Annotated in this window: 47 protein-coding genes (2 of these 47 cut by a window edge); 33 read left to right on the forward strand and 14 right to left on the reverse strand. The window is 55.6% G+C overall.

What is annotated here, in order from left to right; genetic code table 11:
- Positions 1 to 899, reverse strand: the 5' portion of a protein-coding gene (locus MWC30_RS01045) for a glycosyltransferase (protein WP_244082286.1). It extends 2,464 nt beyond the left edge of the window; the window shows 899 of its 3,363 coding nt (coding positions 1–899); its start codon is at positions 897 to 899; its stop codon lies beyond the left edge, outside the window.
- 467 nt (positions 900 to 1,366) lie between these two features.
- On the opposite strand from MWC30_RS01045, the gene MWC30_RS01050 reads away from it, so the two are divergent.
- Both MWC30_RS01050 and MWC30_RS01055 read left to right on the forward strand, forming a co-directional pair.
- Entirely contained in the window at positions 1,367 to 3,190 is a 1,824-nt protein-coding gene (locus MWC30_RS01050) for an AAA family ATPase (protein ID WP_244082287.1), read from the forward strand.
- Positions 3,190 to 4,287 (forward strand): general secretion pathway protein GspB, encoded by a 1,098-nt coding sequence (locus MWC30_RS01055; RefSeq protein ID WP_244082288.1) that lies wholly within the window; start codon positions 3,190 to 3,192, stop codon positions 4,285 to 4,287. Before MWC30_RS01050 ends, MWC30_RS01055 begins: the two co-directional genes overlap by 1 nt.
- Before the next feature lie 300 nt (positions 4,288 to 4,587).
- Here MWC30_RS01055 and MWC30_RS01060 read toward each other — a convergent pair whose 3' ends face one another.
- The gene (locus tag MWC30_RS01060; protein WP_244082289.1) at positions 4,588 to 5,406 is read right to left on the reverse strand and encodes a tyrosine-protein phosphatase; all 819 of its coding nucleotides are present in this window, start codon (positions 5,404 to 5,406) and stop codon (positions 4,588 to 4,590) included.
- 348 nt (positions 5,407 to 5,754) lie between these two features.
- Between MWC30_RS01060 and MWC30_RS22755 the strand changes: the two genes are divergently transcribed.
- The 4 genes from MWC30_RS22755 (at position 5,755) to MWC30_RS01085 (ending at position 12,735) form a co-directional block, all read left to right on the forward strand.
- Positions 5,755 to 10,185, forward strand: a complete 4,431-nt coding sequence (locus MWC30_RS22755; protein ID WP_254006154.1) for an NAD(P)-binding protein — start codon at positions 5,755 to 5,757, stop codon at positions 10,183 to 10,185.
- Positions 10,186 to 10,288: 103 nt separating this feature from the next.
- Entirely contained in the window at positions 10,289 to 10,720 is a 432-nt protein-coding gene (locus MWC30_RS01075) for a hydrogenase iron-sulfur subunit (RefSeq protein ID WP_244082290.1), read from the forward strand.
- Between the two features lie 2 nt (positions 10,721 to 10,722).
- Positions 10,723 to 11,670, forward strand: coding sequence for a 4Fe-4S dicluster domain-containing protein (locus tag MWC30_RS01080; RefSeq protein ID WP_244082291.1), 948 nt, complete (start codon positions 10,723 to 10,725; stop codon positions 11,668 to 11,670).
- A gap of 12 nt (positions 11,671 to 11,682) precedes the next feature.
- Positions 11,683 to 12,735: a 4Fe-4S dicluster domain-containing protein gene (locus tag MWC30_RS01085; protein ID WP_244082292.1), complete on the forward strand. Its 1,053-nt coding sequence runs from the start codon at positions 11,683 to 11,685 to the stop codon at positions 12,733 to 12,735.
- Between the two features lie 171 nt (positions 12,736 to 12,906).
- Here MWC30_RS01085 and MWC30_RS01090 read toward each other — a convergent pair whose 3' ends face one another.
- Positions 12,907 to 15,120 carry a 6-phosphofructokinase gene (locus MWC30_RS01090; protein ID WP_244082293.1) on the reverse strand — a complete coding sequence of 738 codons (2,214 nt, stop codon included), beginning with the start codon at positions 15,118 to 15,120 and terminating at the stop codon, positions 12,907 to 12,909.
- A 778-nt stretch (positions 15,121 to 15,898) separates the two neighbouring features.
- Between MWC30_RS01090 and MWC30_RS01095 the strand changes: the two genes are divergently transcribed.
- From MWC30_RS01095 to rpe, 13 genes are all read left to right on the forward strand, one after another.
- Entirely contained in the window at positions 15,899 to 18,970 is a 3,072-nt protein-coding gene (locus MWC30_RS01095) for a CoB--CoM heterodisulfide reductase iron-sulfur subunit A family protein (protein ID WP_244082294.1), read from the forward strand.
- Positions 18,971 to 19,083: 113 nt separating this feature from the next.
- The gene (locus tag MWC30_RS01100; RefSeq protein ID WP_244082295.1) at positions 19,084 to 19,515 is read left to right on the forward strand and encodes a hydrogenase iron-sulfur subunit; all 432 of its coding nucleotides are present in this window, start codon (positions 19,084 to 19,086) and stop codon (positions 19,513 to 19,515) included.
- Positions 19,516 to 19,518: 3 nt separating this feature from the next.
- The gene (locus MWC30_RS01105; protein ID WP_368860768.1) at positions 19,519 to 20,469 is read left to right on the forward strand and encodes a 4Fe-4S dicluster domain-containing protein; all 951 of its coding nucleotides are present in this window, start codon (positions 19,519 to 19,521) and stop codon (positions 20,467 to 20,469) included.
- Positions 20,470 to 20,490: 21 nt separating this feature from the next.
- Positions 20,491 to 21,540 carry a 4Fe-4S dicluster domain-containing protein gene (locus tag MWC30_RS01110; RefSeq protein ID WP_244082297.1) on the forward strand — a complete coding sequence of 350 codons (1,050 nt, stop codon included), beginning with the start codon at positions 20,491 to 20,493 and terminating at the stop codon, positions 21,538 to 21,540.
- A 33-nt stretch (positions 21,541 to 21,573) separates the two neighbouring features.
- A complete protein-coding gene (locus MWC30_RS01115) occupies positions 21,574 to 22,416 on the forward strand; it encodes an FAD/NAD(P)-binding protein (RefSeq protein ID WP_368860769.1) in 843 nt (280 codons plus the stop codon).
- 138 nt (positions 22,417 to 22,554) lie between these two features.
- Positions 22,555 to 23,775, forward strand: coding sequence for a (Fe-S)-binding protein (locus MWC30_RS22715; protein ID WP_272495882.1), 1,221 nt, complete (start codon positions 22,555 to 22,557; stop codon positions 23,773 to 23,775).
- Positions 23,776 to 24,041: 266 nt separating this feature from the next.
- Positions 24,042 to 25,262: a hypothetical protein gene (locus MWC30_RS01130; protein WP_244082301.1), complete on the forward strand. Its 1,221-nt coding sequence runs from the start codon at positions 24,042 to 24,044 to the stop codon at positions 25,260 to 25,262.
- 108 nt (positions 25,263 to 25,370) lie between these two features.
- A complete protein-coding gene (locus MWC30_RS01135) occupies positions 25,371 to 25,769 on the forward strand; it encodes a secondary thiamine-phosphate synthase enzyme YjbQ (protein WP_244082302.1) in 399 nt (132 codons plus the stop codon).
- A gap of 235 nt (positions 25,770 to 26,004) precedes the next feature.
- Positions 26,005 to 26,382, forward strand: a complete 378-nt coding sequence (locus MWC30_RS01140) for a desulfoferrodoxin (RefSeq protein WP_244082303.1) — start codon at positions 26,005 to 26,007, stop codon at positions 26,380 to 26,382.
- 182 nt (positions 26,383 to 26,564) lie between these two features.
- On the forward strand, positions 26,565 to 27,047 hold the full coding sequence (nuoE, locus tag MWC30_RS01145) for an NADH-quinone oxidoreductase subunit NuoE (RefSeq protein WP_244082304.1): 483 nt from the start codon (positions 26,565 to 26,567) through the stop codon (positions 27,045 to 27,047).
- A 14-nt stretch (positions 27,048 to 27,061) separates the two neighbouring features.
- Positions 27,062 to 28,333, forward strand: coding sequence for an NADH-quinone oxidoreductase subunit F (locus MWC30_RS01150; RefSeq protein WP_244082305.1), 1,272 nt, complete (start codon positions 27,062 to 27,064; stop codon positions 28,331 to 28,333).
- Positions 28,334 to 28,431: 98 nt separating this feature from the next.
- Positions 28,432 to 31,008, forward strand: coding sequence for an NADH-quinone oxidoreductase subunit NuoG (nuoG, locus tag MWC30_RS01155; RefSeq protein WP_244082306.1), 2,577 nt, complete (start codon positions 28,432 to 28,434; stop codon positions 31,006 to 31,008).
- Positions 31,009 to 31,141: 133 nt separating this feature from the next.
- Complete coding sequence (rpe, locus tag MWC30_RS01160) at positions 31,142 to 31,792, forward strand: ribulose-phosphate 3-epimerase (RefSeq protein WP_244082307.1); 651 nt, start codon at positions 31,142 to 31,144, stop codon at positions 31,790 to 31,792.
- 44 nt (positions 31,793 to 31,836) lie between these two features.
- Here the strand turns inward: rpe and MWC30_RS01165 are convergent, their stop codons facing one another.
- From MWC30_RS01165 to MWC30_RS01180, 4 genes are all read right to left on the reverse strand, one after another.
- Entirely contained in the window at positions 31,837 to 32,433 is a 597-nt protein-coding gene (locus MWC30_RS01165) for a class I SAM-dependent methyltransferase (RefSeq protein WP_244082308.1), read from the reverse strand.
- A 10-nt stretch (positions 32,434 to 32,443) separates the two neighbouring features.
- Positions 32,444 to 33,241, reverse strand: coding sequence for a bifunctional demethylmenaquinone methyltransferase/2-methoxy-6-polyprenyl-1,4-benzoquinol methylase UbiE (gene ubiE, locus MWC30_RS01170; RefSeq protein ID WP_244082309.1), 798 nt, complete (start codon positions 33,239 to 33,241; stop codon positions 32,444 to 32,446).
- Between the two features lie 304 nt (positions 33,242 to 33,545).
- The gene (rpmB, locus tag MWC30_RS01175; protein ID WP_244082310.1) at positions 33,546 to 33,740 is read right to left on the reverse strand and encodes a 50S ribosomal protein L28; all 195 of its coding nucleotides are present in this window, start codon (positions 33,738 to 33,740) and stop codon (positions 33,546 to 33,548) included.
- A gap of 205 nt (positions 33,741 to 33,945) precedes the next feature.
- Positions 33,946 to 35,532 carry a sigma-54-dependent Fis family transcriptional regulator gene (locus MWC30_RS01180; protein ID WP_244082311.1) on the reverse strand — a complete coding sequence of 529 codons (1,587 nt, stop codon included), beginning with the start codon at positions 35,530 to 35,532 and terminating at the stop codon, positions 33,946 to 33,948.
- 254 nt (positions 35,533 to 35,786) lie between these two features.
- On the opposite strand from MWC30_RS01180, the gene MWC30_RS01185 reads away from it, so the two are divergent.
- Entirely contained in the window at positions 35,787 to 37,673 is a 1,887-nt protein-coding gene (locus MWC30_RS01185; protein WP_244082312.1) for an aldehyde ferredoxin oxidoreductase family protein, read from the forward strand.
- Positions 37,663 to 38,046, forward strand: coding sequence for a hypothetical protein (locus MWC30_RS01190; protein WP_244082313.1), 384 nt, complete (start codon positions 37,663 to 37,665; stop codon positions 38,044 to 38,046). Before MWC30_RS01185 ends, MWC30_RS01190 begins: the two co-directional genes overlap by 11 nt.
- A 281-nt stretch (positions 38,047 to 38,327) precedes the next feature.
- On the opposite strand, the gene MWC30_RS01195 is transcribed toward MWC30_RS01190, so the two are convergent.
- Genes MWC30_RS01195 through purM form a run of 4 tightly spaced genes read right to left on the reverse strand, consistent with a single transcriptional unit; the run spans position 38,328 to position 43,137 of the window.
- Positions 38,328 to 40,256, reverse strand: a complete 1,929-nt coding sequence (locus tag MWC30_RS01195) for a DUF3488 and DUF4129 domain-containing transglutaminase family protein (protein ID WP_244082314.1) — start codon at positions 40,254 to 40,256, stop codon at positions 38,328 to 38,330.
- The gene (locus MWC30_RS01200) at positions 40,243 to 41,115 is read right to left on the reverse strand and encodes a DUF58 domain-containing protein (protein WP_244082315.1); all 873 of its coding nucleotides are present in this window, start codon (positions 41,113 to 41,115) and stop codon (positions 40,243 to 40,245) included. Before MWC30_RS01200 ends, MWC30_RS01195 begins: the two co-directional genes overlap by 14 nt.
- Positions 41,112 to 42,044, reverse strand: coding sequence for an AAA family ATPase (locus MWC30_RS01205; protein WP_368860773.1), 933 nt, complete (start codon positions 42,042 to 42,044; stop codon positions 41,112 to 41,114). Before MWC30_RS01205 ends, MWC30_RS01200 begins: the two co-directional genes overlap by 4 nt.
- A gap of 46 nt (positions 42,045 to 42,090) precedes the next feature.
- Positions 42,091 to 43,137, reverse strand: coding sequence for a phosphoribosylformylglycinamidine cyclo-ligase (gene purM, locus MWC30_RS01210; protein ID WP_244082317.1), 1,047 nt, complete (start codon positions 43,135 to 43,137; stop codon positions 42,091 to 42,093).
- 342 nt (positions 43,138 to 43,479) lie between these two features.
- Here purM and mltG point away from each other — a divergent pair, with 342 nt between their 5' ends.
- Both mltG and MWC30_RS01220 read left to right on the forward strand, forming a co-directional pair.
- Entirely contained in the window at positions 43,480 to 44,580 is a 1,101-nt protein-coding gene (gene mltG, locus MWC30_RS01215; RefSeq protein ID WP_244082318.1) for an endolytic transglycosylase MltG, read from the forward strand.
- A gap of 23 nt (positions 44,581 to 44,603) precedes the next feature.
- Entirely contained in the window at positions 44,604 to 45,419 is an 816-nt protein-coding gene (locus tag MWC30_RS01220) for an NTP transferase domain-containing protein (RefSeq protein ID WP_244082319.1), read from the forward strand.
- 261 nt (positions 45,420 to 45,680) lie between these two features.
- Here MWC30_RS01220 and MWC30_RS01225 read toward each other — a convergent pair whose 3' ends face one another.
- On the reverse strand, positions 45,681 to 46,301 hold the full coding sequence (locus MWC30_RS01225) for a redoxin domain-containing protein (protein ID WP_244082320.1): 621 nt from the start codon (positions 46,299 to 46,301) through the stop codon (positions 45,681 to 45,683).
- 37 nt (positions 46,302 to 46,338) lie between these two features.
- Positions 46,339 to 46,695: a rhodanese-related (seleno)protein gene (locus MWC30_RS22730; RefSeq protein ID WP_276575215.1), complete on the reverse strand. Its 357-nt coding sequence runs from the start codon at positions 46,693 to 46,695 to the stop codon at positions 46,339 to 46,341.
- A 498-nt stretch (positions 46,696 to 47,193) separates the two neighbouring features.
- On the opposite strand from MWC30_RS22730, the gene MWC30_RS01235 reads away from it, so the two are divergent.
- From MWC30_RS01235 to MWC30_RS01260, 6 genes are all read left to right on the forward strand, one after another.
- Positions 47,194 to 47,448 carry a transposase gene (locus tag MWC30_RS01235; RefSeq protein ID WP_244082322.1) on the forward strand — a complete coding sequence of 85 codons (255 nt, stop codon included), beginning with the start codon at positions 47,194 to 47,196 and terminating at the stop codon, positions 47,446 to 47,448.
- Between the two features lie 169 nt (positions 47,449 to 47,617).
- Positions 47,618 to 47,887, forward strand: a complete 270-nt coding sequence (locus tag MWC30_RS01240; RefSeq protein ID WP_244082323.1) for a hypothetical protein — start codon at positions 47,618 to 47,620, stop codon at positions 47,885 to 47,887.
- A gap of 644 nt (positions 47,888 to 48,531) precedes the next feature.
- On the forward strand, positions 48,532 to 51,072 hold the full coding sequence (locus tag MWC30_RS01245; protein WP_244082324.1) for a molybdopterin-dependent oxidoreductase: 2,541 nt from the start codon (positions 48,532 to 48,534) through the stop codon (positions 51,070 to 51,072).
- Positions 51,069 to 51,743, forward strand: a complete 675-nt coding sequence (locus MWC30_RS01250; RefSeq protein WP_244082325.1) for a 4Fe-4S dicluster domain-containing protein — start codon at positions 51,069 to 51,071, stop codon at positions 51,741 to 51,743. The genes MWC30_RS01245 and MWC30_RS01250 overlap by 4 nt, the downstream gene beginning before the upstream one ends.
- 3 nt (positions 51,744 to 51,746) lie before the next feature.
- Entirely contained in the window at positions 51,747 to 52,970 is a 1,224-nt protein-coding gene (gene nrfD / locus MWC30_RS01255) for an NrfD/PsrC family molybdoenzyme membrane anchor subunit (RefSeq protein WP_244082326.1), read from the forward strand.
- Positions 52,967 to 53,485 (forward strand): molecular chaperone, encoded by a 519-nt coding sequence (locus MWC30_RS01260; RefSeq protein ID WP_244082327.1) that lies wholly within the window; start codon positions 52,967 to 52,969, stop codon positions 53,483 to 53,485. The genes nrfD and MWC30_RS01260 overlap by 4 nt, the downstream gene beginning before the upstream one ends.
- Positions 53,486 to 53,786: 301 nt before the next feature.
- Here the strand turns inward: MWC30_RS01260 and MWC30_RS01265 are convergent, their stop codons facing one another.
- Positions 53,787 to 54,350 (reverse strand): Uma2 family endonuclease, encoded by a 564-nt coding sequence (locus tag MWC30_RS01265; protein WP_244082328.1) that lies wholly within the window; start codon positions 54,348 to 54,350, stop codon positions 53,787 to 53,789.
- Positions 54,351 to 54,594: 244 nt separating this feature from the next.
- Between MWC30_RS01265 and MWC30_RS01270 the strand changes: the two genes are divergently transcribed.
- The 4 genes in view from MWC30_RS01270 to MWC30_RS01285 are tightly spaced (each overlapping or abutting the next) and all read left to right on the forward strand, a layout consistent with a single transcriptional unit that may run on beyond the window.
- The gene (locus tag MWC30_RS01270) at positions 54,595 to 55,158 is read left to right on the forward strand and encodes a hypothetical protein (RefSeq protein ID WP_244082329.1); all 564 of its coding nucleotides are present in this window, start codon (positions 54,595 to 54,597) and stop codon (positions 55,156 to 55,158) included.
- Entirely contained in the window at positions 55,158 to 55,571 is a 414-nt protein-coding gene (locus MWC30_RS01275) for a hypothetical protein (protein ID WP_244082330.1), read from the forward strand. Before MWC30_RS01270 ends, MWC30_RS01275 begins: the two co-directional genes overlap by 1 nt.
- Complete coding sequence (locus MWC30_RS01280) at positions 55,571 to 57,259, forward strand: portal protein (protein ID WP_244082331.1); 1,689 nt, start codon at positions 55,571 to 55,573, stop codon at positions 57,257 to 57,259. The genes MWC30_RS01275 and MWC30_RS01280 overlap by 1 nt, the downstream gene beginning before the upstream one ends.
- Positions 57,259 to 57,671, forward strand: the 5' portion of a protein-coding gene (locus MWC30_RS01285) for a hypothetical protein (RefSeq protein WP_244082332.1). 553 nt of this gene lie beyond the right edge of the window; the window shows 413 of its 966 coding nt (coding positions 1–413); it begins with the start codon at positions 57,259 to 57,261; its stop codon lies beyond the right edge, outside the window. The genes MWC30_RS01280 and MWC30_RS01285 overlap by 1 nt, the downstream gene beginning before the upstream one ends.

Below are 57,671 nucleotides of genomic sequence, written 5' to 3' on the forward strand. Positions count from 1 at the left end.
TCCTGGGAGGCAAGGGGCCCAGGGGAGTCGTATTCGGAGTTTTCGTCGTTCAGCGTCGCAATGAACTGGTCTGTGGTTTCGGAGAGTTTTTCCAGATCGTAGACTTTGAGATCCGTACCCATGGGAACGCTGATCCAAAGCTCCAGTTTATGCTTGTGCAGCGCTCCCGCGATTCTCTGAAGCAGTGCAGTGACGGATTCCTGGTAGGCTGGGTCCACCTGCTCCCAGTCAATCGTTACTCCCCCGGCGTTGACTGCAACCAGTTGCTGAACGAGATGTGCAATGAACCGATCCTGCCTTGCCAGGGGTCCATTGGCGAGGCCTTCCACGGCTTCCGCCTGCCAGTTGTCCTCGACGAGGTTGTCCAGAAGGGGCATGAGAACGATTCCCTTGCTCCGGCAAAAGGTCTGAAGCTCCGGGTCGGGCTTCATGATCAAACGGCCGGTTCCATCTGCAATCGTCAGCCATTCCGGGCAGACATGCGTGATCTGGTCGGCATGGAGTCTCAAAGAATCAAAGCTTTTCGGGTTCCATGCCTGATAAAACCCCAGAACAATCTCCCTGCCGTTTTTTCCCGGAGTGCCTCCTGCCGCAAGCTCTTGTGGGGAGGCGGCGCCTTTGTGGGCTGCGGTTCCCCCCTTGGAATACTTGAGCCAAAGGGGATTCGAAACTCGGGGGTTGTTCGATGACTCCTGCTTCTCCAATGCCTTCAGGCGAGCCTGCAGCTGTCTTATGGAAGCGGGCATTTGAAGCTGGGAAGTGACAAAAAGTGACTGGATAAAAAGGATGATCCCTGCAGCGAAAGCCAGGGACAAAAAGAAGAACCATCGACGCAGTCGCGGCCAGCGTTTCCCACGAGCATCCTGAAAAACAAAACCCTCCGTGCCGAGCTCACTCATACTGCCTTCTCTTTCAGAGTTATAAGGCCGGTGTCCAATCACAAAAGAACCTGAAACTCTCACTCACCCATCGAGCCTGAACGTGCTCTCCTCGCTCGCGGGAAAGGGCATGCGCCGACAGTTGTGAAAAATTGAGATGCCGAATCCTTTGCGGCAAACAGCGGCAACATTTTACGCAGTTCCATGGCGGGATGCAAAATGATTTGCACGGCAGGTCGCACGGGCAGAAACGTGAACGACCTCTGCGCCGATTTGTGCTTGTAGAGAGAAAAACTCTTCCATATAATTTGATAATATCGAAGCATTGTTTTGAATGTGGGTTGAGCGAGCCATTCGGGTACTTTCTCATCTTGTCGGCTCCGTGGAGCGAAAATTCCGGGAATAGCACGCACCCGCTGGAAGGGTGATTTCACGGCCATGACAGTTCTGTGTCATGAATTCGCTCGAAGGTTTGAGTTTGGAAATATATGTATAAAGAATATTTCGGTTTTAAGGAAACCCCCTTCTCCATTGCCCCCGATCCCCGCTATTTGTTCATGAGCGAACAGCACCGGGAAGCCCTGGCACACCTGGTTTTCGGCATTCACAGTGACGGAGGATTCGTGTTGCTCACGGGTGAAGTGGGCACGGGCAAGACGACGATCTGCCGTTGTCTCCTGGGACAGCTCCCTGAAAAGTGCATCGTGGCTTTCATCTTGAATCCGAAATTGACCGTTCTGGAGCTTCTTTCCACCATTTGTGACGAATTTCGAATACCCTATCCTGAAGGCACCACCAGCGTAAAATTCTTTGTGGACCGTATCAACGCGTATCTGATCGATGCCAATGCGCGCGGGCTGAAGGCGGTTCTCCTCATCGACGAAGCACAGAATCTCAGCACCGAGGTCCTGGAGCAGATGCGGCTGCTCACGAACCTGGAGACGGATCAACGGAAATTGCTTCAAATCATTTTGATCGGGCAGCCGGAGCTGCGATCCGTGCTCGCCCGCCCAGAACTGCGCCAGTTGGCTCAGCGTATCATTGCCCGCTATCATCTGAATCCACTCACCAAGAGGGACATGTCGGCCTATGTGAATCACCGCCTGGCCGTGGCGGGAACGCGCAGGGAGCTCTTCCCCCCTGCCGTCCTGGACAGGCTTTTTGCTCTCAGCGGGGGAATTCCCCGCCTCATCAACCTGTTGTGCGATCGGTCGTTGCTGGGTGCATATGCCCGGAACAAATCGGTCGTGAGCAAGAAGATTCTGAAGCAGGCGGCCGGAGAAGTGCTCGGGGAACTGGATTTGGAACGTAAACCTCCGCCGGGCAAAAAGCTGGCGCTCACTCTGGGGCTGGGGAGTCTGGTGGCCGCATTGATCCTGACTTCTTCTTATTATTTCCATCAGTCTCGCAATCCCGATGCAGCCATCCCCGAAGCAGCGGTTGAGACCGTTGTGAAGGAGCCCGCCGGCGAATCGGGAAAATCCGCCGACATGAACCAACCCACCGAGATGAACCTGCCCGCGACCGATCCAGCCGTATGGGAGGATAAGGTCGACGGTTCCAAATCCGTGTACAAGAAGCCCATCCCACCTCCCCAGGAAGGAGAATCTCCGGGTGAGAATCAAGAAAAGGCCGTCCCGGCCGATGCGACGACTGCAGATGAGGAAAAGAAGTCGGACGGAAGCCTCGGCCCCTGGGCGGAGAGCGCCGACCGATATGACTTGAAAAGAGCCAATGAAGCGCTTTTCAGACTCTGGGGTGCTGCCTACGTGACGGACGGGTCGGCCGATGCCTGCAGCCAGGCGGAAAGTCAGCAGCTCCAATGCTACTCGGCCGTAGGAGGACTGGGAGATCTGTCCGCGTTCAACTGCCCCGCGGTCCTGAAGCTTTTCAGTGCCCGAAATCAGCCATTTTATGCGGTCTTGAGTGCTCTGAGCGAGGGGAAGGCGACTTTTGTCTCAGGCACCGACACGGTGACGGTCAGCACGAGTGAAATGGCTCTCTGGTGGCGGGGGGATTATACGCTGCTGTGGAAGCCGCCCCCCGGTTACCGGCGTCCCTTGCAGGTGGGAGACCGCAGCCTCACCGTAGAGTGGTTAAGATCCCGACTGGCCGGTCGTGAGGGGCCGGTGCTGCCCGAGCCTGAAAACCATCTGTTTGACAGGTCGTTGGCCGAGCAGGTGAAAATATTCCAGATTTCTCAGGGATTGACTCCTGACGGGTTTGTGGGGCCTCAGACTCTCATGCGGCTTCGTGCTGAGACGGAGGAGGGAATTCCTTTGCTGACACACAAGAACAAGGATGCACAATAATGTCCTATATTCTTGATGCACTCAAGAAGTCTGAGGAAGAGCGGCAGCGCGGGGAGATTCCCGGTCTACAGACCGTTCAGACCAATCCGGTGTCGAAGCCGCACCGGAGAAGTTACTGGCCTTACGTGCTGATGACCGCTCTTTTGCTCAATGCGGGCTTCGTGCTTTGGTGGCTGCGCCCCTGGCATTCGGATAAAGAGCCCCATGCCGTGCCCGCGGCACCTCCTGCGGAGTTGGCCCAAAAAGCAGAGCGGGCGACAGCGCCTCCGGCGCCTTCCGCGGGACCGACTCCGGTTGCTGCCGGCGATCCCTCCCCTAAAAGCGGCAATCAAGGGGATCCCCCCAAGGCTGCGGCGGAAGAGCCCGTCCGGACTGCAGCAGTCGCACCGCAGCAGGAAGTTTCTTCGGATCGGCCTTTGCCAAAGCCCGAGACAACGTCCCCCGGGGCGGGCGATAGTGCGGCGTCTAAAACGGACGCTCCCGTAGCCACCCCCAGAGCAAGTGTTGCAACACCGTCTCCGGTCAAGAAGGAGAACCCTCTCCCGGCAGCCGGCGCCCAAGGGGGGAGGGATGCGAATCTCAAGCCTCCCGAAGAGACTCCCAAAGGCCTTTCTTCTTCTAATGCAGCTTTGCCGGTTCCTGCTGCAGGGATTGAGAAACGAAGGGGCAAACAAGCGAAGGATAAAGCGCCTGCAATCTCATCGAGATTTGATCCGGAGGCTGCGAGTCCCGCGGAATATCCCAAGGAGCTCCTTGAAGCTTTGTTGAACGCCAAAGATACGACCCCACCGGTTCAGTCCAGGCCTGCGCCTCCTCCTCCCTCGTCCCCGGCTCCACTTCCGTCCGGAGAAAAAAGTACGAACGCCGGAATCCCCGCGTTGAAGGATCTGCCGCTGGATGTGCAGATGAAAGTTCCCAAGATGTCATTCTCCGTCTTCGTCTATGCACAAAAGCCTGCGGACCGCATGGTGATCATCGATGGCCGCACCCGGCGTGAAGGCGATGAAGTGTCTTCCGGGTTGCGTCTCGAAGAAATCACGCGTGATGGCGCCATTTTTAGTTTTAAGGGCCATCGCTTCCTTCAGCGGGTTTTCTGATGCACCTCTAAAGGCGATCCGTGGTGGGACGGATGGTGTGTCTGCCGGGGAAAAAGAATCCAGCGGCCATTTTCGGCGCCTCACCGCAAATATTGGAAATCTTGACTGCGAATGGAGTCGGTGATGGATATTGAAGGAAGGAGAGTCAGGAAAGGAGGGGGGAACCTGACTCTCCCCGGGGAGAAAGCTGCCGTTGAGCAAGAGAGATATCTTCAACATCACTTGTTCTCCCATGTCTTATGATAATACGTGGGATGGGAATGAAAAGGGGGTGCCACATTACCCTCAGTCGGGGAGCATTCAGGGAGGATTGGTTCTCCCCCCCAGGCCGAGAAAAGACGCGAATTTCTTAAACCGCGATGATCCTGGGCGGCTTGGATAGGGGATGGGATCACGGGTGCGGACCGCTTCCCCCTGGAGGATGTGCTGCGGATTCTCAAGGACCATCTCCCGGGCCGTCTCCTTGCCGACGATTTTCTCGGCTTCCCGAAGACCCTCCGAAAGTTGAGGGATCCTGTCCCCTGTGTCGTGAGCATCGGTTCCGATGATGTGCACCATTCGGTGCTCCAGAAGAGAGACGGCAAATTTCCGCGCATCAGTTCCAAAGCGTCCCATGAGGCTTGCCGCCGTGACCTGCGTGAGCACGCCCATCTGCACCCATCGGAACAGCCTCGACGGATGCCTGCGCAAGGCATTGTTGCGTTCGGGATGACTGATAATGGGCGTGATGTCCGCAGCCTGCAGCCTCCAGAAGAAGTGCTTCATGTTCCGTGGAACGATATCCATAGGCAGCTCGATGAGGGCGAATCTTCCGGTGTCGTTGAGGCTGGCGAGTTCACCCGACAGGATCTTATCCGGAATGTCGAAGTCCAGGTGCAGCTCTGCGCCCGGGTAAACCGTCAGAGGGATTCCTGCCGCCTGGAGCTTCTCCTGGAGGGTTCTTACCAGGCCGACGATGACTGCTCTCCTGTTTTCGAAATGGCCCACTACCCAGTGAGGCGTGCAGACGATCCCTTGAATACCGTTTTCCACGGCCATCTGCCCCATAGCCAGGCTTTGCTTCCAGTTCAGCGCCCCATCGTCCAATCCCGGAAGCATGTGATTGTGAAGGTCAATCATGACGGATCTCTTTCTCCGGACTTCTTCGGGACATCGCTCTCTTCAATTGCGCACCGGATAACTCTCAGTTCGCTCATTTTGCATCAACAATATACCCCAAAGGGTAGTTCCTTTCTAAGCACAAAATCGTTCCGATTGGGTTTTATTTACTTGATGTGCTTGAAAATTCACTCACTGGATGTCCGCTTGAAGAGTGTCCGAAACTTTAGTTAACTATTTAAATTTTTTTTGTAATCGTTGTGATAATGGGTTATGTATGCTGTGCATACGGTGGTTTTGCGAATGTTCGAGCAGCTTTTTGTATTCAAATCATTTTGGTTGGATATCCCCGTCACGGAGTGAATGTTCATGAGCGAGAAGAATGCAACACAATCGGTTACAGGCGCCGTCATGGTCGTTGGAGGCGGCATTGCAGGAATGCAGTCGGCTCTGGACCTGGCAGATTCCGGCTACTACGTCTACTTGGTTGAGAAACAGCCCTCCATTGGAGGTGTGATGGCTCAGCTGGATAAGACCTTTCCTACCAACGACTGTGCTATGTGAATTATTTCGCCCAAGCTGGTCGAGGTCGGCCGGCACCTGAATATCGAACTGTTGACATTGTCTGAAGTCAAGGACGTCTCGGGCGAACCGGGAAATTTTACGGTAAAAGTTCTGGAGCAGCCTCGTTACATCGATGTGAGCAAGTGTACGGGTTGTGGCGAGTGCGCCAACGTCTGTCCGGTGGTTCGGAAGAACGAATACGATATGGCCATGAGTCAGCGCAAGGCCGCCTATCGCAGATACGCTCAGGCGGTCCCCGGCGCCTTCGCCATCGAAAAGCGGGGCAGCTCCCCCTGCAAGGTGGCCTGCCCGGCACATATCTCGGTCCAGGGCTATGTAGCCCTCGCTGCCGAGGGTAAGTACCACGAAGCCCTGAAGCTCGTCAAAGAAGAGAACCCGCTTCCCTCCATCTGCGGCAGGGTGTGTCATCACCCGTGTGAGTCGGCCTGCAAGCGAGGTGATGTGGACCAGCCCGTCGCCATCGATTCAATCAAACGCTTCGTGGCCGATCTCGATCTGCACTCTGAGACGCGCTATGTCCCGGAGATCAAAGGTAAGCACAGTGAGAAAGTCGCGGTCATCGGCTCGGGACCCGCGGGTTTATCCTGCGCCTATTATCTCGCCATCGAGGGCTACCAGGTAACCGTCTTCGAAAAACTTCCGGTCCTTGGCGGCATGCTTTCCGTCGGCATCCCCGCCTATCGGTTGCCCCGCGACATCATCGGAGCAGAAATCCAGGTCATCCAGGACATGGGCGTGGAATTCAAAACGGGCGTGGATATTGGAAGAGACATAACTATCGCTCAGCTCAGGGAACAGGACTACAAGGCCTTCTTCGTGGCCATTGGGGCTCACGAATGCAAGAGTCTCGGCATCGAGGGCGAGGACCTCGATGGGGTCTACCCGGGTGTAGATTTTCTGCGGGATGTCAACCTCGGCAAAGAAGTGGCCCTTGGAAACCGGGTGGCGGTGGTCGGCGGCGGAAACGTTGCCATGGATGCCGTTCGCACGGCGCTCAGGCTGGGTTCTCAGAAGCCTTTTATCCTCTATCGGCGCAGCGTGGAAGAAATGCCTGCCAACGAAGAGGAAATCGAAGAGTGCCGTGAAGAAGGCATTGAGCTCTTCACCCTCACCAACCCGGTGCGGATCATAGGAGAAGGCGGGCGCGTCAAGGCAGTGGAATGCGTGAAGATGGAGCTCGGCGAACCCGATGCGAGCGGAAGGCGCCGCCCCAGAGCGGTTCCGGGCTCAGAGTTCACCATTGAAGTCGATGCCGTGATTCCGGCCATCGGCCAGGAATCCGATTGGGCCTGCCTTACCCCTGAATGTGCCTGTCAGCTCTCCGACTGGGGTACCATGCAGGTCGATCCTCTCACTTTGCAGTCAAATGATACCGACATTTTTTCCGGCGGAGACGCGGTTACCGGTCCAAAGACAGTCATCGAAGCCATTGCAGCCGGGAAACAGGCTGCCATTTCCATCACGCGGTTTTTGAACGGCCAGGACCTCCTGGCGGGGCGAGAGCAGGAGTGGAAGGCGATCGAAGAAGTGCGTACAGAGGGGTACGATCGTATTCCCCGTGAGCATATGCCTCGGCTCGCCCCCGAAGGGCGCCTCAAAAGCTTTGATGAGGTGCAACTCGGTTTTTCCGAGGAGCAGGTGCGAAAGGAAGCCGAGAGATGCCTGAGCTGCGGGGTATGTTCCGAGTGCTACCAGTGTGTGGAAGCCTGTCTTGCCAAAGCGGTTATCCACGAGGATCAGCCTAAAGAACGCGATATTCAGGTCGGAGCGCTTGTGGTGGCTCCCGGATTCCAGCCTTTTGACCCCACCTCGTTTGACACCTACGCCTACGCAAAGCTCCCCAATGTAGTGACCTCCATGGAGTTTGAACGCCTTCTTTCGGCTTCAGGACCGACCATGGGACATCTCACGCGCCCTTCGGATCACAAAGAGCCGAAAAAAATTGCCTGGCTCCAGTGTGTGGGATCGCGAGACATCCATCACTGCGACCATGCGTACTGCTCGGGGGTATGCTGCATGTATGCGATCAAGGAGGCTGTGATCGCCAAAGAGCACGCTGGAGGCAATCTCGAGACTACCATCTTTTACATGGACATGCGGACTCACGGGAAGGATTTCGAGAAGTTTTACAATCGGGCCAAAGACCAGCATGGCGTTCGGTTTGTGCGTTCCCGCGTCCACAGCATTGAGCCCGTGGCTGGGGCAGATGACCTGGAGATCAGCTTCGTGACGGAGGGAGGCACCATCCAGCAGGAAACATTCGATATGGTGGTGCTCTCAGTAGGTCTCGAGGCTTCCAAGAGCGCCTTGGATCTTGCTCAGCGGCTCGATCTCAAACTGAACGACAATCAGTTCTGCGAGCACAGTTCATTTGAACCCGTATCGAGCAGCCGTCCGGGCATCTTTGTTTGCGGTGCCTTCCCGGGACCCAAGGATATTCCTCAGTCCGTCATGGAGGCGAGTGCAGCGGCATCGGCGGCGGGATGCCTTCTCGCCGCATCAAGAGGAACACAGGTTCGGGAAAAGCAAACTCCGCCCCAGATCAATGTTACCGGCGAACGCCCGCGGGTGGGTGTCCTCGTTTGCCATTGCGGCATCAACATCAGCGGTGTCGTGGACGTACGGGCGGTGAGGGATTTTGCGAAGACGCTCCCGTTCGTGGAATTTGTGACGGACAATCTGTATACCTGTTCGCAGGATACCCAGGTGGCCCTGAAAGACCTCATCCATGAACACCGTCTGAATCGCATCGTGGTTGCAGCCTGTACGCCTCGAACCCACGAGCCGCTTTTCCAGGAAACGATGGCCGATGCAGGACTGAACAAGTACCTTTTCGAAATGGCTAATATCCGCAACCAGGACGCCTGGGTCCACAGTCAAGACCCGGCGATGGCCACGGAAAAGGCCAAAGATCTGGTGCGGATGGCTGTGGCCAAGGTTGCACTGCTCGAACCTCTCCAGGAAGCCGAGCTCAGTGTCAATCAAAAAGCGCTCGTGATTGGCGGCGGTGTGACAGGCATGGTGGCGGCAAAAGCCATTGCGGATCAAGGATATCCGGTCACCCTGGTGGAGCGTGAGCCGCAGCTTGGTGGACAGGCCCTCAGCCTCCATAAAACCTGGCGCGGCGAAGAAGTTCAGCCCTACCTGCAGCAATTGACCGAACAGGTCACGACGCATTCGAACATTACAGTCTGCCTTTCCACGTCGGTGACGAACGTGGATGGATTTGTGGGGAACTTCAAGACCACTCTTCAAAACGGCGGAGAACCGTGGGTGGTCGATCATGGCATTGCGGTCATCGCAACGGGTGGGCAGCAGTGGCGCCCGGATGAGTATGCCTATGGCAAAGACCCGCGCATTGCGACCCATCAGGAGCTGGATCGCCGATTCCTCGAGAAGGATCCGACCCTGAAACATGTTCAAAGTGCCGTTTTTATTCAGTGCGTCGGGTCGCGTGAACCCCATCGTCCGTATTGCAGCCGCGTGTGCTGTACACACTCTGTAGAAAGCGCTCTGGAGCTCAAGCGTATGAACCCCGAAAGCGACATTTACGTGCTCTACAGAGACCTGAGAAGCTACGGAGAGAGGGAACTGCTCTATCTCGAAGCACGCAAAGCCGGGGTAATCTTTATTCGATACGACCTCGCTCACAAGCCGCAGGTAGAAATCAGAGACGGCAACCTGCACGTGACCGTGATCGACCACGTGCTGCAGCGCCCGATCACTTTGACTCCGGATCTTCTGACTCTGGCGACGGCGATTCTACCTAACGAGACTGCGGCCTTGGGGCAATTTTTCAAGGTGCCCGCCAATGAAGACGGTTTTTTCATTGAAGCACACGCCAAGCTGCGCCCGGTGGAATTTGCAACGGATGGGGTCTTCCTGTGCGGACTGGCCCATTACCCGAAGCCTCTGGATGAGAGCATCGCTCAGGCGCAGGCCGCGGCGTCCCGTGCATCGACCATCCTTGCGCGCGAGACGATCCAATTCAGCGGCAACGTGGCCAGCACGGATCAGTTGCTTTGCAGCGCCTGTGGAACGTGTGTGAATATTTGCCCCTATTCGGCGCCCGGATTCAATGCCAAGGGCAAGGCCGAAATCAATCCGGCTCTCTGCAAAGGCTGTGGTCTTTGTGTCGCCTCCTGCCGCTCCGGCGCCATCCGCCTCCGGGGCTTTGACGATGCACAGATCTTTGCCATGCTTGAAAGCCTCTAGATTGAGCGTCGGCGGACCACTGCAGCGCGAGAGACCCAGCCCCATGCGGCGAGTTTCTTGCGCTGCACCGGTCTGCTAAAGGGTTTGAAGAGGAGATCGTTAGATGAGTGAGTGGGAACCAAAGATCGTTGCCTTTCTTTGCAACTGGTGCTCCTACGGGAGCGCAGATCTGGCCGGGGTGAGCCGTCTGCAGTATCCACACAATATTCGCGCCATTCGGGTCCCCTGTTCCGGGCGAGTGAACCCGAAATTCATCCTCGCTGCTTTACGCCAGGGGGCCGACGGCATTTGGGTCTCCGGGTGCCATCCCGGCGATTGCCACTACATTGAAGGAAACCTGTACGCACGGCGAAAGTTCACGCTTTTGAAGAACCTTCTCGATTACACGGGAATGGAACCGGAGCGGCTTCATTTCTCATGGATTTCTTCAGCGGAGGCGACCAAATTTGCCGAAACGGCGCGAGGGGTGGTTGATGCAGTAAAGACACTGGGACCTGCCCGACATTTCATCAAGCGGGAAGCCGAGGTGGCGTAGAGATGCGAGCATATACCGGAAGGATTCGAGAGGCGGCAAAACGCCTGTTGGCCGAGAATCGCGTAGACGTTGTGATCGGGTTTCGCAAGGGAACGATTCCCCTGATGAATGAGCCCTATCTCATCAAAAGTGTCGATCAGGTGAACCAGCTTTACTGGGACAGCAATTGCGGAATCAACCTGGCAAATTACCTGCCCAAGAGGCCGGATCGCGTGGGGATCGTGGCCAAGGGCTGTGACTCCAGGAATATTGTCGTTCATATTCTGGAAAATCAGATCAAGCGCGAGCAGCTCTACATTATCGGAGTTCCCTGCAAGGGAATGCTGGACCGCCGTCGCATCATGGCTGAACGCAATGGGCGTGAGCCATTGTTTGCAGAAGAGCTGGAACATAAAGTGCGGACTGTAAGATACGAGCTCGATCTGACGCGCGATCGCAATTACTTTCTGCAGGACAATTGCAGAATCTGCACCCACCGAAACCCAGTGATCTATGACGAGTTGGTGGGAGATCTGGTGGAAGAGCAGCAGGTGGACCGCTATACGGATGTACGCAAAATTGAAGCTATGTCCGCAGAAGAGCGCTGGGAGCATTTCGAGAAGCTCATTGAGCCCTGTCTGCGGTGCTATGCCTGCCGGAACGCCTGCCCCCTCTGCTACTGTCCCACCTGTTTCGTGGATGAAGCACGTCCTCAGTGGGTGGGAAAGAGTCTCGACAAGACGGATACGCGAACGTTTCATTTTCTTCGAGCCTTCCATGTTGCTGGACGGTGTACAGACTGCGGCGCCTGTGAACGGGCCTGTCCCGTAGGCATCCAGGTGCGTCAGTTCACGAAGAAAATGGAGAAGGATATCAAGGAACTATACGGCTATGAAGCGGGTGTGATTGCAGATGAACGGCCGCCATTGGATACATATCGGCCCGGTGACCCCGAGCCGTTTTTCAAATAAGGGAATGAATCCATGTCGGAAATGTATATCGCCAAAGAGAAATTTCCCGCAACCGTCAAACAGCTGATGGGGCGCTGCCGCGTCTATGGGCCTGTATTTCGCGGACAGTATCATGAGTTTGCCGAGCTGAAAGCAGCCGAGGATGCGGACATGGGCTATCAGAACACCCGCCTCTCTCCCAAGGAGCTTTTTCATCCCCAGTCCGAGCGGATGTTTACCTATTCGCTGGATAAAAGCGATTCCGAAGCGGAGATACTCAAGGAAGCTCCCAAAGATTTTTCATCTCGAGTGATTCTTGGCATTCGCCCTTGTGACGCGAAGGCTTTTCAACTGGATGACAGGAATTTCGATGTGGATCGGTTCAGAGATCCCTGGTGGGTGAAGCGAAGGGAAAGTACGACCCTGGTCGGCCTTGCCTGCAATCAACCTTGCGCGAGCTGCTTTTGTACGACTGTGGGAACAGGCCCGTTCGACACCGGAGGACTGGACGTTCTCCTCACTGACGTGGGCAATGGTTATGTAGCTCGGTCCACTTCCAGCAAGGGTGACGATCTGCTTCAGGGTATGGAGGGCGGAGAGAAGGTCTCGAGTGAGGCCGCCCAGAAAGTGATGGACTTGAAGATTAAGGCTGAAAAACAACTGGGCGTGCAGTTTGATGTGAGTACACTGTCCGAGCAGCAGATGCTTGAGCTCTTCAATGCCTCCTTCTGGGATGACATCCAGTTTTCCTGCATCAACTGCGGAATATGTACTTTTCTCTGCCCAACGTGCTGGTGTTTCGATATACAGGATGAGGTTCATGGGAATAAGGGAGATCGCATCAGAAACTGGGATTCGTGCATGTTTCCACTCTTCACTCTGCACGGTTCGGGGCACAATCCGCGATCACAGAAGTTGCAGAGAGTTCGACAGCGCTTCATGCATAAGCTCAAGTATTACGTGGACAAATACAAAGACGGTGTTGCCTGTGTGGGGTGCGGTCGCTGTGTGAGATTCTGCCCTGTAAACATCGATATTCGTCAAGTCGCTCGCCTGATGTCGGCTCGTTGTGTTTGTCCTGCGTAATGCCCCCAAAGATTAATTGGAAGGATAAAAAGAAGGCCGTGGGCCTTGGCGGTGGGGTAACTTTCGTGATGCTGTACGCGTCGATTGTCTTAAACATTATCTTGAATACTTAAAGATGCCCAATGATCCACCGCCCCGGCCAGATGAAAGGTGAAATGAAAAAGAAGCTTCTCATGTGCCGCTCCCGGCGTGGACCTTGGCGAGAGCGTCCGCTGTCTCGATGAGCTGCAGGAACCATTGGTGTTTCGGGCGGCCCCGCTCCAGGTCCATTTCCTTTATGGCTTCAGGCAGGGGGAAGGTGGTGGTTCCCCTGCCGCTCAAGGCAAGTACCGAGATTTCCGTGGATTGTTCCTGCATGGCGTTGATGAGCGTCAAAGCCGCTGTCGATCCCATCCGGCTCGCCAGGATGCGATCGAAGGCCGTGGGAATTCCGCCGCGCTGTACATGCCCCAAGACCGCTGTGCGCACCTCGAATTGATCCTTGCTTTCTTCCTCCATCAAACGCCTTATGAAATCAGTGGTGTAGTGAAAAGAGGCCATTTCGTTGCGCAGATAGATCACGAGCCTCTTGCCGTATTGAAAGCTTTTTTTCAGGTTTTCCACATCCGTGTTCAATTCCGCCAGGCTGATGCCCTTTTCGGGAATGTAGGCTTTTTCAGCCCCCGAAGCCAGGGCGCTCATGAGGGCGAGGAATCCGCTCTGCCGGCCCATGACCTCAACGATGAAGGTGCGCCGGGTGGCGCCGGCGGTATGCCGAATTTTGTCTATGGCCTCGATGATGTTGTTGAGGGCGGTGTCGGTGCCCACGCAGTACTCAGTGAGGGGAAGATTGTTGTCGATGGTGGCGGGAACGAGCACCATGGGAATATTGAATGCGTCAAAATTTTCGCGCTGTGCAGCCAATTCCGCGATTTTGACATAGGTTCCCCAACCGCCGATGGCAATGATTCCCTTGATGCGGTGTTTTTGGATATTTTCGGCGATCATGGCCAGGTCCGCAGGCTTGAAATCAATGCGGGCGGTTCCGATTTCCGAGCTGGGTCGGTTGACCCATCCTACCATTTCATCCCAGTCGAGCTCTATGAAGTCTCCGCGAATGAGGCCCATGAATGCGTCTCTGGAGCCCAGGACGGGTATCCCCTGGTTGAGGAGGCAACGCGCGGCCACGCTGACGGCGGTGTTCATTCCCGGCGCATCGGCTCCTCCCGTCAGGATGGCGACGACGCCGTCGTCATGACGCTCTTGAGCCGGCAGGATTCGGGTCAGGGTCTTGACGAGCTTCAACGTATTTTTGAAGCTCTCGCCCCGCAGCTCCAGAGCCTGGCTATAGTTTCCGGTTTCGATCTCCACCCCCACGGCTCGGCTCTTTTCCACGACGGTGGTGAGAGGCGTGGCGACGACCTCGTTTCTCACGAGCCCCAACATATGGCAATGGGGCGCGTCCGGAGCGTCCAGCAGCGTATCGACGGCTGCGACGCCCAGCCGAGTGGCCAGGATGCGGTCGAATGCCGTGGGCGAGCCTCCCCTCTGAACATGCCCGAGGACGGTGACTCGGACATCCAGACCCAGGCGTTCCGTTAGAATGCGTTTGATGTCATTGGAGGTGATGGTCAGACCGTCTGGGTGCCTGGCGCCTTCGGCCACGATGACAATGTGGTGGGGACGGCCGATTTTGCGCCCTTTGTCGATGGCATCCACCATCTTCTGATGCCAGCGGAGCTCCAGTTCTTCCTCCGGCACCAGGACCCAGGAGGCGCCTCCCGCGAGTGTCGCCGCCAAGGCGAGATAGCCGCAGTGCCTTCCCATGGTTTCGATAACGAAGGTGCGCTGGTGGGAGGCCGCTGTGGAGGTGAGATTGTCCATGGCATGAAGGATGTGGTTGAGAGCCGTATCAGCTCCGATGGACATGTCCGTTCCAAAGAGGTCATTGTCGATGGATCCCGGCAGGCCGATGACTTGAAGGTTCGGGATCTCACCCCTTGATGAGAATTCCTCATGCTCTTTGCGAAGCTGGTCCACGTGCTCGGGCCATTCCTGGGCAAGGACATGGGCGCCGCTGAGGGACCCGTCACCCCCGATGACGACGAGGGCCTCGATTTTGTGTTCAAGCATCTGGCGGGCGGCTTGACAGCGCCCCTCACGGGTTCTGAATTTTTCCGAACGCGCCGTGCCGAGGAAGGTGCCGCCCCTTTGGAGCAGACCGCCGACATCTTCCCATTGGAGCTGCCGGATTGCGTCTCCTCCCTTCGCCAAGCCTTCATAGCCGTCGTAAATTCCGTAGACTTTGAGCTTGCGATCCAGAGCTCTACGGGTGACAGCCCGGATGGCGGCATTCATCCCGGGGGAATCCCCCCCGCTCGTCATTACGGCCAACGTTTTTATCATGGAAGGACTCCTCGCAAGAGATTCTCAACAAGTGTTGTGGAAGCGTCGCCTGACTGCCCCCGCCGGGGGGGAGCAGCCTGAGTTAATGTATGCAATATGACAGTATTGATTCCCCTTCACAACTTTTTTTGCATTTCGCCCGAGTCTCTTCATCGTATATGAAAAAGGGAGAATTTTCCTGTCAATCGCCTTGACTTGATTCCTGCACTGGTTTAAGAAAAACGTTGAGTTAATTGATGAAAACGAACCAGGATGAAGTGACCGATGCCACTCGAAGGAGCGATGACTTCGTGTGGCGTGGCAAGCCCCCAGGGAATCGACGGTCGGAAATTCCGGGGAGGCGCGGTCTGCGCCGGTTACACTGTCATCTTTCAGCAAAATGGACCTGAAAGGAAGGGACTTGCGAGTGGAATGGGTATAGAGAATCGGAACTGACGGCACTGCTTTTTCGCGCATCCTTCCTGAAGGCTCCTTACTTGCCTCAAAAAGTTTTTTTGGTGTTGTTGCCTCAACATTATTTATATAGAATAAAACTCTGAAAATGAAGAATCGAAACGTCGTGCTTCTATGGGGAAGGGACCAGCCGCAGCTGATCTTTTTTGTTTTACCTGGAAAATATCTGGGCGTGGAACTGTGTGGCGATTTGTGATTGTAATCACATGAGGCGGGTGGGCGAATCTGCGGCCTACGGAGTGGCTGGCGGTATGCTGCGGATGTAGTTTTCAATACTGAATCCAGGTCTGATGTTAAAAAAAGTTCGCTTACGGAGTGGATGTTCATGAATGAAAAAAATGCTTCAAACCCAGTAACTGGTGCGGTGATGGTGGTGGGGGGGGGTATTGCAGGCGTGCAATCGGCTCTCGATTTGGCCGATTCCGGCTATTACGTGTATCTGGTCGAAAAAAGCCCCTCGATTGGCGGTGTGATGGCGCAGTTGGACAAGACGTTCCCGACGAATGACTGTTCAATGTGTATTCTTTCACCAAAACTGGTGGAGGGCGGCCGTCACCTGAATGTGCAGTTGATCACCATGGCGGATGTCCAGGCCATCGAAGGGGATGCCGGTAACTTTACGGTGACGGTGCAGGAACGTCCACGCTATATCGACATGGATAAGTGTATTGCATGCGGTGTCTGTGCGGAAAAATGTCCCAAGAAGGTGGAAGATGCCTTCAACGAAGGCCTTGGACGCCGCAAGGCGGCCTACGTCAAGTATCCTCAGGCGGTTCCCCTGAAGTACGTCATCGATGCGGACAACTGCATTTATTTCAAGAGCGGCAAGTGCAAGGCATGCGAGAAGTTTTGCCCTGCCAGTGCGGTGAACTTCGACCAGAAGCCCAAAACCCACAAGCTCCAGGTGGGGTCCGTCATCCTGGCCCCCGGCTATCAGCCTTTTGCCCCCCAGGTTTACGATACCTACGGTTATGGGAAATTTCCCAACGTCGTCACCAGTATGCAGTTCGAGCGCATCCTCAGCGCCTCCGGTCCTTTCGAAGGTCATTTGGAACGCCCGTCGGACCGGAAGGCTCCGAAGAAGATCGCGTGGCTGCAGTGCGTTGGGTCTCGGGACATCCATCACGGGGCTCATGGATATTGTTCGGGCGTGTGCTGCATGTATGCCATCAAGGAAGCGGTCATCGCCAAGGAGCATTCCAAAGAGGGTTTGGACACGGCCATCTTTTTCATGGATATGCGCACTTACGGGAAGGAATTCGAGCGCTATTACGACCGTGCCAGAAACGAGGCGGGCGTGCGCTTCATCCGTTCGCGTATCCACAGTATCGAAGCGGCGGCATCGGGCTCCGACGATCTGCTGCTGGGATACGTGGATCAAAACGGCAAGCTTCAGTCGGAAGTCTTCGACATGGTGGTGCTTTCCATCGGCCTGGAAGTTTCCGACGGTGTGCGCCAGTTGGCCGACAGCCTGCAGATCAAGCTGGATGACAGCGGCTTTTCCGAAATGAGCAGCTTTGCCCCCGTCGCCACCTCCAGGCCGGGGATCTTCGCCTGCGGTGCCTTTTCGGGTCCCAAGGATATTCCTTACTCCGTCATGGAAGCCTCGGCCGCCTCAGCCGCTTCGGCTGCTCTGCTGGCCGGTGCGCGCAACGCTCTCACGAAGGAAAAGACCTATCCGCCCGAGGAGCCGTATACGCCGGAAGAAACCCGCATCGGTGTTTTCGTCTGCCACTGCGGAATCAATATCGGCAGTGTTGTGGATGTTCCCGCTGTTCGAGATTATGCGAGATCGCTCCCCGATGTGGCTTATGTTGCCGACAACATGTTCACCTGCAGCCAGGATACGCAGAGCTTGATTCGGGATGCCATCAAGGAGCACAAGCTGAACCGCATCGTGGTGGCGGCCTGCACCCCCCGCACCCATGAGCCTCTCTTCCAGGAGACGATCCGGGAAGCGGGTTTGAACCGGTACCTTTTTGAGCTGGCCAACATCCGGGACCAGGATTCCTGGGTACACCAGGCGGAGCCCGAAAAAGCCACGGAAAAGGCCAAAGACCTGGTGCGCATGGCCGTGGCCAAAGTGGCCCTGCTGGAGCCCATCGAGCGCATGCAGGTGGCCCTCAACCAGTCGGCCCTCGTCATCGGCGGCGGCATCGCCGGCATGAGTGCTGCGTTGAACCTGGCCGATCAGGGATTCAAGACCTACCTGGTGGAGGAAAAGGCCGAACTGGGCGGGCATGGCCTCAAGGTCAGGCGCACCTGGAAGGGCGAGGATGTGGGGGCCTTCATCGAAGGGCTGAAGGATCGCGTCCTCAAGCACCAGAATATCGAAGTCTTGATGGAGAGCAAGCTCGTGGATGTCCACGGGTTTGTCGGACAGTTCAACACGACGGTGGCGTCCAACGGCACCACCCGCGACATCGAGCACGGGGTCGCCATCATCGCCATCGGGGCACATTCCCTCAAGCCCGAGGCGTATCTCTACGGGCAGAGCGATCGTGTGACACGCTGGCATGAGCTGGAAGAGCTTTTCGAGAAAGAGCCCAAGCGGCTCGAAGAGGCGGAAAGCGTCGCCTTCATCCAGTGCGTCGGGTCCCGCGAGCCCGAGCGGCCTTATTGCTCCAAGATCTGCTGTACGGCTTCCGTGCAACATGCCATCGAGCTCAAGACCAGGAAGCCCGACCTGGACGTCTACATCCTCTATCGGGATCTGCGCACCTATGGGCTGCGCGAAGAACTGTACAGCAAGGCCCGCCAGATGGGTGTTCTGTTCATCCGTTTCGAGCAGGACGAAAAGCCTGTCGTGACCAAAACGACCGTCGGCGGCAAGGAAAAGCTGCAGATCACCGTGAAGGATCATGTCCTGGGACTGCCCGTTCAGATCGATGTGGACTATTTGAACCTGGCTACGGCTCTGATCCCCAAGGGGCAGAAGGAAATCGCCCAGTTCTTCAAGGTGCCTCTCAACGAAGACGGTTTCTTCCTGGAAGCGCACATGAAGCTTCGTCCTGTGGACTTCGCGACGGATGGCGTTTTCATCGCCGGTCTGGCCCACTACCCCAAACCCATGGAGGAGTCTGTCGCTCAGGCCCAGGCTGCGGCGGCTCGCGCGGCCAATGTACTGGCCAAGCCGTATGTGGAAGTGGAACCGGTCGTGTCCGTGGTGGATCAGGACCTGTGTATTGGATGCGGCTTGTGTGAAGCCTCCTGTCCCTTCGGCGCCATTCGGCTTCACAAGATAGAGGGCAAGGGCTACAGGGCTGAAACCATTTCAGCCTCCTGCAAGGGATGCGGCGTATGTGCCGCGTCCTGCCCGCAGAAAGCCATCGATATGATGCACTTCCGCGATCGTCAAATTGTCGCTGCAATCCGTGCGGGAGGTGCGCAGCAATAAGGTTCCTGAAAACCGGTAGACCTTCATTTGGCTCATGATGCTTGGAGCGACAGCTGATTCTCAGAACCCCGGAGCGTAAGCTCCGGGGACTCAGCCTCAATGGGAGACGCGAAATGACTGGTACGTTCGAGCCGAAGATATTGGCCTTTTTGTGCAACTGGTGTTCATATGGAGCTGCAGATCTGGCAGGAGTGAGCCGGATGCAGTATCCTCCCAATATACGGATCATCCGAGTGCCCTGTTCGGGGCGCATCAATCCCAAATTCATTCTCTCGGCTTTGCGCCATGGAGTCGATGGGGTGTGGGTGTCGGGGTGTCATCCCGGGGACTGCCACTATATCGAAGGGAATTTTTACGCGCGGAGGAAATTTACGTTGCTCAGGGGGCTGCTGGAGCACATGGGGATAGAACCCGGACGGGTTCATTTTTCATGGGTCTCCTCGGCGGAGTCGACGAAATTTGCCGATGTGGCCCGTCAGGTGGTCAGTACGGTGAAGGCATTGGGACCGGCCCGACATTTCATCAAAAAGGAAGCCGAGGTTTAGCGGATGCAAGCATATACCCAAAAGATAAGGGAGGCAGCCAGGCGGCTGCTCTCCGAAAAAAAAGTGGATGTGGTCATTGGTTTTCGGAAAGGAACCATCCCCTTTATGAACGAGCCGTTTCTGGCCAGGAATGCCGAACAGGCCGCGCAGCTCTATTGGGATGGCAACTGCGGAATCAACCTCGCCAACTACGTGACCAAGCGCACGGACCGGGTCGCGGTGGTGGCCAAAGGATGTGACACGCGCAACCTCGTGACGCATATCCTGGAAAACCAGATTCCCCGTGAGAATCTTTATATTCTCGGTGTTCCCTGCAAGGGAATGCTCGACAAGCGCCGCATTGCGGCCGAGCTCAACGGCAGGGAAGCAAACGACGTGGAAGAGTCCGACGGGAAGGTCCTGGTGAAGGGTCGGGGTGTGGAATTGACCCTGGACCGTGGGGAGTACCTGCAGGACAACTGCTCCATTTGTATCCACCGCAATCCGGTTCTCTACGATGAGCTCGTGGGGGAACTGGTGGAGGAGCAGACGAATGTGGATCGTTACGCCGATGTCCGCAGGGTGGAGGCGATGGATCCCGGGGAGCGGTGGCAGTATTTTGAGGATCTCATTTCGACGTGTGTGCGCTGTTATGCGTGCCGCAATGCCTGTCCGGCCTGTTATTGCCCGACATGCTTTGTGGACGAGTCCCGTCCTCAGTGGGTGGGTAAAACCATCGATCCCACGGATACGCGCACGTTTCATTTCCTGAGAGCTTATCACCTGGCGGGCCGCTGCACGGATTGCGGAAGCTGTGAGCGTGCGTGCCCCATGGGAATCAAGGTGCGCCAGTTTACGAAGAAGCTCGAAAAGGATGTGAAGGAGCTGTTTGGATACGAGGCCGGCTTGAGCCTGGATCAGCGTCCCGCCCTCGATGCCTTCCAGCCCGACGATCCCCAGGCGTTCATCAAGTAAATCGAGAAGGGATGAGATTCCATGTCGGAAATATATATTGCCCGGGAAAAGCTCCCCGGGATTGTAGAGCAGTGGATGGGACGGTACCGGCTTTTCGGCCCGGTGTTTCAAGGTCAGTATCATGAGTTTGAACAAGTGAAGCAGCCCGGCGCTGTAGACCTCGATTTTGTGAATACGAAACTCTCGCCCAAGGGGCTGTTCCATCCCCAGGCCGAGAAGATGTTTGAATTCACCCTTGACAAGCAAAATCCCGAGGCGGGGATCCTGAAGGAAATCCCTCGGGATTATTCCGAGCGTGTGATTTTGGGCATTCGTCCCTGTGACGCCAGGGCTTTCGTGCTCGATGACGTCAATTTCAATACCAACGATATCAAGGATCCCTGGTGGGTCAGACGGCGCGAATGCTCCACCCTGGTGGGGCTCGCTTGCAACGATCCATGCAGCACCTGTTTTTGCACGTCTGTGGGAGGCGGCCCCTTCGATACGGCCGGGCTCGATGTCCTGCTGGTGGATGTCGGTGACGGTTTTGTGGCTCAGGCGGTGACCCCGAAGGGAGAGGATCTCCTGGCGGGAATCCAGGGCGATCCGATGCCTGGGGAGGCTCCTCAAAAGATCGAGGATCTCAAGAAGGCTGCCGAAGCGAGCCTCGGGAAAGCCTTCCAAGTGGAGTCGTTCACACAGAAGAATATGCTGGATCTTTTCAGCGATCCGCTGTGGGAAGAAGTGCAATTTTCGTGCATCAACTGTGGAACGTGCACCTTTGTCTGCCCCACATGCTGGTGTTTTGACATCCAGGACGAAGTCAGCGAGGACAAGGGGGCGCGCATGCGGCTCTGGGATGCCTGCATGTTTCCCCTCTTCACATACCACGGTTCGGGGCATAACCCCCGTGGGCAGAAGCTCCAGCGTGTGCGTCAGCGCTTCATGCACAAGCTCAAATACTATCCGGACAAGTACGGAAATGGAGTGGCCTGTGTCGGCTGCGGCCGTTGTGTAAAAGCGTGTCCGGTCAATATCGATATTCGGCAGGTGGCACGCTTGATGTCGGATGGCTGCGTTTGTCCGGCCTGAGGCACGTACACTTTTATAGATGGAGGAATGAAGGTGCACAACCCTTATTTACCTTATCCCGTCCGGATCGAATCCGTCGTGACGGAATCGGAAGACCGTAATCAGAAGACCTTCAAGCTGGTCTTTCTCAATCCGGAGGATGAAGCCAGATTCAGGTACATGCCGGGGCAGTTTGCTGAGCTGTCGGTAGCCGGCCAGGGGGAAATCCCCATCGGGATCGCGTCATCACCCACGGAAAAAGGGTTCATCATGTTTACGGTGAACAAAGTGGGAAAGGTGAGCAGTCATCTTCACAACATGCAGGAAGGGGATATCATGGGTGTTCGCGGGCCGCTGGGCAACTGGTACCCGTGGGACACGCTGGAGGGGAAGAATGTGGTGATCATCGGAGGCGGTTTCGCCTTCACGACGCTGCGTTCTTCCATTGTCTACATGCTGGATCCGGAAAATCGGTCCAAGTATGGAAATATCGACGTGGTGTATGGTGCGCGCATGCCCGGGCTTCTTTTGTACAAAGAGGAATTGGCGGCGTGGGAACAGCGCGATGACATCAACATGCACATCACGGTGGACGGCACAACGGACCCCAACTGGAAGTACAACGTGGGGTTCGTGCCGACGGTGACGAAGGAGAAGGCGCCCAGCGCCGACAATGCCTATGCCATCATCTGTGGGCCGCCCATCATGATCAAGTTCACGCTGCCGGTGCTGACGGAGCTGGGTTTCCCACCCGACCGCATCATCTCGAGCCTGGAAATGCGCATGAAGTGCGGTATCGGCATTTGTGGACGCTGTAACATCGGAACGGAATACGTCTGTAAGGACGGGCCGGTCTTTACGCTGGAAAAGCTGGCGACCCTGCCCAATGAGTACTAGCTTCGGTGAATCAATAGGGCATGCCGCACGGGATGCGGGGCGCCACCAGTTCCAAAAAAGGCTTTAAAACCAAGGATTCGTGTGTTATAGGTTGATGGCCGAGTATTAAAATGTGAAACACACAAGGGGAGAGAATTTATGGAGCCGTTGTTGTTGTCTAAGCGTGAAAAGCGTAGGTTGGCGGGCCAGTATGCCGACTTGTGCTTGACATGCGGAACATGTGCGGGCGGTTGTCCGGTTACGGGAGTAGCTGGGCTGGATGTCCGGAAGGTGGTTCGTTTGGCCCTTTTGGGAATGGACCAGGAAGTCATCGATTCCAAATGGCCCTGGGTCTGCACGCTGTGTGGGCGCTGCGAGCATGCCTGCCCCATGAACATTGACCTTTTGGCGTTGATTCGGTCTGCCCGTGGCATGAGAGACCGGGAGAAGGTTCCCGGCGTCCTCCACAAGGGTGTCGCCATGTGTTTGAAGACCGGAAACAATGTGGGAATTCCCAAGGAAGACTTCCTGTTCCTCTTGGAAGACATGGGGGCGGAGCTGGCCGAGGAGCTCCCCGGCTTTGAAGTTCCGGTAGACAAGAAGGGTGCGAAGTACCTCTTCACCATCAACTCCAAAGAGCCTTTTGGAGAGCCCGAAGACATGATGTTCTGGTGGCGCATCCTTTACGCCGCCAAAGAATCCTGGACGACCACCTCCGAAAACTGGGAAGGCGTCAACTGGGGCCTGTTCACGGGTGACGATGCCTCCATGAAAGAGGTTGTGGGACGCATCGTTAAGAACTACAAAGAGTTGGGGTGCGAATATCTCGTCTTACCCGAATGAGGGCATGCATATTATGCGACCAGGCTTGGTCTGCAAAAATGGTATGCGAATGAAGGCGTGAAGTTCGTAAGCGTTCACGATCTGCTGAAAATGTACATCGAAGAAAGCCGGATTAAGTTGGATAAGTCCATTCATGAAGAATTGACGACCTACCATGATCCCTGTAATTACGGACGCAAAGGCGAGCGCGCGTTCGGCCATGGCTATTACGAAGAACCGCGCTGGGTGACGCAGCAATGCTGTGAGAATTTTGTGGACATGTATCCCAACCGGGCCAACAACTTCTGTTGTGGTGCAGGCGGTGGGGCATGGGCCAGTCCGTACGTCGAGGAAAGGATCTTCTACGGCCGTACGAAGGCCAAGCAAATCAAGGATACAGGGGCCAAGCTCCTCATTGCCCCCTGCCACAACTGCCGCGACCAGATCATGAAGAGCCTTCGCAAAGAATACGACATGATGGATGTGGAAGTGAAGTATCTTTGGGAGCTCGTGGCGGATTCTCTGGTCATTGAACCGCAGGAAGAAGCGGAAGAATAAGTTTTACTTCTATCCAACTGAATGGAAGCCCCCGAATCGCGCGACCCGCGCGTGAAAGGGGCTTTTTTATTGGCGGCTTCTGTTGTAATAAAGGATCCATGTGCAGTGATCTCCCGGTGCATATCTCCTCATACTGGTTTGCATCCGGTATCATCGGACAGGAAATGCCGCCCTATGCGCCGACGCTGAAGGTGCCTCCGCCGCATTACCTCTAAGGCTCTGTTCTGGGGCAAAGGGGATGGACCATAAATTCGACAGAGAGAACGATGAGCAAGAAGCAGGATCTCAAGAAGAGCAAAAAAGTTGAATTCAATCTGAGCCCGGAAGAAGTCCATGAACTGGGAATGATTGCCGATCGACTGGCGGTCCAGGATCCCGAGGGCGAGAGCCTCGGGAACTATCTCCGGAGCCTGCGTCAGGCCCTCTCCGGGAGAGAGCACCTGATCGCGGCGCTGATGGAAAAATTGAGCAGAAATCCCTCCCTGGTGAGCTTCAAGGCGTACCTCACCTTTCGGGACAGCATCGGACAAAAAAACCTGCAAAAGACCATCAAACAGGCGGCTTATCGTTTTTCTCAAAAAGGGTACGTGGAGGAACGGGATGAGGCGCCTGAAACGGTGGTGCTCATCCAGAAGGAGGTCAGAAAGCCCCTGTCCTATGTCATTCCTGCTGAAGGGACATACGGATTTTTCGCAGCCCTCATTCCCGAGAGTCGCTATCCGGCACCCGTGGCCGTGACGGCCTTTTTTGAGGATAGCTTCGAACAGTTGCATGTCCGCGTGGTGGAAACCTCTTTTCGGAGCTTCAGAGAATATCTGCAAAAAATTGCCGACGATCTCAAAGACCGGAAGCTCGGAGAAGTGCCCCTCTGGCATGCTGCGAGACTCTTTTTTGAAATGCTCGATCTCTACTCGGTGAGGACCACCAGCCCCCAAATCGAGGAGGCGAAGAGGCTTCTGGAGCCTTATCACGATCCGGGTCGTAAGCCTTATGTGTATGAATTGATGGAAGAGATTCCCGATCCGGAGGTGCAGATTCATTCCGCCGACCTCGATGCTCTATCGGAGGCGGTGGATCTCTTGTATCTCATTTTGCCCCGAAAGGAATTGCAGCCTTACTACGAAAGAATCCAGGAGCTGAGCAACCCGGTGCTGGTGGTTTCCCCGGAGGTTCAGCGGGAGCGGTCCGAGGATTGGATCCGAAAGGCTGCGGAAGAGTTGTGCTCCGGGAGCAGGCGGCTTGTTTACCAGCGTTTTTTTGAAGAGCAGGCGCTGCTTTTCAAACTGTCTTCCGACGACGTACTCGCCATGTCCTGCTGGATCATTGCGCAGCACTTGAAAAGCGGGGCACAGGTCTCGGAAAACCCTGTCCTCCTCGATCTCATCGTTGTGTCCATGGCAAAGCACTGGCCGGAGGAATTTCGATTTGAGAGCGGCGAGGAGAACGACCTGCCGCCATCGCAATCAGGGCTGATCCTTGCGCCTTGAAGTGCCCGGCAGGAAATGTGGGGAATCGCGGGCAGCGGAAATTCGACCGACTCCGGCCACCGGAGGATTTTTCTTCAGGCGTTCTAAAGTGAACAGGGAGATTGAGCCATGCTGGAAACCATACAGGTGAACACTCCGGATCATGCAGCCATGGTGGATGTGACGGATTTGATCGCTCGCAAGGTGAAGGACAGCGGCGTCAAAAGCGGACTGTGCGTTGTGTACATGCCCCATACGACAGCCGGTGTGACGGTGAATGAGGGAGCAGACCCCGCCGTGGCTCAAGATATCCTCGATACATTGGCGAAGATGGTTCCCTGGCGTGGGGAATACCAGCACACCGAAGGCAATGCGGCGGCGCATGTCAAGGCTTTACTGGTGGGGAGCAGCAGTTCCATCATCATCGACAACGGCCGGCTCTTGTTGGGAACGTGGCAGCGTATTTTCCTTTGCGAGTTCGATGGACCCCGCACCCGAAAGATTCGCATCAAAATTTTGAAAGATTGAAGGGCTTCCCAGGATTTGCCGGCGTGGATTTGTAGGAGCGGCATCCTGCCGCGACTGGCTCACTGCCGCGGCAGGATGCCGCTCCTACAAGAGACAGGGAGCTATCAGGCCCAAAGCTTTCTAACTTATCGAGTATAGCTCCACAAGGGTGGAATTCAATTTTTCAGTGACTATATTGCAGGCTGTTGATGTGGTGGAAGTGCAGTGGTGAACCGATCATTGAAGGAGAATATTCGTGGCTGAAAGACTACAGGTTTACAAATGTGAATTGTGCGGCAATGTGGTGGAAGTCCTCAATGGTGGGGGAGGAGAACTGGTGTGCTGCGGGCAGCCAATGAATCTGCTCGATGCCAAGACGGCGGATACCGGCAAGGAAAAGCATGTCCCCGTTGTCGAAAAGACGGATACTGGGTTCAAGGTGACGGTGGGGAGCGTTCCGCATCCCATGGAAGAGGCGCATTTCATCCAGTGGATTGAATTGATCGACGACAGCGGGAAGGCTTATCGCCAGTTCCTCAAAGCGGGTCAGGCTCCGGAGGCGGTATTCTGTGTCGATGCAAAGACGGTGACGGTCCGGGAGCATTGTAATCTTCACGGTGTCTGGAAGGGCTAGGGAGCAGGCCTCCTGAGCCCATTGAATTCATCCAAAAGGTATCCGGTGTTTTTGCAGCCCTCGTATGGGATTCAAATGGATCCCACCCGAGCGGCTTTCCGGAAGGTTTCCAATCAACAGAGGGAGTCGGCCATGGCAGAAGGTCCGATTCCCTCTGCATCTCTTGACCGGACTCCAATGCCATGCTGCCTGCGGAAATAAAAGAAACGCTGCTCCAGCGCATTGCCCATGCGATACATCCCCGTGAGCAGGCGATCGATGTCATGACCATCATGCAATCGCATTATGGGTACATGAGTGACGAGGCGATGGAAGAAGCCGGCGGGCTCCTGGACATGACGCCTCTGGAACTGGAAGAACTGGCCACGTTCTACAATTTCATCTATCGTCGGCCGGTGGGGAGATATGTCCTCCACATCTGCGATAGCACTGTCTGCTGGATGAATGGGCATGAATCGCTTTTGCAGCATCTCTGTACTCTCCTGCAGGTGGAGATGGGAGGGACGAGCCCGGACGGTTTGTTCACCTTGCTGCCTGTCTGCTGCCTGGGGTACTGTGACCACTCGCCCGCGATGATCATCAATCAAGTGATTTATGGAGATTTGACGCGAGAAAAAATAGACAGTGTCATTCATAAACTGAGGGAACAGGCACATGCTTCCTAAGAGGGGATGACCGAGTGAGCCGTTATCCGCAAGTGCTCTTTCAAAACCGTAAGCTCAAACGCATCAACACCCTGGAGGAATACTGTCAAAGCGGCGGCTACCAGGCCCTTGCCGATGTCCTGAGGGAATACACTCCCCAGGGAGTCTGTGCTGCTGTCCAGGAAGCCGGGCTGCGTGGACGGGGGGGGGCAGGGTTTCCCGCAGCCAAAAAATGGGAGTCCGTTCCGGCGGATGGGGCTTTTCCCAGGTTTCTCGTGGCCAATTCCGACGAGATGGAACCGGGAACTTTTAAGGATCGGGTGCTGATCCATGCAGAGCCTCATACCATCATCGAAGGCATCGCCATCGCGGCCTATACCATTCAGGCTTCCAAGGCCTTTATCTTTGTGCGCCCCAATTATGAGGGCAGCGCCGCAATCCTGGAAAGAGAGATAAAGAGGGCCGAAGAGGCCGGCTATTTGGGAAGGCGCATTCTGGGAAGCGACTTCTCCCTGGAGATCATTGTGCATCTCAGCGGGGGGCGCTATATATGCGGTGAAGGCACGGCTCTCCTCAACGCCCTCATGGGGAAACGCCCCAACCCCATCAAGCCTCCGCCATATCCCACCGTCAAAGGCCTGTGGGATCGCCCAACGGTCGTGAACAACATTGAAACACTGGCCAACGTCCCCCACATCATCCGCAATGGACCCGACTGGTTCAAAGGGCTTTCCCTGGTGGAAAAATCTCCAGGAACAAAGCTCTTCTGTGTCAGCGGCAAGGTGAAGAGCCCCGGTTGCTTCGAGCTGCCCATGGGGACTCCCCTGAGAGAAATCATCGAGGAGCATGCGGGAGGACTGCTGGAAGGGTCCGAATTCAAAGCCTGCCTGCCGGGTGGGGCAAGCACGCGCTTCCTGATTCCCGAGCAGTTGGATGTCCGCATGGACTTTGACAGCATGGGGGAAATCGGACACAGGATGGGAACGGGGGCTATCATCGTCTTCGATCAGAAGACCTGCCTGGTGGGAGCCACCTTAAATCTGATCCAGTTTTTTGCCCGGGAATCCTGTGGGTGGTGTACTCCCTGCCGCGAGGGACTGCCCTATCTGAGGGACCTGCTGTGGCGCATCGAAAACGGCGAGGGAAAAGAAGAATACATTCCCACCATCCGGAGCATGTGCAAGGACATGTGGAATTCATTCTGTGCATTGGCTCCCGGCGCGGCCTCCCCTGTGGAAAGTCTTTTGACCTACTTTGAGGATGAAGTGCACGAGCATATCGTTCAAAGGAAGTGCCCTTTCCAGTGATGCCCGGTGTGGATTGGGGTTGAAGCGTAGAGTGGAATGAAGGGCGAAAGTTGGTTCTGCCCATACCGCCTCCCTACGGAAATGACCGAAGGATTGCCATGCCCAAGTTGACCATCGACGATTTGGAAATTGAAGTCCCGCCCGGAACCAAGGTGATTGATGCTGCCGAGCAGCTGGGCATCATGATTCCCCGCTTTTGTTATCTGAAGGAGCTGGGGCCGGCCGGGGCCTGTCGCATGTGCGCCGTGAAATTTTTGCAAGGCCCCTTCAAGGGCGTCCAGATGAGCTGCATGGTGGATGCTCAGGACGGCATGGTGGTATCCACGAACGATCCTGAAGCTGTGGCGTTTCGGAAACAGGTCATCGAATGGCTGATGCTGAACCACCCTCATGACTGCCCCGTCTGCGACGAGGGAGGGCAGTGCCTGCTCCAGGACGAGACCGTTTCCGGAGGGCACGGACTGCGCCGCTACCTGGGCCGCAAGCGAACCTATCGGGACCAGTACCTGGGTCCTTTCATTGCCCATGAGATGAACCGCTGCATCCATTGCTACCGGTGCTCGAGATTTTACCAGGAGTACGCCGGCTACCGGGATCTTGGCCCGCTGCAGATTGCCGACCGGGTTTACTTCGGCCGGTTCAAGGATGGGCCTCTTGAAAGCCCCTTTTCCGGGAATCTCGTGGACATCTGCCCCACGGGAGTCTACACGGACAAAACGGCTCGGTTTCGCGTGAGGCATTGGGACCTGGAAAGAGCGCCGTCCCTCTGCATTCACTGTTCCCTCGGATGCCACACGGTGGCCAATGCCCGCTACCGGGAAGTGGTCCGCATCGAAGGCCGTTCCAGCGGCAAGGTCAACGCCGGCTTCCTCTGCGATCGGGGGCGTTTCGGATTCGGTTATGCCGCACATCCCGAACGGCCGCGGAATGCGAAGATCGCCGCTCAGAACGTGCCCATGAGTGCCGCGGTTCGGGAGGCTGGGCGGAGACTCCTGGAGATTCGCGAGAGCAGCGGGGCCGAAGCCATCGCTGTCCTGGGGTCTGGGCGAAGCTGCCTGGAAACGCTGGGGATGGTGCAGCACCTTTCCAGGGTGGGGAAGTGGACCGCCCCGGATTTTTTTGAAAATCCGCAGATGGAGCGCAAAGTGAAAGCCATCGTGTCCCAGTTGGACGCTCGACTGGCTGTCTCCCTGCGTGACGTCGAGAAGGCGGATTGCATACTGGCCATCGGGGTGGATCCGGTCAATGAGGCCCCCATGCTGGCTCTCGCCATGCGGCAGGCGTTCCGCAAAGACGCGAAGGTTGTCGTCGTGGACCCGAGGCCGATTTTCCTTCCCATGAGATTCGAGCACCTGGCGGTGAGCTCTGCCCGGATCGAGACCCTGCTTCAGGTCCTCCTGCAGGTCCTGAGGCAGACGGATCTTGCAGCCCCCCCCGCTCCCTTGCCGCAACCGATTCAGCTCTCCGAAGGGCTTTTGTCGGAAGTTGCTTTTGATTCATCAGTGCAGGCCCAATTTCATGCCCTTGTGGAGACATTGGTCGGGAGTCGGAATCCTGTCATCCTTTGCGGCTCCGGGGTTGTGGGAGAATCCGTGTCCTCCCTGGCAGCCGACTGTGCCGAGGTGCTTCAGAACGCGAAAGGGAAGGGAGGCATCTTCTACGTGCTCCCGTCAGCCAATGCTTTCGGCGCGGCATTGCTCGCGTCTTCTCCCGAGCATTCCTTCCTGGATACTGTCGAAGGGATAGAAAACGGAACCATCCAGGCGCTCGTGGTGGTGGAAAGCGATCCCCTCCGTCATTTCCCCGACGGACCGAGACTTCAGGCGGCTCTAACGAAACTCCAATTTTTGCTGGTGCTCGATTACTTGCCGTCTGAAACAGTTCGTCGGGCCGATATTTTCCTGCCGACCTGCACCCTTTTCGAAGTGGGAGGAAGCTTCATCAACCAGCAAGGCCGACTACAGGCGGCGGAAAAGGTGCATGCCGTCGGGACACCCATTCATCAAGCCACTGATGAGGCCATGAGGTCGGCACGTGGCGAAGAGGGAGGAGGAAAACACCCGCCCAGAATGTACGACCTCGGGATTCCCGGCGGCGAGCCCAAAGCAGCGTGGGAGGTGCTGGACGCTCTGATGGAGGCCCTCGTTCCTGTAGCCGAGGGCACCTGGAGAGAAGATCCCTGGGAGGTCCTCAAGCAGGAGATTCCCCTGCTCGCTTCATGGAATGGTCGGGGATATCCGGCGGACGGCCTGCATGTCGTGCCGGAGAAAAGACCGGGTGCCGCTGTCGCTCTTCCGTTGGAAACCGAAGCCCACACCTCCCCTTCCGAGGCCAGCCTCCAGCTTCTCCTGGTGGATTGGACTTTCGGGACGGAAGAGCTCTCCCAATATGCCGCCGTCATGCGGCAGGTGGAAGGTGAGCCGTTCCTGTGCATGCATCCCCAAGATGCCGAACGCTGTGGCCTGGCCCATGGAGACGCCCTGGAGGTTCGACTGGAGGAAGGCTCGATTCGGGCATCCTTGAAAGTGAGAGAGAATATGGCGTGCGGGGTGATGGTTTTGCCACGACACGGCAGGATTCAATGGCAGGAGCTGCGAAATCTCTCGGGAAGAGTGCCCTTTGAGTGTATTCAAAAAATAAGTACCGATACCCAGGTTATCGAAGACTTGAGATAGCCTCGTACCTTTGCGTCATTCCGGCATGTTTCCAGCCGGAATTCAGTCTTTGCGCCGGCCAGGATTCAGGCTTAAGGCTGCCGCGATGACGTGAAAGTGTTCGGAATGAATTATCTTTCCCCCTGGAGAAACGATGAGAAAACTCTCGGCATCAATTCTTTCCGCCGATTTCGGTCGACTTGCGGACGAGGTGCGGGCGGTGGAAGCCGCTGGAACGGATTGGATCCACGTGGACGTCATGGATGGGCATTTCGTCCCCAACATCACCATCGGTCCCGATGTGGTGCGTGCTCTTCGCAAGGTGACACATCTTCCCTTCGATGTGCACCTGATGATCGAAAAGCCCGAACGCACCCTGGAGGCCTTTGTAGACGCGGGGGCCGATTGGCTGGGGGTCCATGTGGAAACGTGCCCACACCTGCACCGTACCATTCAAAACATCAAGGAACTGGGGGCCAAAGCCATCGTGACCCTGAATCCGGCGACGCCTCTCGTCAGCATCGAAGACATTCTGCCTGACGTGGACATGGTACTCATCATGACAGTGAATCCAGGCTTCGGCGGGCAGAAGTTTATCGATGGCGCACTGCCCAAGATCCGCAAGTGCCGGCAATGGATCGATGAACGCAAGTGCTCTGCGCTGCTGGAAGTGGATGGGGGCGTGAATTCCGACACCATCGATGGTCTCGTGGCGGCGGGAGTGGATGTTTTTGTGGCGGGGTCGGCAGTGTTCAATGGTGGGGATTACGTCAAAAACATCAAGGTGTTGAAAGATCGCATGTAACAGCTGCCTCTTTCAGCGTCCCCGTCCCGGCAGTATCTTGATTTTCATGCCTCCTTGACGAGCACGGCAAGCAATCCAACCCCTTTGACCTCCAGGGAATCCACCATGTTCAGGCCCGCCGCTGCGAGGGCGGCCCGGAAATCGCGGCTTCCAAACCGATCTTCGGTGGGGTGCAGCAGAATGTGCCTGGTGATAAAGTTTTGGTAAAGGGTGGGGTAGAGCTCTTCCACATAAAAGGTCCCGCCCGGTTTGAGGATCCTGCAGATCTCCGAGACGGCGCTTCGCCAGTCCGGCACGTGGTGCAGGACTCCGAAGTCGTAGACAGCGTCCAGGCTGCCGTCTCCATAAGGAAGGTGCAGCACGTCTCCGACGTACATGAAAATGCTCTGCTTCTCACGGGACGAAAGAAAACGTTTTCCCAGGCGGATCATCTTCCAATCCAGGTCCATGGCATGGAGGGCGGCCGGTTGAAATTCCTTGAGAATCAGGCTCGCTCCGGCCCCGCGTCCGCACCCTATTTCCAGAACGACGGATTCCGGCGGCAGGGGCAGGGTCCGTCTCAGCCAACGAATTTCAAACCGCTGCTCCATGACTCGGCAGGGATTGTTGACCACCAGTCGTTCCGCCCAGTTCAGCTTCATGGCTCGCTCCCTATCCTTTCCTTCCCACATGAACGACTGCGATGCCGTCCGTCAGTCTGCGGTAAGATACCTTTTCGAACCCGATTTCCTCGAGGATCTCTTTCAGTCGTTGAGCGCCTGGGAACATGCGAATGGATTCGGGCAGATACGTATAGGCATGCCGGGACCCTCCCAGTACTTTTCCCACGGCGGGCATGATGTAGAAGGAATAGAAATCGTAGAGGAATCGAAACCAGGGGGTGACGGGCTCTGAAAATTCGAGGCACATGAGCTTTCCGCCGGGCTTCAGCACACGGTACATTTCTTTGAAACCCTCTTCCATGTGTGTCAGGTTCCTGATTCCAAAACCCACCATGGCCGCATCGAAGCTGGCATCGTCAAAGGAAATCTTTTCGGCATCTCCCTGGATGTAGTGAATCTGTTGTGCGTAAGGCGTGGCGGCAACCTTGGGGATTCCCGTCTTCATCATGGCCCAGTTGATATCGTACAGGAAAACACGGCCCGAGGGACCGATGAGGGGGGCGGCCATCAAGGCAAGATCGGCAGTGCCGCCGCACACGTCAATGATGCGGTCTCCCTCACGGAGGTCCATCATGCGGACGGCAATGCGCTTCCAGATGTAATGCGCTCCGAAGCTGAGGAGCGTGTTCATGAAATCGTATTTGCAGGCCACGGTATTGAAGTGGCGCCTGACCCAGCGGACCTTGTCGTCCTCAGGAACTGTCAGGAAGCCAAAATGGGTCGATGGTTCCTGATTTTCGGGCAAAGGGATCGCTTCTTGCGAACGGGCAGCGTTAAGAGGCTCCATATGCTTTTCCTGTAAGGTCCCTGGGGAAAGAAGACCATCGGACGGGATGCGGGAATGCAGCAGCGGGGTCGTGACGCATCCCCTGGAATGACGACTCCGGATGCGCCGGCAATCCATGGGGAACGAGCTGCTCACACGACCATCTTCGGGGAGGGCGACTGGCCGGACGTCGGTATCCGGAACGGTTTAGAGCGACGACAGGCCGGTCCAACTGGTGCGCATCAACATCATCCCCTGTACAAGCGGTTTCGAGTCTCCATCGGAACCGATTGTACAGGGGATGAAACCATGACGGGAAAACGCATCAGGCCGGCTTGACGACGAGGCCGCTTCGAATGCAACGCGTGCATACGCGGACGCGACGCACCGAGCCGTCTTTATCCACATGGCGCACCTGCTGCAGGTTGGGGAGCCACAAACGTTTGGTCTTATTGTTCGCGTGGCTGACATTGTTGCCAACCTGGGGGGTTTTTCCGCAGAATTCACATTTCCTGCTCATGATCATGCTTCCTTTCTCTCTCAAAGTACCCTTGGATATGAGTGAATCCAGTATTTTCAGATGCTTATCTTCTTTCTGAACGGTGCGGCTTCACGAAAAGAACTTTCTACCACATAGCCGCCGCGAGGGCAAGCCATTTTAAGGTTCAAGGGACTGATGTCGGGTCCTCCCTGGGCATGCTGTCCCGAAAGGGGAGAAGGTCGGCTTACAACATGTTCTCTGGACGCAGGGAAGCAGGGATTTCTCCGGATCTCCCGAAGGGAATGTTCAATTTTCTCATGCGACTGCGAAGCGTATTGGGATTGATCTGAAGCAGTTCCGCCGCTCCACCTGTCCCATATATTTTTCCATTGGTCATGGTCAACAGCTTCTGGATGTGATGTGTGACGGCCTGGTCCAGAGACAATACCGGCTGCCCCGATTCGCAGAATGGTTGTACATCCTTCCGTGCTTCCCAATCACACAGGAATTCGATCTCCAGGTCGGTATTGCCATGGCGGCCGCAGCTCAGTATCAGGGCACGCTCCACCAGGTTTTCGAGTTCTCGCACATTCCCGGGCCACGGATAGGATTGAAGCCGCTCTATGCTCCTGGCGGTAACGGGAGGAATTGTATGAATTTTCAGCTCCTTTGATTTTCTACGCATAAAGTGATGAAACAGCATGGGGATGTCTTCTTTCCGGTGCCTCAATGGCGGAATCGTGATGGGAAAAATGTTGAGCCGAAACCACAAATCTTCTCTAAAGAGTCCGGTCTTGATCATGTCTTCCAGATTGCGATGGGTTGCCGTGATGATCCTTACATCCACCGGTACGGGCCGAGTCCCCCCCACACGGTGGATCTCCTTTTCTTGAAGGACCCGGAGCAGACGGACCTGGGCCTGCAGTGGAAGCTCTCCGATTTCATCCAGAAAAATAGTCCCCGTGTGGGCTCTTTCGAAGTATCCGCGCTTCAGCGTCGCGGCGCCTGTAAAAGCCCCTTTTTCGTGCCCGAACAGTTCGCTGTCGAAAAGAGTATCGGGAATCGCCCCACAATTGACTTTTATGAACGGTCCGTTCTTGCGGGGTGAAGTGTAATGGATAGCGTTGGCAATGATCTCCTTGCCGACTCCGGTTTCACCCAGGAGCATGACCGGGCTGTTGAGATGCGCCACCTGGCGGGCCATCTCCAAGACTCCTTTCAAGCCGGAATCCGCCCCAATGATCTCATCCAGGGACACGTGCGACAATTCCCTGTTCAAACGCCGATTTTCGGCATCCAGCATGTCTTTGAGTCTGATGGCTTCCATATACCGGAGGGCATTGGATACCGCTATGTCAAAGGGTTCCCTGAGCAGGCCGAGCAAGTCTGCGTGAGTTTGATCGTAGCAATTTTTCGATTCGGCTATGAGTGTCAGCGCCCCCAGCCTCTGTTCCTCGATGACCAGACGCATGACCAGGAGTGAAATATCGGCTTTTCCCGTCTGCTGATATACGGCCCAGGAAACTGCATCATGCTCTGGGTTGCCGACAATCTTGACCCCCTGCCATTTGGAAAACTCGTCCTCGATTTGCATGATGGCGTTTTGGGGCAGCACGACGGGTGGGAGCGGCGTGATGCTTCCCCTGCTCGATACGGTGGCGAGATTTGAAAGGATACCGGTTTCCTGCTCGTACAGGTACAATGACATCCATGAGACCGGCATATAGTGCTCGATATATTGCAGGCAGCGCTGCATGGCTTTTTTGATGTCGAGGCTGCTGCAAATGTGAATCGTTGCTTGTCGGAAAAATTCATTGGCATCCACTTTCATGGCATTCTCCTCTCAGTCCTCATGGCTCCGGAATTCACAACGGGGCATGCGTCATCCCCCGATTTTGCAAATTTACCACGATATTTGACAGTAGACACGATATTTAGCGCATGAAGTCGTTTAATATCGTGCAAGTCGAGGGGTATTCAGATTAACATCTTGATATATTGATATATTGTTCATTGGCACGCGTTTCGCTCTTTATCCGCTGAAAACCATGAATGTGTCATTGACAGGCAGGGAAGGAGTCGATCATGCCGTTGACGAGGAAGACCGCTTTTATTGATTTGAGCACCAGGCAGGTGGAAGTTCAGGAAGTCCCGTCAGGCCTGCGCAGAGACTATCTCGGTGGCAGGGGATTGAACATGTATTACCTGAAGCATTTGACACCCCGGGGGGCGGATCCTTTCGATGCCCGCAACCCGCTGATATTCGGCGCCGGACTTCTCACAGGCGTCCTGGGGGGCAGATCCAACGTTTCCGGCAGATCCCCGGAAAGTGGTTACCTGGGGGATTCCAATGTAGGCGGGTACTTCGGGGCCGAGTTGGCCGGTACCGGGTATAGTCATCTCGTCATCACCGGGAAAAGCGATCGTCCGGTTTATCTCTACATCGAAAATGAAAAAATATCCTTCATGGATGCTGCACACCTGTGGGGCAGGAACACCGCGGAAACCCAGACCATGATCAGCGATGAGCTCGGGGATGACAGAGTCAAAACCATGTGCATCGGTCCCGCCGGTGAAAACAAGGTCCGGTTTGCCTGCATCATCACGGGACCGAAGAATGCAGCCGGTAGGACAGGCCTGGGCGCTCTCATGGGATCTAAACAGCTCAAGGCGGTGGCGGTGCGCGGCAACAGGCCCTTTTCCATCGAGGATCCCACGGGGTATATCGACCTCCTTAGAGCCACGAGTCAAAAAACCGCTGGAAGCAAGTGGGGAAAAGCCCTGGGGCTCTATGGTACTCCCATCTTGTTCAAAAATGCCAACACGCGGGGCTGGACCAGCTACAGGTACCATCAGAGAACCACCGTGGGAGAACTGGGAGAGCCTCTCCATGCCGAGAATTTATATTCCAAAATGTCCAAGGGCTCAGTGTCGTGCTTCGGCTGTCCCATCCACTGCCGACACCGTTTCGAAATCAAGGAAGGTAAATTCAAGGGCACCCGGGGGGAAGGCCCCGAGTATGCCAGCATCGCATCCCTTGGCCCCACGCTGGGAAATTTGAATCTGGAATCGGTGGTGTACCTGTCCGAGCTTTGCAATCAATACGGCATTGATACCATCTCCGGCGGCAATTATCTGGGCTATGCGTTCACCCTCTTTGAAAAGGGGATCATCTCCAGGGAGGATGTGGGATATGCCCTCCAGTGGGGAGACCATGACGCCATTGAACGCTTGATGACCGATACGGTGTACCGGAGAAATTTCGGCAATGTCGTTGCCGAGGGAAGCTTTGCACCTGCGAGGCTCAGTCCCGAAGCCGGAAAACACATGATGACCATAAAAAATGTGTCCATAGAAATGACCGATGAACGTGCGGCCAAGGCCTTTGGTTTTGGATTGGCCGTGGCAACCCGGGGGACTTGCCACATGAGAAGTCGTCCATCCACCGATGTCGTTCAATATCCACGAGAACTGCTCAACAACTTTTACGGCGCCGATGTGGGCGAGGATTTCAAAGACTACAGGGGAAAGGCACGCATGGTCTGGTGGCACGAACTGTTCAATGCCGTCATGGACTCGGTGGGCATCTGCCGGTTTGCCGGCGTTTTCAGCAGCATCAACGCCCTCGGATACCTGGATATCTGTGAGCTGTTGAAGAAAACCGTGGGCTTCGATCTGACGGATAAAGACCTTTACGCCCTCGGAGAAAGAATCTACACCACCGAACGCCTCTTCATCAATGGCGAGGGGATTTCACGAAAAGATGACACCCTGCCGGACCTGTATTATGACGCGCCGGTTCCCGATGGCCCCACTCAGGGCGAACATATCGACCGGGAAAAATTCGAGGAAATGCTGGATGATTACTATCAGCTCCACGGCTGGGACAGCAACGGAGTGCCCACGCCTGCCACAGTCAACCGTTTGAGGATAGACGAGTCTTTCCAGGAGGAGTACCGACATGCGGGTTAAAGTGGATCAACACAAATGCACCGGTTGTCTGCTCTGTGAAATCACCTGTTCCCTCGTGCATGGCGGTCAGGTGCAGCGTGAGGCCTCCGCCATCCGGGTTCATCTCAGCTTTCTGGACCATGGTCACCATCGGCCGGTGGTTTGCAGGCAGTGCAAGAAGATGCAGTGCCTGAAATCCCTGGGGAGGGGTGCGGATGACGCCCTGAGAAAAGCTTTCATCTGGGAAGGTGATGCACAAATAAAGGAGAACTGCGCATTCAAGGCACTGTTCGCCATCGATGGCAAATTGATTCACTGCGACCTGTGCGGCGGGGACCCTCACTGCGTCAAAAGCTGCCCTACCGGTGCGTTAGCCCTGAGCGATGCGGCATGATATGACAACGAGGGTTCTTGTGTGTGGGCTTTTCCCCACCGGGGAATGCTTCGGGCATGAAATCGTGGGCAAAAGTTCACACTGCAAGGAAAAACAGCTTCTCATTCCCGGATTCGAAAAGGTCCATGCGGTATGTACCAGACGGATGAGATCGTGACTTATTGATGATCCTGTAGGAGCGGCTTCCAGCCGCGATGGAAATAGCTGGATTCTTGAAAATCGCGGCTGGAAGCCACTCCTACAACAGTCAAGATTTTACCCGTTCGAACTATAAAATCACCTCAAAATTCTCTCATCCGGTTTCTAAGCCGGCTGAGGGAATGGCGGGTCGCCTCCCGGTCTCCGTAGTAGATGGCCTCGAAATCCTCCACGAACCTTTGCGCTTTCTCCCGGAGGGGTTCTTCCTCGATCCTTGCCACAAACTCCTCCAGTCCTTCCGCCTTGCCCTTTTGGTAGCCGTGTGCGGCCATTTTTCTGGTGAAGCGGGCGGCGATTCTGTCCAGGGGTTTTTTCCTTTCGGTGAGGAATCGGTAAAGGCAGAAGCAGGCGAGAAGGCAGAGCAGGGGGAATCCCGCATAGTGCAGGAGGCTTCGTTTATTCAAGGTCGGCTTCCAGGAGGTGATTGCGGGCTTTTCGAGGCTCGACCGGAGCCATTCCAGCAGTGCCATTTGCCTGCTCAGATCATAGGTGATGACGAGGCGATTCCAATAGTAGTTGACGGTATCCATGGCAAGCTTGAGCTGCATGCTGGAATCCCGAGCCCCTCCCGCCGGAAGCCCCTCGTGCAGGGGGGGTGTGGGGTCCAAGCGCAGCCATCCGTCCTTGAGATAGGCTTCCACCCAGACATGTGCGTTGCTCTGCAGCACCAGGTAATACCCACCGGCTCGATTGTAGAATCCTCCCTTGTATCCCCCCACCACGCGCGAGGGGATTCCTCCGGCTCTCAGCATGGCGGCCAGTGCGGAAGCGAAATATTCACAGTTGCCACGCTTCTGCACGAAAAGAAAATCCTCCAGGGGATTTTCAGAGACGGGAAGGCTCTGGAGAGAATACTGATAATCTCCCCCCGTGAAAATCCGCTGAAGAGCTCCCACCCATTGGTCCCCGGGGGCGGCCTTCTTCAGGGCTCCTACAAGCTTTTCAACCCTGGGGGAAAAGCCCGGAGGCAACTGCAGATAATGGGATGCTTCCGTCGAGGGGTCCGGCAGGAAAGGAGAAAGAACGGAGACGGCCGTGTATTTTATTCTCCTTTCCAGGGGTGCGCGAAGGGTGTAGGTCGCATCCTGAGATCTCCGTGCTCCCCCCGCCACGATATGGACCGGCTTGTCCAAGGCGAAGAGATACCGATTTCCATAAGGTTCCAGGTAGACCGTCTGATGCACGGGATCCCCTGCGGGGGGATTCAGGGCGGTTCCCCATTTGAAGGTCTTCCCGACACTCCACGCGGAACCGTCGAAGGTATCCATGACGATGCCTCGCCAGTAAAGATCCCGCTCCTCTACCCGGGGCATTTCTGCCCGCAGGACGACTTGATTGTTTTCTTGAATCTCCGAAACCTGTCCCAGGGTGACCGTATCCGTGAAACCTGTTCGGCTGACTTCCCTTTTCTGCAGAAAATTCAGGAGAGGATAGCTGGTTCGAGGAAGGATGATGAAAAAAACGGCCGTCAGGGGAAGGGCTATGCCGGAGATGAGAAGCGCATGGCGGGCCAGTTTCAGGACATTGTCCCAGGTGAGAATGAGATCCTCGCTTTGCGAGAAGTATGCGAGCAGCAGGAGGGAAAAAGTGGCAAGCGTAACCAGGAGAAAGAAATAAACCAGAAAGACGGCACTGAGGGACAAAAGGCTGGAACCGACCAGGAGGAACATGCAGAGAAGATAAACCTGCATGTAATCCCGGGGTCGCTTTTCTTCCAGGAGCTTGACGGCCACGAGGAGAAGCAGTGCATTGAGGATGGGCTCAATGAGATAGGTCGCACTGATCCTCGAGAAGAAAAATCCGAGAATCCCGACCGAGCAGGCATTCAGCAGCCACCGCGGGGGCTTGAAGGGGAGGGGGGAGGGCCTCCTGGAATCCAGGCCGGCAGCGAGAATCAGCAGGCCGGCAAACAGGAGTGCAGTGGCCTTCTCCACGTGCTGGATGACGGATGCATACCCCGTGAGGGCGCATGCATAGGTCGAGATTTTGAGGGTATCCTTAATCTTCACCATAAAGAGCGAGCTTTGTCAGGATTCTCAGTCGATGGGCGGCACTGACGTCAGGCTTGAGGGTCTCTCCGTCCAGGTGGAGCCCCACAGGGGTGCGCGTCCGGAGCAGCTTGAGGATGGTGTAGGTCACACAGGAAACAGCGTGCTCGAGGTCTCTTTTTTCCATGCGGTCCATATCGATGATACAGTGCTCCCTCTCGATGGAAGAGAGCTCCTTTGTCTTCAGCAGACCCGTTTTCGCTGTGGATTTCCAGCTGATGTACTTGACCGGGTCTCCGGAAACGTAGTTTCTGATGGAGCGCAGGTCCTCCTCGAAACCCGCCAGGTCCGACAAGGCTTCTCCCTTGGATGGATTCTGGGAATGACTTTGTCGCGTCAACCTGCATGCGACGGGTTGAGGGAATACCACGAGATCCAGATCCAGAGGGATGGTACGAAATCGCGTAAAAAAATTGAAGGGGAATACTGAAGAAAGGCGAAGATACTGAACGCTGTGCCGTCCTCGGCGTTGGAAGCCCAGTTGGAGGCTTTGCTGCACCGTCGATCGGGCATTGATGAAAGGAATGAGGATTTCCCGCTCGTTCACGATGATCCGGATGAGGAAGGCGGGCATGAGCTTCCGGCGATTCACCAGCCGCACCCTCACGGGTACGTTCGTACCTGCGTAGATCTCCCCGGGGAATTCCAGGGAGGCCTCCACGGCATGCAGATTTCTACTGCCGAAGATGCCCGAGATCACCATGTAGCTCAGGAGCGCCGATGTCACGATATAGACGAGATTGTTTCCCGTGTTCACGGCCGAGAAACCGATCAGTAAGGTCAAGAGGATGTAGAGGAAGCCGGCCTTGTTGATCTGAATCACACGGGGACGGGAAGGTCTCGGAGTATCGATAGCAGGATCTCCTTTTTGCTCTCGCCGTCGTACTCCTCCCGGAAGAGCACCCGGTGAGGAATGACATACGGAGCCACTGCCTTGACATTTTCCGGAACGACGAAGTCTTTTCCCTGCAGGTAAGCATTGGCCTTGGCCGTTTGGGTGAGGGCCAGGGCGCCGCGCGTGGAGAGTCCCGCCTGGATGAACGGATTGCTGCGGGTGGCTCCGATGAGGTCGAGGAAGTAGTCCAGCATCTCGTCGGAAACTCTGATGCCGTTCCGTATATGCTCCTGAATCGCCAGAACCTCCGCTTCCTCCAGAATGGGCTCGATGGAGTAAATTTCCTTCCTCCTGCTGCCTCCCTTCAGGATCTCCCGTTCCGCCGCCCGCGGAGGGTAGCCGATGCTGATTTTCATCATGAAGCGATCGAGCTGAGACTCGGGCAGGGGAAACGTACCGAACTGCTCCCCCGGGTTCTGCGTGGCAATGACAAAGAAGGGGCGCGGAAGATCGTAGGTCCTCCCCTCGATGGTGACCTGCTTTTCACCCATGGCTTCCAGCAGGGCGCTCTGGGTCTTGGGGGTGGCTCGGTTGATTTCATCCACCAGCACGATGTGGTTGAAGATGGGACCGGGGTGGAATTCAAACGCACCGCTGTTGTTGTCAAAAATGGAAAGTCCCGTAATGTCCGACGGGAGCAGGTCGCTGGTGAACTGGATCCGGCCGAAGGAAAGGCCCAGGATCTTGGCGATGGCTATGGCAAGGGTTGTCTTTCCAAGACCGGGCATGTCCTCGATGAGCAGATGGCCTCGGGCGAAGACACACATGAGGGCGAGCCTCAAGGCGGCTTCCTTCCCGTGGATGTAGTTGGAGAGGAGTTTGATGGCTTCGTCAATCTTTCCACTTTCAACGGGCAGCTTCTTCAAAGGCCATACACTCCCGGCAGGTTCAACGGAGTCTCTCTCAGCGCTCCACGATGCGGACGGCGGGAGAATTTTCGTCTCGGGGAGCCACCTCGCCGATGCGGTAGGCCCTCTGCCCCATGGCATTGAGGAGCTCGATGATGTCCTGGGTATCCCTGGGCTCGGTGACGAGGATGTAACCGATTCCATTGTTGAACACATGGTACATTTCGTCGTCGGGAATCCGGGCCTGTTCCTGCAGATAGGTAAAGATGGGAGGGACATCCCAGGAGCCTTTGTAAATCATCGCCTGGCAGGCCCGGGGCAGGATGCGGGGAATGTTGTCGTAAAAGCCTCCCCCCGTCACGTGCACCATCCCGGAAATGGAAAACTGGCGGAGGATTTTCATGACGGGCTCGACGTAAATGCGGGTGGGCTCCAGGAGCTCCTCGGCGGCCGTCCGGTTGCATTCCGGGATGAGGCTGTCGGGATTGAGCTTGAGCTGATCGAAAACGACGCGGCGCACCAGGCTGTAGCCGTTGGAATGGAGACCGCTCGAGGAGATGCCGACGATGTCGTTTCCCACGTGGATCGTGGAGCCGTCGATGATCTGCCCGTTGTCCACCAGCCCCACGGAAAAACCGGCCATATCGTATTCGTCCGCCCCGTAGAAATCCGGCATTTCGGCCGTTTCTCCACCAATGAGGGAGCAGCCGGCTTCCTTGCATCCCGCCACGATGCCCGTGATGAGCTGTTCCACCAGGTCCAGGTCCAATCGTCCCATGGCAAGATAGTCCAGGAAGAACAGGGGCCGTGCCCCCTGAACGATGATGTCGTTCACGCACATGGCCACCAGGTCGATCCCCACCGTATTGTGACGGTTGGACCAGAACGCCACTTTCAACTTCGTCCCGACGCCATCCGTCGAAGACACCAGGACGGGCTTGTTCATCTCATGGCAGTTGATGGAATAAAGGCCGCCAAACCCCCCGATGTCCGTAATGACGCCGCTGTTAAACGTGGTGCGCACCAGAGGCTTGATGCGCTTGACCAGTTCATTGGCCTTGTCCAGATCCACTCCGGCTTGCCGATACATGTGCATGCTCATGGATAACGAACTCCCCCCGCGAATTAAAAGTCTTTCAGTTGGAAAAATCTTCACCCCACATATAGCATGTATTCGCCTCAGCTCCAAAGACTCTGAAATAAATTGTTGTTTTTTGAGGCTCGATGGGTTCTCAAGTGTCTGCAATACTTTAGGAATCCCGGGTAGATGCAATTGGGGGAACTGCCTCCGGCGTGCCGAAGCATCGGGAGGCTATGGGTTGACAACCCATGCCGGGGCAGTGCATAAAATCGGAATCGAGCCCACGCATGAGGATCTGCTGATCCATACCCAAAGCACATTGACACAACTTCTCCATACTGAGAGGGAAAAAGAGAGCATTCATTGAAAGCGCGCCACACTATCTATTGCTTTTTAGTCGGCTTCATGGGGCTGGTCTCCATCGTTGTCTGCCTCCTGCTCTTCGATTTCTGGCTTTTTCTCCGCCTTCCCGCGAGCGCGGATCGGACCCTCCGGGAGATCATTGTCCGGCCCGGCATGAATGTCACCGCTGTCGCCCGGCTCCTTCACGATGAAGGGATCATTTCCGACCCGCGGAAATTTTATTATTTATGCCGGTATCGCCAGGCAGGGCAGAGGCTGAAGGCGGGCGAATATGCCTTTTACGCCTTTTCCACTCCGGAGCAGGTCCTGGACCGGATTGTCGAGGGCAGAGTGGCGCTGCACCGCGTGACGGTGCCCGAAGGGTTTACCGTGCGGGAAATCGCCAGGACTTTAAACGAGAAAGGCCTGGCTTCCGAGGCAATGGTCATGCGGTATGCTGCAGACCCTGGTTGGATCCGATCCCTGGGAATCGAGAGCTCCAGCCTTGAGGGATATCTCTTTCCCGATACCTACCATTTCAGCCGGTCCCAAGGCGAAGAGGTTATGTTGAAGGCCATGGTGACTCAGTTTCGGCGCCGACTTCCAGCAGACTGGGAGCAGCGCTCCCAAGAGCTGGGGATGACGCTCCATGAGATCGTGACACTGGCGTCCCTCGTGGAAAAAGAGGCCATAGTGGATGCGGAGCGGACGCGCATCGCCGGAGTATTTTTCAATCGTCTGGGGCGCGGGATGCCTCTCCAGAGCGATCCCACGGCCGTTTACGATCTGGAGAATTTCTCCGGCCCGATCCTCTGGAGTCACCTGAAGCGGGAGAGCCCTTACAACACCTATCGCAACAAGGGATTGCCCCTGGGGCCCATCTGCAATCCCGGGAGCAAATCCATTCAGGCCGTCCTCCACCCCGAAAAGGTTCCGTACCTGTACTTCGTGAGCAACAACGACGGGACGCACTCTTTTTCGGAGAACCTCCAGGAGCATTCCCGGGCTGTCTCGCGCTACCGGGAGCTGAGAAAGGCTGCCGCCTCCAAAGGGGAGAGCCCGCCGGGCGGCTTTGAGCCTTCGGGTCCGGGGACCGTCTCTGCGGTTCAGTCCAAACCATGAATCCTCGAAAGGATCGATCCCATATGATGCATTCACAGTCCGGTGAAGTGGTCAGTGTCGTGTTTGCGGCAGGCAAGGGGAGCCGCATGCTGGGGTTCCAGGGCAACAAGACCCTTCTTCCCCTCATTCCGAAAGGATCGCTCTACCAGGGCGATCGACCGCTTTTAGTGGAAGTTCTGACAAACCTGCCTCCAGGGCCCAAAGGAGTCGTGGTGCATCATTGTGCTGCCGATGTGGATGCGGCGACTGAAGGATTTGGAGCCTCCTGCCTGATGCAGCCGGTCACCAACGGAACGGGCGGTGCCCTGCTGGCTGCCCGGACATTTCTCGAATCCGTCGATTCCCCCGCTGTTGTCATCACCATGGGGGATGTCCCCATGATCGCGCCGGCTACCTACAGCCGGCTGGTGGACGGGCTCAGGGAGCATGAGCTCATGGTGCTGGCCTTCGCTCCGGAGCAGAAGGGCCAGTACGGCATGCTGGAAATGAACGGGGGCCGGGTCGAGCGCATTGTGGAATGGAAGTACTGGAAGAACTTTTCGCCCGCTGAACAGGAAAAGCTGCAGTTTTGCAATGCGGGAGTCTACGCGGCCCGGCGGGAATCGCTGCTCCGCTATATGGACCGGATGGCGAGCCACCCCCACCAGGTGCGAAAGCAGCGTGGGGAGGAATGGGTCACCATCGATGAATACTTCCTGACGGACCTCGTGGAATGGATGGCCGCTGACGGGCTCTCCATCGGTGTGGTGGAAGCCCTCGAAGAGGAAGTCATGGGAGTGGACACTCCCGAAGCGCTGGAGCGGGCTCAAATCCTCTACGCCCGGAAGGCCGGCGGGTGAGGGATCTCCAAATTTCCACTCTGTCCCGTGCATCAACCATCAGGCGAGGGCTCACCCAGCATCCGAAAAGGCCTTATGCCCAAACCCGATCATTCACGACACCCACCCAGAGTTGGCTAAAAGTCCAGGAATCTCCTGCTCGACAAGGGCTGCGTCAAGGGAGCATAAAATCAGATGCTCCCTTAGATTGGATGTTCTATGCAAAAACTGCTTGGAACGTATCCTGAATCGCTGAGTGGGGTGGAGACGTGGCTCAGTCAATCACTTCTTCAGTTTCTCCAGTTCCTCGGCCAACTTTTCTATGCCGGGAGACTCATTGATATCATGAACGTCCACGTATCGGATGATGCCCTTCTTGTCGATCATGAAGATCGCCCGCTCGGATGTTCCAGAAGATCTCAGCACACCGTACTTCCTGGCCACCGCTCCATGGGGCCAGAAGTCGGACAGGACTGGGAACCAGACGCCGCCCATGTCTTTGATCCAGGCGTAAAGAGCCGGGATGTTATCCACGGTGATACCCAGCAGAATGGTGTCGCTCTCCTCAAAGAGCTGTTTAGCCTGATCATAATGAGGCCACTGCGCGGAACAGACCGGCGTGTAGCATGCCGGCACGAAAGAAATTACAACGTTCTTCCTGCCTTTGTACTGTCTCAAAGAGACCTTCTCTCCTGTGATGGATGGAAGGGTGAAATCAGGAGCCATGACTCCAGCTTTGAGCCCCCCCGCGCTGTCTCGGGGCTTTATTTTGCCCACCTGATAAATCTTATCCCCGAAATTGTCCGGTCCCTTCTCGGCCGCATCACAGACTGCCAAACCCATAAAAACCAGCACTGCGCATCCCAAAATAGTTAACATTCTGGTGTGAAATCGAACGAGCATGCTCACCTCCTTCAGGAGATTCTCCAGGCAGCCCTATTCATTTGGGCTCCGTGGGGTACTTGGCGACGAACCAGCCAATCCATCCACCTTTCAGGGCATAAACGTTGTTGAAACCTTTCATACTGAGCTCTCGTCTCACCCGGAGACTTGTGGCCTCATTACTTCAGCTGCAATAGAGAACGATGGTCTTGTCCTTGGAATACTTGGCCGCCCAATTGTTCACATCGATGGGATTCTCACGCAGCGCCCCCTGGATTTTGATAGGGCTGGACCTGTAATCGCCACCCGTTCTGACATCCAGTACGATGACGTCTGGATTCCCAAGGAGGGATTTCAATTCATCCTTGGTCATCAACTCATTCTCTCCTGCATTGCACAAATGCCAGGTCACCATGAAAACAGCAAAAAATGCAATACCTGCTAGCCATTTTCGATTCATCGTCTTCTCCTTCGTCAAAAGCCGCTCGTCCTTTTCAATTTCCGGGCAGCGCCTCCCCTGGAGCAGCCCTTGTAGGGTGATCATCTCGAGCTCCATCTCATGTTTTCAGGGACTTGGAGGTCACCAGGATACCACTTTTCGTCATTCCGGCATGTTTTAAGCCGGAATCTAGAGCAGTGTGTGGCTGGATTCCGGCTTAACGGTCACGAACACTGTGGAGTTCACCCCCATCAAATGAAATCCGCCCTTCGCCCCTTTGCCAAAGGGGGGAAACACAACTCATCCCCCTTCATCAAAGGAGGATGGAGGGGGACTTTCATAGAAAATATTTGTATCCCTGTGCATTCAAAAATGGAGAACGGCAATGATCCAGTGGAATGATAATGGAATAGTGAGAGTAATGCATCCGATTTGTTGCGGTCTCGATGTTCACAAGGAGATGATTGCTGCGAAGTGTCCGGCCGAGCTATCGTTGCAGAGGTCGCCCTGTCGAAAGAGCTTTTCAGAACCGATATTGCTCTTTCTTCCCAGGCGGGTCTTTCTGCGGGGAACGTCGAAAGTGCGGGGAAACGCCATAGCGGCAGAAGTCCGGTGCGAAAAAATCACCTCAAGACCATCATGACTGAAGCGGCCCGGGCGGCTACCAAAGTGAAGAAGCCGGGAAGGGGGCGTGTGTCCTTCGTGGATAGCGAAAACAGTGCTTCTTGAAAGCAATTCAATGAAAATAAAAGAAATAATGATTATAAGAGTACTGTAAGATATGAGGTAATGATATGCGTTATGAGAGAATTGATCACCTCAAGTTTTTGAAAGGGAGGAGATCTTATGGAAGATCAGAAGAAAAGACGATGCTTCCACGACGGCAGGAGCTACTCAAATGGCTCTGAAATCTGCAGTCATGGAGAATGCAAGCTTTGCAGCGACGGAAAATGGCAGGCCATGGACGAAGCCCGTTCCAGGGAATCGAAACCAAGCCTTGCTTATTTTTACCACTGATAGAATCGATCCAATCGTGCTGGGAATCGGGAGCAGCTCCCGGATCTCTGAAGCATTGGTACCGTATGAAAGGGAAGTAAAATGGAAGAACAGAAGTGCAGCTATGAAGGTCGAAAATATCCAAATGGGTCTGAGCTGTGCGATTCACTGAGCAATGCATGGTTTTCAAGGAGGGCACGTGGTAGGTGACGTGGCTGTCCACCTTCGGTCCCTGATCGAATGAGAGGGGGGATCGATTTGCTTTCTGAACTTGTCTGATTCAACTCGAGCTCCCGACGGGTAAGTGCAATGTGTGTGGAACAGTGGGCGTGGACGCCGAGTTGATCTCCAGGTATGCGAAGTACCGGGAGGAGACAGCGAAAGCAGCAGAGAACCGAAGCTCTTAACCGCTTATCCCCTTTACAAGGGCGTAATCGAAGCCGGCCTCCTCGGGGTCGGTTGTTTATTTTTGCGAGATTCCCCCTGAGGCGGAGCAATACCGTGTCTCACTTTTCAGAAAACCACCCTTCTGCCGCTATGCCGGCAGGCAAAAGAGCTCCGAAGAGACAAAAGACGTCTATCTCCAAATGAGGTCACCCGCTCGAGCGAGCGTTTGGCAGGCGATGGAGCGTTCGGAAGGGCTCAAGAAATTGGTGATGGAGGTCAGGAGAAGATTGGGATTGTCAAATGCGTGGATCCGAACCCTCATTTTTTGACTTAGGTCAATGAAGCCCTTTTCAGAATCATGTAGAGCAAGGCAGCAGGAAATGATTCACTATGATGGTCCTAACCGCAATGCATCGGAGGAGGGGTCCAATGAAAATGGATAGACGCGACTTCATGAAGGCGGGAGCAGCAGCAGGGGCACTCGCCGCCTTCCAGCCCAGACTTTTTCATTATATGGGAGAAGCTGCCGCAACGGAGCTCGATGCGGGAGAGCGAGTAGTCCGTTCGACCTGCTCTCCCAACTGCACCGGGGCCTGCGGCTTCAATGCCCATGTATCGGACGGGAGAATCAGGACTCTGATACAAAGCGCCGACTACCCTGAAAAGGAATACAACCCCAGGGGCTGCCTGCGTGGCCTTTCGATGATGAACCTCATCTATGGCAAGGATCGACTCAAGTACCCGCTCATACGAACCGGGCAACGGGGCGACGGCGAATTCAAGAAGGTCTCCTGGGAGGAGGCGCTGGATCATACGGCAAAGCGTCTCAAGGAGATCATGGACAAAAACGGCCCCGAAGCTGTTGCAATGACCATTCAGGTCCCGGGCACGGGTTATGTCAACAAGGGAGCGTTCGTCCGCCTGGCGTCCCTCGCCCGATGGACCATGCATCACGGCTACGATCAAAACGGGGATCTGCCCATGTTCTGGCCCATGACCTTCGGTGTGCAAACCGAGGAGATGGAATCGTTGGAGTGGCGCAACGCCCGCTACACCATGATCCACGGGTCGAATATCATACAGACCCGTCTCCCGGACGCGCAGCACCTCCTGCACGCCAAAAGGAACGGCAAGGTTGTCGTCTTCGATCCGGACTTCTGCTCGACTGCCGCCAAAGCCGACGAGTGGGTTCCCATCAAACCGGACACGGATGCCGCCATGGGCTTGGGGATTGCGAAGGTGATCATCGACAGAGGCCTGTATGATGCCGAGTTCCTGCGGGATTTTACTGACATGCCGATCCTGGTGAGAAAGGATAACGGAAAGAGGCTTCTCGCTTCACAAATGAAGGATCTCGCCGAAGCTGCAACGCAGAGAAAAATTCCCGATTACCGAAGTCTTTTCGTCATTCATAACGTCAAGGGTTTTTCCATCCTGGACCCCGAAAATCTCCAACCCACGGGTGCCGATCTCGAAGGTGAATATGCAGTGGAACTGACCGATGGAAGCCGGGTCGAAGTCCGGACTGCCATGACCGCCCTCAGGGAGGTTCTGCGAGATTATACTCTCGATCGAGTATCGGCCATCACCGAGGTCCCCTCCGAGCAGATCGAGCGCATCGCCGTCGAAGCAGCCACCAACACCCCGGTCCACGTCGTTTACGGTGCAAGCAATTACCAGTGGTACAATGGAGACCTCAAGGGCCGCGCACTCTCCCTCATTCCCGTCCTGACCGGCAGCATAGGGAAAAGCGGCGGGGGCATATGCACCCTTGCGGGACAGTACCGCATCCGCTTTGATCTCAGCCAGTGGTGGTTTCCCAGGGAAGGGGGGCTCAACTGGGTACCCTACCTTCACTTCCTGCAGGGAGGTGGGCCGCGCTACCCCAAAAACGGCATCAAGGCCATGATCGGCGGATGGGGAAATCCTTTCGACCAGCACAACATGGCCAATCGATTGAAAGATCGATCTGCGTCGGGGGACATCGAGTTTGTGGTGACCTTCGACTTTCAGATGACCACCTCCTGCCAATGGTCGGACGTCGTTTTTCCGGCCACGAGCTGGTACGAGAATCACGAGCTTGTAGCGACCATCCTTCATCCCTATCTGCAACTGCAGCAGCCCGCCATCAAGCCCATGTTCGAAAGCAAGCCGGCCTTCTGGGTCGCCAGGGAGCTGGCCAAACGGTTGAATCCGGAATTCGAAAAATATTTCTTCCCGGAGCTTGACACGGATCAGGCGAGCCTCAAGGTCATCGAAATTCTCCTGGCCAATGGTGGCGCCGAGACCAAGGGCATCACCCTCGAAATGCTTCAGAAAGGTCCCGTTCGCCTCCACTCGCCCGCCCCCAACGATAGACAAATTCCATTCTGGGAGCAGATCCACGATCGAGTGCCCTTCCCGCCACGAAGCTATCCGCCTCCACTTGCGGCAACGGCCAAATTCCTGAGAAGCGGGCGCATCGAATTCTACAAGGACGAAGACCTGTTCATCGCAACCGGCGAACAGCTCCCCGTGCACAAAGAGACTTTCGTTGAGACCGAATACAAGCAGGATCCGAGTGTGCGCGAAAAATACAAGCTCCGGTTCGTAACCAAGAATTCGCTCTACAGGGTTCATTCGACCCATTCCAACAATGTCTGGCTGAACGAGCTTCAGGGCAACAAGCCCAAACTGCTGCTGAACGAAGCGGACGCGAAGGAGAGGGGGATCAAGACGGGAGATTTTGTGGAGATTTACAACAATCGCGGCAAGACAAAGGCTTACGCGGTCATTGATCCGGGATGCCGCATGGGGACGGCGATCTTCGAAGAGGGGTGGTGGGCCAGGTACCTCAAGAACGAGTCCTATAACTCGCTCACCATGCCGTGGATCAAACCCCTCCACGAGATCTACTTCGTTCCGGGCATCTGGTCTCCCACCACGGTGTGGAACGAATGCCTGGTCGACGTCAGGAGGGTCAGCGCATGAGAAGAGGAATGGTGATCGATCTTGAAAAGTGTATCGGATGCCGCAGCTGCGCCGTGGCCTGCAAACAGCACAACGCTCAGCCCGCTGGAAATTGGTGGAACCGGGTGGTCACTCCGGGAAGCGAGTTCCATGGCGTGGCGCCCGTCAAGGGAAAGGAGCTCTTTCTTCCCGTCTCCTGCCAGCATTGCGCGAATGCCCCATGCGAAAAAGTCTGCCCGGTGGATGCTACGTTCCGGCATACGGACGGCTCCATTCTCGTGGATCTCGAACGGTGCGTCGGCTGCCGCTACTGCATGGCGGCCTGCCCTTATGGAGTACGCCAGTTCAACTGGGAGGACCCGACCAGATCCGTCCAGCGCTATGAATACCAGGATGGCTACACCTATGGACACCCGAAACAATACCGGCTGAACGGCCGACTGGTCTACGCGCCGCTTCGCGCCAAGGGTGTTGTTGAAAAGTGTAACTTCTGCGTTCATTACCAGGCTCAGGGACTCGATCCCGCCTGTGTCCGGGCCTGCCCGGGAAAAGCGCGTTTTGTAGGAGACCTGGATGACCCCAATAGCGAAGTATCGCGAATGATCCGCGAAATGAACGGATTCAACCTGCTCCCCGAGAAGGGGACGAAACCGAGCGTTTTCTATCTTCCTCCCAAAAGAAAGGAGGTTTGAGCCATGAGCAAGAAAATCGTGCTGGTGCTGACAGGCCTGATGATGATCGCAGGCTTTGCGGCCTGGGTGCTGCAATACAGGGAAGGGCTCATCCTGACCGACCTTCGGAATTCCTATTCGTGGGGCCTCTATGTCTCAGGGCTTGCCTTCTTTGTAGGTAATGCGGCGGGGGGCCTCGTCCTGAGCTCGCTCATCTATCTTTTTGGAGTCACTGCCCTCAAGCCCTTCGCGCGAATCGGGGCTCTCACGGCTTTTGCCAACGTAACGGCGGCCATGCTGGCGATTCTTCCCGACATAGGACAGCCGGTAAGGCTCTACAACATGCTCCTGCACCCCAAGCTCTCTTCTCCCCTCGTGTGGGACGTGGGCGTCTTGAACCTCTATGCCATCCTGTCCCTCGTGTATCTCTATCTTCTCATGCTGCCCGACCTCAAAGGCCCTCTCGCAAGGATCGCCCTCAAGGTGGAAAACCCCTCCGAGTTCTCAGAGAAGTGGGCCAGGCGCATCGCCCCGTTTTCCCTGATCGCGGCTATCGGCATCCACGTCGTCACGGCCTGGATTTTTTCCACGCAGGGCGCCCGGGAATGGTGGCATTCGGCCGTGCTGGCCCCTGACTTCGTGGCGGCAGCTATCGCGTCCGGAACGTCGGTCGTCATGGTGGTGGCGGTCCTCGTGTATGGCGTAAAGGAAGAATTCCGAGAGGCCTACCGCATCATGTCGCTCATGATCACCGTGTCGCTCCTGGTTCACATCTTCTTCATGTACAACGACTACTTCATCCAGGCATGGTACGGTGCAAGCGAGTCCATGGAGACTCTGTCCATCACTTTCAAAGATTATCTGTGGGCGCATGCCTTTGAAGTCCTGGCTCCCCTTGCAGCTGTTTTGCTGCTCTCCCGCGAGAAGGTGCGCACCAGCGCATCCGCCGTGGTCGTGAGCTGCCTGCTTCTGATTGCCGGAATTTTCACCCATCGATTCCTGCTCATGCCGGCAGCCTTTGGAAAGATTCCGCTCACATTCCCTCCCATGGGTCTCCAAGGAGTCGAGTGGTCCGTTCCTATCGCTTCCGGGAGGTACGACCCGACGGTGGATACCTTTGTGACCCACGCCCATTATTTTCCGACCGGCATCGAAATCACCATCTTTCTGGCGGTCCTGGCCTTCGCGTGCTTTCTGATTACGCTGGCTGTTGACAGGCTGCCTATCGTGAAGAAGGTGCAATCATGATGCAAAACCATTCCATCGAGGCGGACGACCTGAAGCTTCTGTCCAGGTCGTTCCGCTATCCCGAGGAGATGCCCGACTGGTTCGCGCTCGCAGGAATCGGGATCGCCTTCGATCCGGACCTGGAAACGGTCGGACTGACAAAGCTTCAAAACGAATATGTGAGGCTCTTCATCAATGCTCTGCCGCAGGTGCCCTGCCCACCTTATGGGTCATTTTACATCGAGGGCTCCCTGATGGGAGCGTCTACGGTACGACTGCAAAATCTCTATCAAACCTACGGGGTCCTTGCCGACGATATACCGGATCACATATCTGTGGAGCTCGAATTCCTGGCGTTCTTATCGATTCTCTCCCCCATGCACCCCATCGAGGAGGATTACCGGTTTCTCCTCGACCATCTGAATCAATGGACACCCGAGTTTTTCACCTGTATCGAGGAACACGACTCGACCGGCTTTTACAGCGAGATCAGTCGTTGCGCAAGAAAAGTACTGGCAGTATGTGGCGTAGCGTGAGCCGCACCCCTGTGGGATGAGGCAGTTGTCCAAAAACCAGGCCGCCTGGTACAAAGTTGTAGACTACGGAAACCACAAGTGCCATACAACCGCGGCCAACCGTGCTCCCATCCATGGCCAACACCAGGGTCTCCCTGGACAGGCATGAGAGGAGAGCTTGTGCGAAAGGCAGAAAGTATGTTTCCAAATCGAACTTCTTGTTTTACTCTAACATACTGTTTTTACAGGAGGCTGTCCGGTGGAGAATGTGTCCGGCAGCAAATCCTTTGAACCGGATCATAGAGACGAATCGGCACGGGTCTTATTCAATCTGCGCGAATAAATTCTTTGCGATAAGTTGAAGATCGATGGTTTCGATGCGAAAAGCGTCATCTCCCGCATAAATCTGGGATCTGCCGTATTTCCCGTCTCTTAATATATATTTTTCAACAAATTTGCTGTCCGGGTCGACCAAAAAATATTCCGAAACCCCAGATCGTTCATACAGTTCCATCTTTTCACGACGGTCCTTGAGAGTCGTTGACGGTGATGCGATCTCGAAGATCACCTCAGGAGCGCCTGACACGTGGGTTCTTTTTATCTTTTGCCGATCGCACACGATCAACACATCGGGTTGCACTATCTGGTCTTCTGCGAAAACGACATCAAGCGGGGCATCGAATACCTGGCAGATGTGACCGTGTTCTCTAAGATGATTTCGAATCAGCGAGAAGACTTCCCCCGATACAAGCTGGTGCCCGGTGGTTGGGGAGGGGGTCATGTCATAGATCAGCCCGTTTATGATCTCGCACCTGAAATCATCTGGAAAATCCAAGTAATCTTCATAGGTGTAGCGGGTCTTTTTCTTCGCGACTTGTGCTGACATTTTCTCAAGCCTCCCCTCTTGTAGACTTCGAAAGACCATGCCGAAAAAAGCGAGGTCATTTATATACACTCTTTATTGAGCTTCTTCTGAAGCTACTGCATATGCGAGGAATTTTCAATCGGGTCGGATAGGGCGTTTCCGAGTGTGGAAACACCGCCTGACCCGTCCCTGGTGGTTTCAACCATCACAACGATTTTGCAGTGTGCCTATCACCTAATAATACTCGTAATAACGGGTAGTTATTATGAATAGTGACCTCAGTGTGTTTAAGGATTTCCTCCAGCAAATCTTCATTTTCCTGTTCATAGTGTGGAATGACTATGAAATGGCCGACCACAATCGGACCATCAAGTATACCTCGAAGGAGGCGTTGCTTAAGGGTGTGAAAGCCGATCTTGAAGCCAGGGCAGCAGAGGAGAAGGCACGTAGGGAAAGACTTGAAGAAGAGCGGCGAAAGCAAGAAGAGGCCGAACTGAAGGCCGACCCGAATTTCAGGGAGCTGCCAAAAGAGATCCTGGATCGCTTCTTGGCAATCGGGATCACCGTGCGGTTGAACACGACCCCATTTCGCGGACGGGGGATGAAGGGGGAAGGGGGGAGCTTCCAGCGGGTTTTTTTGCAGGACAGGAACGCTAAAGCAGGGGCACTCTTTCGAACGAAGGACACCTACCTGAAACCTGTTTTGGGAGCCACCTTCGAGTCAAACTGGCCAGAGGTTCATGGCGCATGGTGGCATATGCCGATAGCCAAAATCGACGCAAACGGAGGCTTTGAAAAACTGGCTTCTATCTTTGAGAGGAACGTCTAATGCGAAACATCGAAAAGCCCGGCCGTGAGGATGTCGCCGGTATCGTGGCGTCTCTTGGGTCTCTCTCTGATTGGTCGAAGGGATTTTTGCCGCTTCTTGCATCCCACCTTCGGAAAAACCCCGTTCAATACCGGAACTTCGGCCCCTGGTGGTGGGTGGTGAAAAAAGCCATGCTGGATGCCGGTTTTGCACCCTTCGGGCAGGATGTTGACGCTGAAATGCTCGAAGCCATGCTCGACCCGGAAGACCCCGCCTTCTCGTTGCTGCTGGCTCAGATCTATTACGAGTTCAGCTTGGAAAACCATTTCGTAGGGCAGGCCACGCACACCATGGTCGATAATGGCGAAGACGTGGAATACACGGTCTACGACCATGACGCCGAAGCCTTCATCCGGGCCGGGGGCTTTTTGTAATGGCAAAGAAAAAGAAAGCGCCCGACCCCCGAGCCCTCGGGTCGAAAGTGCTCGATCTGCTTTTCCCCGCACGGAAGTCCATAACGGACTACGATGCGAGGAACGTGGATTTACCGGCTCAAACAGCCGGTTTTTTCGGTGATTTCGGGGATCAGGTCATTGATCCGGTTCAACACGTTTTTGCGCTCACGACCGATGAAGACAAGCTGATTCACAGTCTGCCTTCCGACCGCATTTCAAGGTATGGTTTTCTCGAAGCGATGGCTTCGGACCCCACCGTCGAGAGTGCCATCCAAATGCACATTGCCCATGCCATGAGCGCGGATCTCAACAGCGGGCAGATTTTAAGGATCGAATCCTCCACGGATGCTGAAAACGCCTTTGTAAAAGACTTGAAAGAGATTTTCGAGGAAGACCTCAATTCAAAAGTAAAGTCATGGGTGTACCCGGCTGCAATTTATGGCGTGAACTATATGCGCGTCTACTCCGGGCAAGGGAAGGGAGTTCTTCATATCCGAAACGACTTCTACACGCACCCGAGGCATGTGAGAGAGTATGAACACGCCGGGCGTCTTGCCGGTTTCACGACGGCCTACCAGGGCACACAAAAAACGGTGATGCTCATGCCGCCCTGGTCCATGGTTGCGGTGAAAATCCCCTACTGGCGAAAAGATGCCGTGGTCGAGCCCTACAGGGTGGACGCCAAAGGGGTGGACCTCTCCAACGAAGACTTTGACGCAGAAGGCATGATCGAGACGCAAAACTACGGCACCAGTCTCATCGAAACCGCTTACGGGCCTTGGTTCGACCTCATGGAAGCCATCTTGAGCCTCAACATGAGCCGCAAGAACGCGGCAAGGCTGGAACGGCTCATCGGCGTGAACATGGGGAAGCTCGATCCGGTCCGAAGCGCTAAATACCTGAACGCCATCACGAATCAGATGCAAAAAGCCGACAAGGAAATGGCGCGCCGTTCACTTCGCAAGGGCTTTGTCCAAACCGTTTTGAACCACATCATTCCCATTTGGGGCGACAGCAAAGGGCGGCTCGACATCAACAGTTTGCAGGGCACCCCGGACATCAATGGTCTCGAGGACGTTCTTTTCCACGTCAAGCGCCTCGGTTCGGCGCTCGGTGTCGATCCGGCGCTTTTGGGGTTCGGGGATCTCATGGCGGGCGGTCTCGGAGAAGGGGGTTGGTTCCGGATTTCCGTCATCGCGGCCATGAAGGCGCAGCAGATCCGAACAGCCGTTCGCAACGCGATTGAACGCATTTTTGACATCCACATCGCTCAGAAGTACGGAAAGATTTTTCTTCCAGGCCAAAAGCCATGGCGCATCGTTTTCAATTCGGTCTCGACCGCTATGGAACGTGAAGAGCGGGAAAATCTCGAGGGACGAGCCAACCTTGCCACCATGATTGTCGGAATGATGGCCGGGATGGATCAGGAGTTCAGTCATCTGGACCGGCTTTCCTTCTACAATTACCTGTTTACCGACATTTTAAAAATGGACGAGCAGAAATTTTCAGAAGTTTTCCCCGAAGAGATTGTAAACAAAAAGCCCGACCCGCAGGAAGGCGAAGAGGGCGGCAAGGGGAGGGGGCCTTTTGAATCTGCAGGCTCAGAAGCGATAAAACGCATGATATACGAAACGGTCGATGAATTTTACAGGCAGGAGGTGGAGTAGTGGGGCAGATCTTGGAATGCTCGTTCAACCTTTTTAACGAGGGGAGAAAGTACACCGGGAACCATCGCAAGTATGTGCTGGAAAATGCCCGCGAGATAGCCGAGATGGAAGCCACCCGGGAACGAATCAGGCTGAGGGAGGCCCTTGGCTACTACGGGCACGGACGGCGCATCCTGGCAGGCAAGATGAACCTGGGGGAAGTCGAAGCGGTACGGATGCCGGACGGTTCCAGCGTGATCGTCTCCAATATCCCGAGCAACGTCACAACTTGCCTTTCGATTGAAGATGACGGAACGGTCAAGCACAAGCAGGAGATTCTTGCAACCGAAACGGGCCGGATCGTGGAAAGCCTGCACAAGAGCCGTGTGGGTGGTTTTTCGTGGGCCTGCCCAGGTTCTGACGGGGGGGCCGG

Origin of the sequence: Desulforhabdus sp. TSK (assembly GCF_022836495.1) — a bacterium.
Lineage (GTDB): Bacteria > Desulfobacterota > Syntrophobacteria > Syntrophobacterales > Syntrophobacteraceae > Desulforhabdus.

Bases quoted from the DNA above. Each gene is read 5' to 3' on its own strand.
- MWC30_RS01050 (WP_244082287.1), top strand. From the start codon at position 1,367: ATGTATAAAGAATATTTCGGTTTTAAGGAAACCCCCTTCTCCATTGCC.
- MWC30_RS01055 (WP_244082288.1), top strand. From the start codon at position 3,190: ATGTCCTATATTCTTGATGCACTCAAGAAGTCTGAGGAAGAGCGGCAG.
- MWC30_RS01060 (WP_244082289.1), bottom strand. From the start codon at position 5,406: ATGATTGACCTTCACAATCACATGCTTCCGGGATTGGACGATGGGGCG.
- MWC30_RS01075 (WP_244082290.1), top strand. From the start codon at position 10,289: ATGAGTGAGTGGGAACCAAAGATCGTTGCCTTTCTTTGCAACTGGTGC.
- MWC30_RS01080 (WP_244082291.1), top strand. From the start codon at position 10,723: ATGCGAGCATATACCGGAAGGATTCGAGAGGCGGCAAAACGCCTGTTG.
- MWC30_RS01085 (WP_244082292.1), top strand. From the start codon at position 11,683: ATGTCGGAAATGTATATCGCCAAAGAGAAATTTCCCGCAACCGTCAAA.
- MWC30_RS01090 (WP_244082293.1), bottom strand. From the start codon at position 15,120: ATGATAAAAACGTTGGCCGTAATGACGAGCGGGGGGGATTCCCCCGGG.
- MWC30_RS01095 (WP_244082294.1), top strand. From the start codon at position 15,899: ATGAATGAAAAAAATGCTTCAAACCCAGTAACTGGTGCGGTGATGGTG.
- MWC30_RS01100 (WP_244082295.1), top strand. From the start codon at position 19,084: ATGACTGGTACGTTCGAGCCGAAGATATTGGCCTTTTTGTGCAACTGG.
- MWC30_RS01105 (WP_368860768.1), top strand. From the start codon at position 19,519: ATGCAAGCATATACCCAAAAGATAAGGGAGGCAGCCAGGCGGCTGCTC.
- MWC30_RS01110 (WP_244082297.1), top strand. From the start codon at position 20,491: ATGTCGGAAATATATATTGCCCGGGAAAAGCTCCCCGGGATTGTAGAG.
- MWC30_RS01130 (WP_244082301.1), top strand. From the start codon at position 24,042: ATGAGCAAGAAGCAGGATCTCAAGAAGAGCAAAAAAGTTGAATTCAAT.
- MWC30_RS01135 (WP_244082302.1), top strand. From the start codon at position 25,371: ATGCTGGAAACCATACAGGTGAACACTCCGGATCATGCAGCCATGGTG.
- nuoE (WP_244082304.1), top strand. From the start codon at position 26,565: ATGCTGCCTGCGGAAATAAAAGAAACGCTGCTCCAGCGCATTGCCCAT.
- nuoG (WP_244082306.1), top strand. From the start codon at position 28,432: ATGCCCAAGTTGACCATCGACGATTTGGAAATTGAAGTCCCGCCCGGA.
- rpe (WP_244082307.1), top strand. From the start codon at position 31,142: ATGAGAAAACTCTCGGCATCAATTCTTTCCGCCGATTTCGGTCGACTT.
- MWC30_RS01165 (WP_244082308.1), bottom strand. From the start codon at position 32,433: ATGAAGCTGAACTGGGCGGAACGACTGGTGGTCAACAATCCCTGCCGA.
- ubiE (WP_244082309.1), bottom strand. From the start codon at position 33,241: ATGGAGCCTCTTAACGCTGCCCGTTCGCAAGAAGCGATCCCTTTGCCC.
- rpmB (WP_244082310.1), bottom strand. From the start codon at position 33,740: ATGAGCAGGAAATGTGAATTCTGCGGAAAAACCCCCCAGGTTGGCAAC.
- MWC30_RS01180 (WP_244082311.1), bottom strand. From the start codon at position 35,532: ATGAAAGTGGATGCCAATGAATTTTTCCGACAAGCAACGATTCACATT.
- MWC30_RS01185 (WP_244082312.1), top strand. From the start codon at position 35,787: ATGCCGTTGACGAGGAAGACCGCTTTTATTGATTTGAGCACCAGGCAG.
- MWC30_RS01190 (WP_244082313.1), top strand. From the start codon at position 37,663: ATGCGGGTTAAAGTGGATCAACACAAATGCACCGGTTGTCTGCTCTGT.
- MWC30_RS01195 (WP_244082314.1), bottom strand. From the start codon at position 40,256: ATGGTGAAGATTAAGGATACCCTCAAAATCTCGACCTATGCATGCGCC.
- purM (WP_244082317.1), bottom strand. From the start codon at position 43,137: ATGAGCATGCACATGTATCGGCAAGCCGGAGTGGATCTGGACAAGGCC.
- MWC30_RS01220 (WP_244082319.1), top strand. From the start codon at position 44,604: ATGATGCATTCACAGTCCGGTGAAGTGGTCAGTGTCGTGTTTGCGGCA.
- MWC30_RS01225 (WP_244082320.1), bottom strand. From the start codon at position 46,301: ATGCTCGTTCGATTTCACACCAGAATGTTAACTATTTTGGGATGCGCA.
- MWC30_RS01240 (WP_244082323.1), top strand. From the start codon at position 47,618: ATGGCTCTGAAATCTGCAGTCATGGAGAATGCAAGCTTTGCAGCGACG.
- MWC30_RS01245 (WP_244082324.1), top strand. From the start codon at position 48,532: ATGAAAATGGATAGACGCGACTTCATGAAGGCGGGAGCAGCAGCAGGG.
- MWC30_RS01250 (WP_244082325.1), top strand. From the start codon at position 51,069: ATGAGAAGAGGAATGGTGATCGATCTTGAAAAGTGTATCGGATGCCGC.
- nrfD (WP_244082326.1), top strand. From the start codon at position 51,747: ATGAGCAAGAAAATCGTGCTGGTGCTGACAGGCCTGATGATGATCGCA.
- MWC30_RS01260 (WP_244082327.1), top strand. From the start codon at position 52,967: ATGATGCAAAACCATTCCATCGAGGCGGACGACCTGAAGCTTCTGTCC.
- MWC30_RS01265 (WP_244082328.1), bottom strand. From the start codon at position 54,350: ATGTCAGCACAAGTCGCGAAGAAAAAGACCCGCTACACCTATGAAGAT.
- MWC30_RS01270 (WP_244082329.1), top strand. From the start codon at position 54,595: ATGAATAGTGACCTCAGTGTGTTTAAGGATTTCCTCCAGCAAATCTTC.
- MWC30_RS01275 (WP_244082330.1), top strand. From the start codon at position 55,158: ATGCGAAACATCGAAAAGCCCGGCCGTGAGGATGTCGCCGGTATCGTG.
- MWC30_RS01280 (WP_244082331.1), top strand. From the start codon at position 55,571: ATGGCAAAGAAAAAGAAAGCGCCCGACCCCCGAGCCCTCGGGTCGAAA.